This is a genomic window from uncultured Psychrobacter sp., from assembly GCF_947500265.1.
Classification (GTDB): Bacteria; Pseudomonadota; Gammaproteobacteria; order Pseudomonadales; family Moraxellaceae; genus Psychrobacter.
On record NZ_CANMRN010000001.1, the window covers coordinates 173,015 to 230,685 of the forward strand.

Here is a 57,671-nt window from a genome sequence, read left to right on the forward strand (position 1 = left end):
ATTCCTCTGGGACGATTTGAGTTGTGGTTGCAAAGGGCTTGGTCGCAATAGGGTAGTCAACATCCTTTGGCATCAGCAATCGCATATGCGGATAGGGCGTAGAAATGCTGGCAGCATCAAATGCAATTTTAATTTCTTCTTGCAGCACTTCTTTGATTTTGGGTATGCGGGCAACGGCAGCTGGTTTAACCCAAAAGCGTACGATAAAGAACACCCCGTATTCGCCGATTTCTGCCACGGTCGCTGAGGTTTCAGGACGATTAAGCACCGCATCGGTATCGCTAAGTACTTGCAATATTTCCTTGCGAGCCGTTTCGATATCATCTTCGAACGCGATACGTACACGAATATCAAAACGTATAAAGTTTTTGGAAGTCAGGTTAATCACTTCAGAAGAAGCAACGTTGGAATTTGGGATAATGACAGTAATATTGTCTCGAGTGAGGATATGAGTGGTGCGTAAAGCAATAAGTACCACACGCCCTTCATTGTCATTGATATGAATCCAATCACCAACTTGGAAAGATTGCTCAAGCAGAATGGTGATACCAGCGATAAAATTAGCAAGGGTAGACTGAGCGGCGAAACCAACCGCCAAACCAACAATACCCAAACCCGCCACCAACGATACAATGTCAAAGCCAAATTGCGCCATGACGCTGGCAAGCCCGAGTACCAATAGTAATACAGATAAAATATTTTTGAGTAGCTGCTCTATGGAAGCATTGAGACCATAGTGCTGTAGGACTCTGTGAATGATTTGTCCTGATGATGCCCAAAGTACGTAATAGATACCGGCCCAAGTACTTGCCTTTGCGGTGGCTTTGATAGTTTCTGGCTCAAAGTTTATCTGACTCATAATCGCTATCAGACTGGCGACAATCCAGACATAGCGCAAAACTGAACGGACAATCTTAGTGCGGCGCTCGTTCAACCGAATTTTGTCTCGGCTTTGCCTAAGGATATAATTGGCCAACCAATAAAAAAATCCCAATACCGCAAGCAGTATTAGGATTTTGATGCCAGTGCTCGCCAATTCTACTGCTTGAGAGGACCAATTAAGTGACTCTTCATCTATAGAACCGCCGAGAGCAAGATATAGGCTAGTATGTAAGTCGCGAATGATCTCTTCAAAAAAGTCGGTAACACTAGCGATTGGCATTTTTTCGTCCATGCAGGGTATGTTTGTACAAAAATTTATAAACGAATATCTATTTATAAATTACATCAAGTTGACAAAGCAATCAAATAGGGGCAAGGCTTCAAACTCATTAGTACCAGTTTGAAATTATTACTGACTTGAGGAACTAACCAATTAGTAGATTAAAAATTGTTTTCTTGAGCGTCTTGAGATTGGAAAGGTATCTCCATTTTGTACTGTACATCACGTAGAGCAGTACGTAGTCCCTCTAGTATCGTTGGATGATAAAAAGGAGTGTCGAGCATGTCTTTAATACTCAAATCATTGGTAATCGCTGTAGCAAGTATATGACCGATATATTCAGCATCAGGACCGACCATACTAGCGCCCAAAATCCTGTCTGTCTTTTTGCAGCCATAGATATGTAGTAAGCCGCAGTTGACACCCATTACACGGCTACGTCCTTGATTATCAAAGCTTACGCTACCGATAACAAATTCGAGTTCTGAATCTTTTTGAATCTCTGGTAGCGACATACCAACATTAACGATTTGCGGTGAGCAAAATACGATAGAAAACGGCGTCGCAGGTGGGCGAATATAGGCCGCTTCTGTGTTTTCGCAGACCATACTGCCCGCACTATAGCCTTCATCGCTAGCCACATGCAGTAACGGAATATTAGCATTGGCATCACCAACGATATAGACGTTTAAGTCGCCAATTTGGCCTGTTTTTTTACTCAAGTTTTTTGGACGGTTCTTATCGTCTAGCTCGACACCTAAGTTTTCGACACCTAGCTGCTTAATATTGTTGCGACGACCAGTAGCAACTAATACGTACTCACCTTGCCATTGCTGAGACTCACCAGCACTATCTTCATAATCGATAAATGCACTTTTATTACCGTCATCTGCTGTTGTACCTACATCGGTAATTTCGCTGCCTAGATGCATGGTTAATTCATGACTTAAGCAATCCATGGCTTTATTATTAATATCATCGTCTTTTAGACCAGCCACTTGTTTGGCACGGTTTAGCAGCGTGACTTCTACACCCAAGCGTGTAAACGCTTGTGCAAGCTCTAAACCAATAGCGCCAGCACCGACGACAGCCATCGTTTTTGGTAAGTCTTCAAGCTCAAAGACACTATCAGACGTTAGCATGGTATCACTAAGCTTATCCGCCCATCCATCAGGAATAAACGGCGAGCTACCTGTGGCGACAATGATTTGCTCAGCAGCAATCAGCTCATCATTGACCTCGATTAGCCCTTGCTCATTGATACGAGCACGACCGTCGATTTTCTTATGATCAGGCCAGCTGTCTACTTGTTTTTTAATGTAGCTGGCAAAATGACTGCGTTCGTCACGTACACGTTCCATGACTCGTTTGCCATCAATTTGCGCGGTTGCATGAATACCAAACTCAGCAGAATGGTTGGCATCGTGTGCGCGGTCAGCAGCTGCAATTAGCAGCTTACTAGGCATACAGCCGACCGCAATACAGGTCGTGGTCCAAAATCCTTCATTAATAATGACCACGTCATCTTTGATTTTACTTGCTTGGCGAAAAGCGTTTTGACCTGCGGTACCCGCGCCGATAATAGCGACAGATACTTTACGCGTAACTTCTTTTGGCGTATCGTCAGTGGTCGTGTCAGATTGTTTATTCAAATTATTCTCTAATAGGGGCAAGGTTGTATTCAGTAATAGACTGAATGCTTGGCTTATATTTTTTATTCGGTTTTTATCGTTCTTATTATAAGTATTGATTTAACTACAACGTCAATAATACTGACTTAATTACAGAACCAATAATTATGGCACCAATAATTATGGCGCCAATATAGTCAGTAAGCGACTGGTATAGTCTTTAGCACGTAAGTTACGCTGAGCATGAGTCAGCTCACTGTTTTTATCGAATACAAATGCTGAACGTACAAGGCCTAACGTAACTTTACCGTACATATTTTTTTCTTTGATAACGTCAAAATACTGGCATAGCTTTTCATCAGCGTCACTGATGAGTGGAATCTGTAAGTCATATTTGTCGATAAATTTTTCATGAGATTCAACGCTATCACGAGAGACGCCAATAATGTCGTAGCCCAATTCATCGAAGTCATGAAGGTGCGAGGTAAACTCTGTTGCCTGTGTGGTGCAGCCTGGCGTATTATCTTTGGGATAAAAATAGAGAATAAGGCCTTTATCGGTATTGGCGACCATTTCTTTTAGATTGATTTCATCATGAATAAAGTTACCAGCAAGTTTGCGTACTATGGTTACTGGAAAATCAGGTAGGTGAATGGTTTCTGTTGTTGGCTTGGCCATTGTAAAATCCTTATTAGTTTTAGTTATGTGTATTGGCTTAATGATGGTTCTATTTATAGTGTTCTTATTATAGGCAGATTAGTAGAAATAAATAATCAGTTTTACACTTTGCCCATTCATTGGCAACAAAAAAGACTGGCAATAGCCAGTCTTTTGTATATCAAACGATTAGAAGTTAAGCAGGTTTTTGCGGCTTCTTCAAATCCAAACCAACGGTGCACTGCTGCAAATCTTTTTGCATCGCTTTCACATATGGCAGGTTAGAAGGGTCTTTCTTGTCTTGTGCGTAGCTTTCGATTTCCCACATTTGACCGATAGTCATGTTGCTGCGCACACCAATAGTACAGTTACATAGTTTGGTTGCGTTGCTTTTGTCAGCGACTTTGTATTTGACTGCGCCATTGACACATGAATTGATATTGTCTTGTTTAATGTCAGCAGCGTTGGCTTGTGGCATGGCAAACAGGGCCGCTAAGGCTAGGGGTAGTACTGGCAACAACTTCATAAATTTCCTCTTACGGGTAGCGTCAATTTTTTATCTTTTGCTCAATGCAAAGTCAACTCATCAATATATGAGTGACCGATATCGTCGTGTACATCTTTCGATAAATATAATCGTTCATACGATAGCAAGTATGTCGATTAGAATACAAGAACGACGTGCTGTGTTAATGCAAGCGAATGTTGCGCGAATGTTGATGGGTCTCATCATTTCACGCAGCGTTTAGCGTTAATACATAGTCGGTTCGATATGATTTAAACATAACGAAGGATAGCGGAATAAGCGCGCCTTATACCTTATCCAATTTATATAGGACTGACTAAAATTAATTAAGACTGATAATGAGTAGGGTCAGTTACGCCAGCTTGGGCGAAGCCCTGACGACGTAATGCGCAGCTATCACAAACACCGCAAGCAAGGCCATTGGCATCTGCACGATAACAAGAAATCGTCTGTCCGTAATCGACACCTAATGACAGACCAAGCTCAATAGTTTGGGCTTTTGACAGTTGCTGCAATGGCGTTTGAATCGATAAGCGATGACCAGTAACGCCTGCTTTTGTCGCAAGGTTGGCCATATGTTCAAAGGCAGCTATATACTCTGGGCGACAGTCAGGGTAGCCAGAATAGTCAACTGAGCTGACACCGATGACGATATGGTTGGCATCAGCGACTTCGGCGACTGCTAACGCGTATGATAAGAAGATAGTATTACGCGCAGGAACATAGGTATTTGGGATAGCGTCGTTATCGATTTCATCGCGTTTTTTGCTAGGGAATTTGTCCGAATCACCATCTGGCACGATCATGCTGTGGTCTGTTAGCGATGAGCCACCCAGTTGTGCGATATCAATATCGATGATTCTATGATTGACACCTGCTGTCTCAGCGATCGTCTTTGCGGCGACAAGTTCACTATTATGACGTTGACCATAGTTAAAGCTGACTGCTGTCACTGATGCATAGCGCGCTTTTGCCCAATATAAGCAAGTCACCGAATCGAGACCGCCTGATAAAAGGACAACCGCATTTTGGCTTTTAGTAAGAGCAGCTAAATCAGCATCTGATACTTGATTGGGGGTATTTTGCAAAGTAACGTTAGTCATAGTGATATCTATTATTGGTTTACGAAAACGGCTATTTTAGCAAAAATACGTCTACTACAGAACCACGAAGCGACCAATCACCCGTCACTAAGCTAGTTTACATAGCACTGCAATAAAATAAAGTCGGTATTACTGTCATCTTTTCAATCTGTTAGCAATATTTGTTATAATCGCAGCTTTTAAAGTATCAGTCACCTGACATCGGTGATAATGCTTTAAAAGCCTTATCGCAAATCGCTTTATAGTAAAATCACCCTTATAAAGATATTGAGTAACTTATGACCGCAGCAACCTTATTTACGCCAAATATTCCTTCTCAAGCTGATGACGTATCTGATGCAACGAGCTTTGATAGTCAGGCTATGGACACCGATACTGATAGTAGAGAGTACGATGACGTCTCTGAAGATGGCAGTGATGAGGACATGATTGACGCGCAGTTTGCCGATGCGCAAGCACCTACCGAGTCAGCATACTTTCGTAAACTACAAAAGAAGCTGCGTCGCCAAGTCTCTTGGGCAATCCGCGATTTTAATATGATCGAAGATGGCGATGTGGTGATGGTCTGTGTTTCGGGTGGTAAAGACAGCTATACCTTACTCGATATTTTATTGCTGCTAAAACGCATTGCACCGATTCATTTTGACATCGTTGCGGTCAATCTCGACCAGAAGCAGCCAGGCTATCCAGAAGACATTTTACCTGCGTATCTAAACGAGCAGGGCATCGCTCACTATATTTTAGAAAAAGACACATATAGCATCGTCAAAAGCGTGGTGCCAGAAGGCAAGACTTATTGCTCTGCATGCTCACGTCTACGCCGCGGCTCACTATATGGCTTTGCCAAACAAATTGGTGCGACTAAAATTGCCCTTGGCCATCATCGTGATGATATGCTGGCGACCTTCTTTTTGAACTTATTCCATGGTGGTGCGCTCAAATCCATGCCGCCCAAGCTACTGAGTGATGACAAGCAAAATATGCTGATTCGCCCATTGGCCTATGTCGAAGAGAAAGACATCATTGAGTACGCCAAATTAAAGGAATTCCCAATCATTCCTTGTAATCTTTGTGGCAGCCAGACTAATCTACAGCGTGCCATCATCAACGATATGCTGCGTGAATGGGATGACGCTCATCCGCAGCGTTTGGCTTCTATCTTTAAGGCAATGCAAAACGTTGCGCCATCGCAATTAGCTGATCGTGAGCTTTTTGATTTTGAAACACTCAGTCTTGATCGTGATAATGATGAGCGTTTATTTGAAGGCGACAATATTCAAGCCGGGCAGACAGAGAGTTTGGCTGAGATTGGTTTACCTGTATCACCAAGGACGCAAACGTTCAATCCTAAGTTCGCTAGTGACAAGCCTTATTCCACAGAGACGGACAAAGCCGCGCAAAACGAGCGTAAAGCACAGAAAATTCCAACGATTAACCCTGTAATTTAGTAATTGAAAAGTTAGTACGATATTAAATAGTGCTTACTAATTAACACGATATTGAATAGCTCAAAAAAGCCAGCCGATCTCTGACGAGTGGCTGGTTTTTTTATATCTGGATGCTACTAACAGCATTAACTTTTAGCAAAGACAGGTAAAGGTTTAAAGCTAACCTCTGAGCGCGGAAGCTTGGCGACATCTTGCATACGCCAATCGTCCTTGCCATCGTTATTCACTTGCAGGTAATATTTGGCTTTTACCGAATCAAGATCCACTTGGGCGCTGTATTTATTGCCCTCAACATGCTTTAGCACGACGTCACGGTCTTTTTTGATGTCGGTTGCATGCGAGATTGAAAGATCAAGCGTATCAGGATAAGTAAGTGGCTGGCCGTTCAATAGCTTGCCTGACTGCACACTTTGCTCAGGATAATTGAGATAAAACACAACATCGCCATTATCCGAAAATTGCATCTTGCCATGCAAGTCCAAATCATAAGCAAGCTTGTCACGTGATACGTCGTGATAGAGCGTTTTGCCATCCATATACCAGTCGTCACGTACCACGCTGTCGCGGATCTGGTAAGAGTAGTAAACAAACCAGATACAAGCGATCACGACCGCAGCAGGCATGCCAATCACAAAGATAACGACCATGTAATTTTTATACCATGGCTGCTTATCTTGATGTTTAAAGTTCGGTGCTGGAGTAGACATAAAATACCTATGCATCAGATACGCATTCAATAGATAGCCGTTCATTAGACATCTATAAATGGTATCAACGGATAATTTGGCGGCTAAGCGCTACCAGTTTAATGGTAAAAAATTTATTCGATAGTCTTTAGCTAGAATAGTTATTTAACTACTTGAACTAGCTAGACTACCGAATGAGATACATAAAACTAAATAATGGATAAGTCAGTAATTTACTGACCTTGGGTCGTAAAGATATTTTGCTTACTTACCTTATACTTGCCATTTTCGCTGCTCACATTTAGCGTGACAGGCGTTTGGCCAAACTCTATTACATCAGGATCACCATAAATACTGACTGGCATATCAAAGCTTTCGCCAGCTTCTAATGGTACATCGTTAAAGCGTAGCTCTAAGCTCAGCCCTTTTTGCGGTGCTAGTGTTATCGTGTAGGTATGAGCATCCTGCGTCTTATTGGTTAGCTTAACGATATAGCTATTTTCAATCATGCCTTGATTGTTGATAGACGATAACTGATTACGGTCACGGCGGATATCAATTTCCAGTGGCACGCGATCGGTTAACGCATATATAACGCCGCCACATAGTACAGCCAACAATGTTAAGTAAGCAAATAGTCGTGGGCGCAGTACGCGGCTTGGCTCTTTTTCTGCCAGCTGACGTTCGGTCGTATAACGAATCAGTCCACGCGGATAGCCGACCTTGTCCATCACTTCGTTACAGGCATCAATACAAGCTGCACACTGGATACAGCCAACTTGCAAACCATCACGAATATCGATACCAGTAGGGCAGACCTGCACACACATGGTACATTCAATGCAGTCGCCCAGGTGCTCTGGATTTGTGCCTTTTTTACGGGCACCGCGCGGCTCACCGCGTTCATAATCATAAGATACGATCAATGTGTCTTTATCAAACATCACACTCTGAAAGCGGCCATAGGGGCAAATCTGTACACACATTTGCTCACGCATATAGCCTGCATTGGCATAAGTAGCAAAGGTGAAGATAAACATTGAGACCCATACCCACGTTGGCCAATCAGGGAATGGAATCACTCCTATTGACTGCCAGCTATGATATAGAGAATCCGTCCCTGCCACATAACTAACAAAGGTCGCTGCTGTAATCACAGAAAGCAAAAACCAAATTGAATACACAACCGTACGTTTGAATACTTTGCTTGCACTTAACGGTGCTTTATCAAACTTGATGCGCTTATTACGATCGCCAATCACCCACTTTTCAACATATTGGTATAGATGCGTCCATATCGTTTGAGGACAGGCATAACCACACCAAACGCGTCCTGCATATACCGTCACCATAAACAGCGTAAACGCGGCAATAATGGCAAATGCAGCAATAAAATAAAAATCTTGCGTCAAAAACGTCATGCCAAAAATATAATAATGCTGCGATGGCACATCAAACCATATTGCTTGTCTATCATTATAGCGCAGCCATGGCAAAAGTAAAAAAGCCGCAAAAAGAGCATACATCGTGATGACACGAATATTTTGATAAAAACCTGTGACAAACCTTGGGTGTACACGATGCTTGGTTGCATCAAGGTCGACTTGTTGTACAGGAATTTTATTGGATTGTTGTGCTGACATAAACGTGCCTCTTTAAAAAAAGAATCAGTCTGCTGGCATGATGAACAAACACCTCTAGCGTCGAGGTATATGAGTGTATGATGTTATCAATGTCAGTAAATAGCGGATAAAAAATTCGATAAAAAACTTTCTAATCTGCTTACCAAATGATCGATTGTAAATATAGTCGGTTCAACATAATCTTGATACAAGTAAAGGGAAGTGAAAGTACTACAAATAGTAGACTAAACGAGCCTGTATCTAATTTATCTGAAGTTGACTATCTTGTTATGTGATTGAGTCAGAGCGATATAAAGCCATGACCAATAGACTATTTTAAAAAATAGCTATTCTAACATTCTCCCTACTAATAATGGGGTGATAATCGTAAAAAGCAACGAATATACGAGAACGTTTTCTAGTATTTATAGCCGCTCATCACTGTCATTTCTAAATGAAAATCAATACTGCTATACGTAAAAGGGAGAACTGCAATAACAGTTCTCCCTTCATTAAATCTCGTCCATATTCAGTACAGTAACAACGTCTTAGTTAGCAGTTGCTTCTTCAGTTGCTACAGGCTGAGTAGCTGCAGCAGTAACCGGTGCTGCTTCAGGTGATTTGCCTGTTTTATCTGATAGTGAGTAGATATAAGCAGCAAGTAGCATGATGCGCTCATTACCTAGCTTAGTTTCCCACTGAGGCATAACGCCAGCACGGCCATAACGTAATGTATTACGTACAGTCTCACGCTCACCGCCATATAACCAGATGTTGTCAGTCAAGTTTGGTGCACCTGCTGAAATCATACCTTTACCGCTTTCAGAGTGACATAGTGCACACTGTTGCTTAAAGATAGCTTCGCCTTGATTAACCAAAGTTTGGTCAAGTTCACCGTTACTCTTACTACCGTTATTTGGAGATAGTGACAATACATATTCAGAAGCTGCACGTACACCGTCTTCGCCGATCTGATCGCGCCAAGCAGGCATACCGCCAATACGACCATTATGTAGCGTAGTCAGAATGTTGCTAGCTTCGCCGCCATATAACCAATCATTGTCTGTTAGGTTAGGGTAGCCTGTCGCACCTTTAGCGTTAGAGCCATGACATACAGAACAGTTCTGTAAGAACAAGCGGCTACCAACTTTTAAAGCATTCGGGTTTTCAGACAGTTTTTCGACATAAGGAGCAAGTTCTGCAACTTTTTCGTCAATTTTAGTCTGTAGATCTGCTGGTGGGTTTTCGCTACGACGCATGGTCGCTTGTAACTCGTTTAGCGTACCAAGTGTCGCAGTCGCACCTGCAGCATCTGCTTTTACCAAAATGCTTTTTTCAAAGTTATCAGTAAATACTTTGTTGTTACTTTCAAGCTCACTGAACAACTCGTTTTTAGAGGTCCACGGTACAGTTTCACCGTCAACTTCTACGGTGGCGATACCTTCCCAGTGTTTCGGGAACATAGCTGGAAAGAATACCCAGTACGCCACACCCCAAACGATCGAGCCAAAAAATATCACCAACCACCATTTAGGAAGCGGCTTGTCGTATTCTCGGATACCATCGTATTCATGACCAGTAGTACCGTCTTCCTCAACGTCTGGTTTGTATTTTAGTACAAACAACAGAACGCCAAGAATAAAAAGCCAGCAACCGAAACTGATTAGCGTGATCCAAGAACTCCAAAAAAATGTCATCATTTATCCTTATTGCGCTGCTCTTCAGACAGAGATTTTATATCCTCGTCATCAAGCGCAAGTTGTGCATCTTCTTCGAAGCGTTTTTTGTTTTTTGGCGAATACGCCCACCATGCAACGCCTACGAAGGCAATAAAGGCAGAAACGGTCGCAATTGTTTGTAATTCACCAATACCCATTAGCGCTGTCCTTCCATTGCGGTACCTAACTGCTGTAGATAGGCGACCAAAGCGTCAAGCTCAGTAGCGCCAAGCACTGCATCTGGAGCGCCTTCAATGTCTTCTTCAGTATAAGGAACACCGAAGCGATCGCGGAATAGACGCATTTTAGCTTGAATGTTTTCGCCATCTACTTCGTTAGTCGCCAACCAAGGGAAACCTGGCATAACTGATTCAGGCACTAGCGAACGTGGATTGATCAAATGTTGCTTTTGCCAATCTTCAGAATAACGGCCACCAACACGTGCTAAATCTGGTCCAGTACGTTTCGATCCCCATAAGAATGGATGATCCCACGTCGACTCAGCGGCACGTGAATATGGTCCATAACGTTCAACTTCTGCACGTAATGGGCGAACCATTTGAGTATGACAAACGTGACATCCTTCACGGATATAAATATCACGACCTTCAAATTCAAGCGCTGTCCAAGGCTCCATAGCGGGAAGGGGAGCGTTCACCCCACCTTCTTCAGGACCCTTGTTGTCATAGATCAATGGTACGATTTCAACTAGCGTTGCAAAACTAATAGCAATCACGATACCAATGACTAACAAGCCTGTATTTTTTTCAATAATTTCATGCGGTGTACCAGCCATGATCGCTCCTTATACGTTAGCTGTCGAAGGTTTTTCGACACTAGGTTCATGATCCGTTGGATCAGCGACATCTACAGGCTTACCTTCTGGCATTTTGAGTGTTTTATAGCAGTTATAAGCCATTACAAACATACCCGATACATATAAGAAGCCACCAAATGCACGGCCAATATATGGGAAATGCGAGAATTCAACAGTATCAACGAAGCTATATACCAAAGTACCGTCTGGGTTAGTAGCCAGCCACATCATGCCTTGGCCAATACCTGAGATCCACATAGACACGATATAGAAAATCGTTCCTGCAGTCGCTAGCCAGAAATGCGTGGTGATTAAGCTGATAGAGTACATCTTCGGTTTGTTATAAATACGTGGTAGCAGTACGTATAGCGAACCAATGGTAATCATACCAACCCAGCCAAGTGCGCCTGAGTGTACGTGACCAACTGTCCAATCAGTATTATGTGATAGCGCATTCACTGTTTTGATAGACATCATTGGGCCTTCGAACGTCGACATCGCGTAGAACGACAATGCAACAATCATAAAGCGAATGATCGGATCGGTACGCAGCTTATCCCAACTACCTGATAACGTTAGTACACCGTTAATCATACCACCCCAAGATGGTGCGAATAGGATGATTGAGAAGACCATAGCAAGAGACTGCGTCCAATCAGGAAGCGCTGAATAATGCAAATGGTGACCACCAGCCCACATATATGAAGCAATCAATGCCCAAAAGTGAACGATAGACAAACGATAAGAATAGATAGGACGGCCAATCTGTACAGGAACAAAATAATACATCATTCCAAGGAAGGCTGCCGTTAAGTAAAAACCTACCGCATTATGCCCGTACCACCACTGCACCATCGCATCAGTTGCACCGCCAAATAGCGAATAAGATTTGAACGCACTAACAGGAATCGCCATGCTGTTTACGATGTGTAGTAATGCAATCGTAATGATGAAAGCGGCAAAGAACCAGTTAGCCACATAGATATGTGAGGTTTTACGTTTGATGAGCGTACCGAAAAATACAATGGCATAAGAGATCCATACCAAGGCAATTAGGATATCGATCGGCCACTCAAGCTCAGCGTATTCTTTAGTTGAGGTCAAACCTAGAGGAAGGGTAATAACAGCGGATACGATAACCGCTTGCCAACCCCAAAAGGTAAACCAAGCCAAATATGGCGCAAATAAACGCGTCTTACAGGTACGCTGAACGATGTAGTAAGACGTTGCGAACAGGGCAGAGCCACCGAACGCAAAAATCACCGCATTGGTATGCAGTGGTCTTAAACGACTAAAGGTCAGCCATGGAATGTCAAAGTTGAGTGCTGGCCATGCTAACTGTGAAGCAATGAACACACCAAGACTCATGCCGACGATGCCCCAAACGACAGCCATGATCGTAAAAAATCTTACGATAGTAATTTCATACTCACGGTCAACTGGGGCGAATGCTGTGTTTTGTAAACTCATTGGATGATTCCTTTACAGCCCGAATTATCAACAGAATTAACCAACAATCTATGTTGTCTGCACTATAAATACTCTCAAATTTGTATTTATACTAGCGCCAACACATGTTGTTTTTTGGCTTATTTAGCGCAATGACGTCATTAACTATCGATTTAGGCCCTTACTGTCTATTAGTTAATACTAATAAATAGAAATAGGCATTTCATACACTTTACTTAAAGTCAGTCGATAGTAGGATTGTTAATAGATCATCAAGGTAAATAAGAAGACGCGCCGTTTTGAGCATCAAACATCTCATAAGGCTAAATATGTATCTTAATTATTACGAAAAAATCTGTACTAATGAAGATAGATACCCATATCTATAGGGCTATTAAAACGCATTGACCATAGATGTATGCTAGCGGCGGCTGACAAAAAACACGATTATGTAATGTTTGGTTAAAACTCCCGACTCTGTTTAAGGGTATTGTAACGCAATCCTAATTAAATATCATCAGAACTATGCGCCAAAATACAAACTCTTTGGTATAAATGTTAGCGAGCAACTTATTATTGCTGTGCTACTCCTCTATTTTATACACAATTTTGTCACTATTCTAGATGCTCATTTTGATTGAATAGGGGAGACGCTCGCTAAACATAAGCGTAGACCTGCAAAGAAGTTTTGTAACAATAACATTGCTGAGCCGATAAATAGGTTTTACTTCTTATCAAGTCGCCCTTTATAATGAGGCTGAACGTCATTAATGGCTATGCATCGCATAGGTCTATTGATAGCAATCATTTTAATAATTCTAATAGTTAGGCCAAGAGTGCCTCAAGGGATATTGGTCTGACAGAATATCAATTAAGGATAATATAATATGGCAGTTTTTTTGACAGATGAATGGTTTGAGCAAGTAGAAAAAATGGGCAACGAAGCAGGTGAGTTAAACTTACCGCCAGTACTTGCCAGTATGGTCGTCAATCTAAAAGTGGCTGAAGCTGATAAAACTATCGAAGCCAATTTTGCAAATGGTTTGCTGCATCGCGGCTTAAACGATAATGCAACAACGACACTGCTACTAGATCGCGATATTCTACAGTCTATCATCACTGATTTTGATACCAATCAAATCATGGGTGCGTTTATGAGTGGCAAAATCCGTGTCGAAGGCGATATGTCACAGTTGATGGCAGTACAGACTGCTCGACCAAGTGCAGAGCAAAAAGAGCTATACACTCGCATCAAATCAATGACGACAATGGCTTAATTGCATATTGATACGAATTTTACACCACGTTTTTGCGTTGTAAATCAGTAAGACACAAAAAAGCCCCTAATTCATATTAGGGGCTTTTTTATTGGGTAATCAAATAAGTAATAGCATAAAAAGCTGTAGAAAGTTTCTCAGCTAGGTTAGCTCGCTTTTGATTGCTGCGTCGAATTTGATTGGTTTTCTTTATATATTGCTGCTTGTAGCCACACGTTTGCTTGGACGTAGTCATGTACTTTGATGCTATTGGTTTCAGCAGTATTGAGCGCACCAATACGCACTACAAACGGATCTGCATCTTGCTCACGTAGCGTCACCACATCAAACAATATGATAGATTTACCGTTAAACACGGTTTCTTGCTTGCCAAGCACTTGCCCCTGACACCAAGCTTCATCTTCTTGTCCTAGCGTATCGCCAAACAAGTAAGCGCACATATGGCCTAAATTAATCTCAACAGGTGCCATTTGCTCTTTGGTTTCAGGTTTCCATTCACTGATTTGCTCTTGCAGATCATCAGGGATTTTTCCGTCATTTGCTGCCACGATGTCATTAAAGGCACGGTGATAACGGATAGACTCTTGATCTTCTACCATGATGACTTCGTTTTGCTCGCTTAGCTTAATTTCATGCGCCCAAGCACTAAAGTTGACATAATAAGAGGTGTCGCGCTGATATAGATGACGGTTGGTCGTATAGAGTTGATCAAACGCATAAATAATGCTGCCATCAGCAGTACGTAAGCGCAACACGGCATCGTGCGAGTTGTCATTAGCGATGACACGCTCAATTTTGCAGTTCAATCCGTAAGGACTATCGACACAAGGATAGGCATTGATAAAGCATTCTGGCTTACCATCCTTCATCGCGAGCACTTGATTAATATGACAAGGCTGATCTTCTGATAGAAGCAGGCAGCTGTCTTTTGCACTGACGTTGTTATTCAGGCCTTTAGGCATCGCTGCGACTTCGATCATTTTTTGTAGCCACTCAGGCACATCATGACTCATATCATCGGTCAGAATACGCCAGTGATCAGCGTGACCTGCAGACTGCTCATCGGTCAACGTGATCTTGGTGGGAGATTGAATGTTTTTGTATTGATAATTTATGGTCATGAAAATACTCAAAATTAAGTCAGCGTGAGGTTTGTATCTAATACTGTGTTTGCTTGTGTACCATCCAACATTTTAAATGATTGGTTTATGATGGTCAGCGATATTATCAGTAAATAGCGAGTAAACCTCAATGAGGGGTTAATGACAATTGTCTTTAGCATATAATATATAGGTATTGGTACAGCTAATAGCAAGCCCCCTATAAAAAATAATAACAAAACCCAGTTTTTTGGTAAAAAATACTCTCAGTTGTTGCTAATGACTGGCACATATCAGCTAGTTTGTGTCAAACTAGCTCCCTTTTGACAGCTGTTATTGGCTCGTCTGACACCCTGTTTTTGTGTTTGATTTATATGTGAGTAGTAGCAACTGTATGATGCATTTACTACTGCTCGTTATGCAACCTATATAAAGTCGCACGTAGATAAGATAAAGAGTTTGAATATGTTTCGTCCTTTAGCGTTATTTATCGGCTTACGATATACCCGAGCAGAACGTAGTAATGGCTTTATCTCCTTTATATCACTCATCTCGATGATTGGTCTGACGCTTGGGGTTGCCGTATTGATTACGGTGCTATCAGTGATGAACGGCTTTGACCGTGAACTGAAAACCCGTATTTTGGGAATGGTACCGCAGGCTACTGTGGTCTCATCAGAAATTATTGGCGACTGGGAACAGCTGGCTGATCAGATCAAAGAAGACCCAGAAGTGGCAGCTGTGGCGCCATTCATTCAACTGCAAGGGATGCTGACATCAAATGGTCAGGTCGCAGGGATCATGGTGACAGGCGTCGAGCCTGAATACGAAAAAAACGTCTCTATCATCAATGAGCATATGATTGAAGGTAGTATTGACACCTTGAAAAGTGGTGACTTCAGTATCGTGTTGGGTGAGGAGATGGTGCAGTCCTTGGGTTTGCAAATAGGGGATAAAGTGACGCTGGTATTGCCAGAAGCGTCACCATCACCAGCAGGTGTGATACCGCGATTTAAGCGTTTTACTCTGACAGGTATCTTTACGATCAGCCCAGAAGTAGACAGTCTCATGGCATTTATCCCGATGGGAGATGCGGCAAAGTTACTGCGTCTGCCAGAAGGTGCGCAGGGCGTACGCATGAAGCTGAACGATATCTTTACTGCGCCGATAGCTGCGGAAAAAGCGGCTGCTATCGCACCTGAAAAGCTATATCCAAATGACTGGACACAAACCCATGGCAATCTATTTGGAGCAATTCAAATGGAAAAAGCCATGGTCGGCCTATTACTATTTTTGATCATCTTAGTTGCCGCTTTTAACATTGTCTCAAGTCTGGTCATGCTAGTGACCGATAAAAAAGCAGATATCGCAATCTTAAAAACCTTTGGTGCGTCTCCTCGTTTGATTACGCAAGTCTTTATGGTACAAGGTGTGGTTATCGGTGTTATCGGTACTATCGCTGGTACGATACTGGGTGTGATATTTGCGCTTACGGTCAGCGATATTTTAGGCTTTATTAACCAAGCCTTCGGCCTGAACCTGTTTGATGCGTATTTTGTCAATTACTTGCCATCACAGTTGCGTTTGTTAGATGTGGTATTAATCACAGGTGCATCGTTTGTATTGAGCTTTTTGGCAACGATTTATCCAGCACGTCGAGCGGCTAAGATTCAGCCTGCTCAAACGCTACGCTATGAGTAATCGCAAACGCCTAACTGTTGAAATAAATAAATAAAATAAAGGAAGCGCTATGTCTGCCATTTTAGAGGCGACCAATATCAATAAGATATATGATGAAGGCGCGGTCAGTACACAAGTATTGACTGGTCTTGATCTGACTGTTCATGCGGGTGAGCGCATCGCTATCGTTGGAACCAGTGGTTCAGGTAAAAGTACGTTGCTGCATTTGCTTGGTGGTCTAGATACGCCAACCAGTGGTGAGGTTTGGTTGCATGGTCAGCTATTAAATAGCATGAATGAAACTGAGCGCGGTGCAATGCGAAATAAGCATTTGGGCTTTATTTATCAGTTTCATCACCTGTTGGCAGAGTTTACAGCAATCGAAAACGTAGCCATGCCGTTGCTCATGCGTCCAGAAGTATCAACGACTGATGCTCGTAAGCAGGCAGTTGAGATTCTAGAAAATGTCGGTCTTGAGCATCGTCTGATGCATAGACCAGGTGAACTATCAGGTGGCGAGCGTCAACGTGTAGCGATTGCACGCGCGCTAGTGACCAAGCCATCGCTTATTTTGGCGGACGAGCCAACAGGTAACTTGGACTATGATAATGCGCAGAGCGTTTTTGGTCTGTTGTCAGAGCTACAAAGCACCATGCAAACGGCGCTACTTATGGTGACGCATGATCGCAATTTAGCGGCGCTTGCTGACCGTCAGTTGTTGCTACGCAATGGGCATTGGGAACAGTATTAATAGTTTTGTGTATTAGGTCGAAAAACTGACTGAAACGCATCTATTGGCGTCTGTCATGAATGTAGTGGCTGTCATATTGAAGAGTTATTGTTGTATTATTAAGAAAATATATCATAGAAACTAGCGATTAAGCGGTTGTGAGCCAGCCGCCTTATCTATTTTATAAGGATGCGTAAAATGCGTAAAATGCGTGAAGATGATAATCCAATTGCGGCTTTTGGCAGTGCGGAAGAGGGTGATGAGCCGTTAAAGCCTTACATCGATCCAACTTTGTTTGAAACGCTTGATAGACAGGCGCAAACCGAGCTACTGACACCTGTGTTTGATGCCATCACTTTGGCTGGGGTTGATTACGACCTAAAAGTTCAAGACAGCGCGACAGGTAAGCGTTATACGCTATGTAAAAATGATGAAGTCATTGAGATCGTACCGATGGATAGCAATTTCACTGACAAAGTTTTGAATGCTATAGAGAACAGTAAAGAAGAATAAGCTCTGCTAGCTTAGATTAGCTAGGGCGTAAGCGTTATAGCCGTGTAATAAAGATAGATAACCTTATAACTTGTCAGATTCGTCAGAAGGTTTTTGCTGACGTTTCTGCCAGCTCGCTACGGTCTTATAACGCCAAATGGCCTTAAATGCCAAACCGCAAATAAGACTGGTGACCACGGCTAAAATCGTTAGCCCGATACAAAATGCAGCAAGTGATACTGTACCGCGATAAGTAATGAACGGATTGGCACCATTTGATAATGCCCATAAGCTAAAATCAGCAATCATTCTACCGATGAATCGCAAGCTAATCACAGGTGCATCAATGATCTTTGCACCGATATAGTATCCAGCATAAAATATTGGCAAGCTAGTGACTGGGTTAGTAATCCATGTCAAACCAAGCGCCATAGGGACATTGGCACGAAAAATAAGCGAGCCAATAAGTGCCAGTAACATCTGTCCTGGCAGCGGGAAAAATGCACTCAATACACCGATATAGACGGCCTTATTTAGGCTGTGTCGATTGAAATGCCATAACCTTGGATCAGCCAAGTGCGGTGCAAACAGCTTTAAAGTGCGACTTTCTAAGATTTTCTCTGGTGTAGGAAGTAGGTCTTTTAGACGTTTTTGGGGCACAGGATCGCCTTTAATCATTAACTACAGTCTACTCAATGGTATTGAGAAGCTGGTATAAAGTAATATATGGTGATTAGGATAAAGGTTAGAACACACAGAATGGTGGTGTCAGATAGTGACCACCTAATACGTTGCCTCAGTATAGGGTAATATAAATATAAATGCTATTGCATCGCGTGTCATTTGCTATAGTAAGTAACCATATTTGGCCGAATAATATTTAAGTCATCAAGCAAGGAGTGCTGGTGTACTGGTTGATTGGTAGTCTCATAATTATAGTTATGATGGGCGTATTGGCAGTCGCAGATAATGTGATAATGCCAACCGACTTATCTTTGCTAGATATGATTGATCCGTCCAATCTGTCTTTGGCGCTTATTATATTTGCCACAATTCTGTTGGCGTCTGCTCAATTTAACATACCCTCGATAGACAGCCACAACGCTGATAGCAATACCTCTAACAACACATCTCGCCATACTAAACTTCCTTTCCGAATTATTAGACACTTAGTCTTAGCTTTGTTAGCGGCTGCGTTAGTGATAGGCAGCGCACTGCAAGCTTTGGTTACTCACCAACGAGCAGAAACCAATGAAATAACTGCTCCGATACGAGTACAAGCACTCGTGCGTATCGAAGGGTTGAGCGACAGTGTTTATGATGCCACTACAGATAGCGGTTATAGACAAGTAGCAGTGATAACGAATATCGCTCCGTTAGGCGCTGAGCTAACGTCCCAAGAGTTAGCAACTAAAACATCCGACTACTTAAATGTAAATAAAAATAGCCTAAGCATCAATCACGATGTTAATCTCAATGAAGTTATTCTCAAGGTTAGCGAACACAGAATCTTACTTAACGCCTATCCAAAAAAGTCTGCAAATGATAGCCAGTTTGCATCCTTAAACGATTTGCAGCCTGGAGATGAGGTATTCATGAGCCTAGCACTGGCACCGTTGACTACTTCCGAGCAAGCAGTCAATAACCCTACTGGTTTTGACAGTTATCGCTGGTTGCGAGGTCGGCATATTGATGGCGTTGCAAGTATTTTGGCCGTTAGTCCTACATTGGTAAACAGTAACGAAATTAGCAATGAAATCAGCGCTGAAAAATATTCGAAGCAGACGCTAGACTCTGATTCATATCTTCAGCGTTTTCGTACTCGTATTGATCAAGGGCGTTGGCGATTACGACAGCATTTCTATCAAGACTGGTCAACGCAAACGACAGTAGAGCAACAAGCAAAAGCCGTGACATTAAGTCTGCTCACGGGTGATCGTAGCTTGATTAATCGTGATACTAAGGATTTATATCAACTGGCGGGTATCTCACATCTGCTCGCTATTTCAGGTACGCACGTACTGTTTTTAGCTATTGTGCTAGCAGGTATAGCCGTACTGCTGTTTGATCGTAATTATTCGGCGATTTACCGTCGTATTCCGCGCTGGCAAGTGCGCTGGTGGGTAATGATCGGTGCCGCTTTTATTTATGCGCTATTTACTGGTTTTGACGTGCCTGCTGCCCGTACGGCTTGGATGTTATTAGCGATTGGATTCGTTAGACTAACATTACTTCCTATCAGTACGATGCGCGTGCTATTGGCATTGGCTATATTTATGGCTTGGCATGACCCTTACGTATTATGGCAGGCGGGATACTGGCTATCTTTTATTGCAGTGGCGTTATTACTCAAGTATGACGATAAGTCGTATGAGCACCAAACTACTGTTACGACGAATTTATACGATAGTAAGCCACGTACTCATATCAATAACGCGCTATCTGGCCGTGTTTGGCGAATGGTCAAGCGTGTGTTTAAACTACAGTTTTGGCTGTTTCTTACTTTATTACCCGTTACGTTGCTTTTATTTGGTAAGGCGTCGTTATGGGGACTTTTTATCAATTTATTTGCTATCGGGCTATTTGGTTGGGTGATTGTACCGCTCAATCTATTAGCAGGACTATGTTACCTTCTGGTGCCGAGTATTGCTGATACTCTTTGGGTAATTATTAGTACAATAGTTGGTCATCTACACGATTTAATGAGTTGGCTGACGTCATTGCCAGCGCTATCGGATGCGTGGCTCTATACACCAGTTAATATCGCGATACTATCAATGGCTTTGCTAAGTGCATTGCCTTGGCTGTTGCCAGGAGGGTTACTCAGTCGTTGGTTGATGTTACCACCATTAACGTTGCTGATGATGACGGTGTATGCCAATCAGCAGTCACTGGTAACTGTACCGACCCTATATATTCTACCAACGGGTGATTCGTATATAACGGCAGCATTGCTACAATATCCTACTGTCAATGAAGACAGTACCAATTGGTTGTTCTTAGCTGATCATAGACCAGCCTCTACACGAACGATGCCAAGCAGCCTGACAGCAGATAAATTATCTGAAAATTTGAAGCAGCAACTGGGTAGTTTATCTGTCAATAATTTAGAAAGTATTGTCGTACAGAGTAGCAGTACCGGCCTGACGGATACGTTAATCTCTGGCGATAAGAATATTGCTAATACTAAAAATTCTGAATTACTACCGATGACCGTTGCTCAATTAAATAGTCGTTTATCCATTAGCCAATATTGGCAAGCAGGGCGCTCTGATCGTTGGTCTGCATTTCAGCAAGCTTACAAAACAGTTAAGCAGTCTGAATATACGCCCACTATCAGTGCCCAACGTTGTGAGCAAGGCAAAATATGGCAGTCGATTAACGATGAGTTGTCAGTACAAGCCATTACTGGTTGGACCAAAATAGGTGATACCAGCGTTTGGGATTGTACGATTGCTCTTGATACTAATCTGCCTATACGCGTTCTGAGATACAATGCGGCAGACCCACTCAATTCGTTACCTGCCAATTCACCTGTTAGCCCTCAAGTACAAGTAGCATCTAACCAGTTAACTGGCAAACAGTCAGAGTCTTTCCAGTCGCGTTTGATTTTAAATGCTGATACTCATCAACGCGTTTGGCAACTGTGGTCATTACTATGTTCAGTTGAATCGAATAATGATGACATGCTATTCAAAAATACACGTTGGCTTGGTCATAGCGCTTCGCAAATTACAGCTGATGTCATAAGTAGTCAGAGAGTCGATGAAGTTATAACCTATGATAATAAGCCCTTAGAAGCAGCATTATCGCTAAACAACTAAATCGCTAAATAACATTGATAGTATTCCCAATGCCGAGACTACTAATCCTTAAAAATAAGGCTGATATTATCAGCGTTACAATATAGTGATATTTCACAGTTATACTATTGAACCATTATCGAAATACCACCATACTTAGCAGCCTATTAATACAGGTCACTGACTATTAAAACAGGTCACAGATACTGTGAGACAGTATCAGTCAGGTATACACTACCGCTTTAACTGTATTTTTCGACAACCTCATTTCATTGTTTTAGATTGTTTCTAACTTAGGAAGTTATATGCCCAACTGGCCACCAGACCCTAACAAACGTCCTGATAACTCGGCAAATCAGTCAACGCAACTGCAGCAACCAAGCCCGCCAAGTGGACAAGAATGGAAGGTGCTGGAAAACACGTTATTAGCGAGTGTGGTTGAGCAGCGCCGCGCTCGTCGTTGGAGTATCTTTTTTAAACTATTGACCTTTGGTTATATCTTATTGATATTTTTGACCCTTGGTCGTGGTTGCAGCAGTGCGCCAACAGGTATGGACGCAGTCGATACTAGCGATCCACATTTGGCAGTGGTTGAGCTGCAAGGTGTCATCAGTAATGACGATGTGGCTAATGCGTATGATGTCAATGAAGCATTGAGAGACGCTTTTTCAAACAGTAACTCAAAAGCAGTAGCATTGGACATTAACTCACCTGGCGGTTCACCGGTACAGTCTGATGAGATTTGGCAGACCATGATGGACTTACGCCAAGAGTACCCAGACAAAAAGCTTTACGCAGTGATTGGTGATATCGGTGCGTCAGGTGCTTATTATATTGCGTCTGCCGCAGATGAGATTTATGTCAATCCGTCAAGTTTAGTTGGCTCTATCGGTGTCATTATGCCAAGCTACAACGTTAAAGGCTTGATGGACAAAGTTGGTGTAGAAGATCGTACGATTACGGCTGGTGAGTATAAAGATATCTTAAGCTTATCTCGTCCGTTGACTGACTATGAAGAAAATCATGTTGAAAAAGTACTAGCAAACACGCACAAGCATTTTATCAATGCTGTCAAAGAAGGGCGCGGTGACCGTCTGAAAAATCCTGAACAAAACAAACTGTTCTCAGGGTTATTCTGGACAGGTGAGCAGTCTATTGAGCTAGGCCTAGCAGACAAAACAGGTAGTATCACAAGTCTAAGTAAGCAACTAGATCTAGATACTATCATTAGCTATAGCCCAACTGATCCGTTCCAAATGTTTATGGACCGTTTTGCAGTGAAATTAGGTGCAGGTATTGGCTCTAGCGTTAGTCTTGATGTATTGCCACAAGAAAGCAACACTGGACAGATGCGTTAAGCGTTTTATGTTTTAGATATAATGTGTATGATTGTTAAGGCTGAGCATATAATTGTGCTCAGCCTTAATCGTATGCACTACCAAATAAAAACCTTGGTCTGAGTGATAGCCTGATTAAATTAGCTATACAACTATAACCATTAAACACAGTCGTCAAACTTGTCATATAAACATAGTTAGTTTTGAAGGGATTAGTTTTGATGCTGTTGGTTTTGATAATGGTATAAGGTTCAATCATTAAAATAATATATAACATAAACGATCCTATGAGAGTCTGTCATGAGTGATGAAATAAATTCGCAGTCCTTTGCTAAATTACCTGTCTCTAAAATAACCAATAAACCTGTGCTGCATTTTGCTCATGCTAATGGAATGCCAAGCGCGGTATATGAGCCATTTTTTGAAGGTTTATCAGAGTTTTTTACGATTGAATATATTGCGATGTTGGGCGATACGCCTGATTATCCAGTGGATGATCATTGGCGTAGTCTGACGCAGCAAATCATTGATAGCGTAAACAGTGCCTGCGAAAAGCATGGCGTTGCACAGGTAGTAGGAGTAGGGCATTCGCTTGGGGCTATGTGTACGTTGCAGGCCACGTATCGTCAGCCTGATTTGTTTGCACAAGCAGTGCTTATGGACCCGCCCTGGATTTATGGCAAGGTCAGCTTGTTGTGGCATTTGGCAAAGACAGCAGACAGATTACCGCTTATGAATAATCGTCTGATGGACAAACTGTCACCAGCTGGCGTGTCTAAGCATCGCCGTGATGTGTGGGATAGCCGGGATGAAGCATATGAGAAAATGCGACATAAAGGGTTCTTTAAGAATTTTGATGAGCGTAGCTTTCAAGGATATATCGATCACGGCTTACATGAGCGAGCGGATGGCAAAGTGACATTGGCTATCCCTAAAGCCAGCGAAGTCGCTGTGTTCCGTACCAATCCATCTTGGTATTGGCTGGCACCGAATCGTGGTCCCAAAGTGCCTGTGACTTTAATCATTGGTCAAGACAGTATTTTTTTGAAACGTCGCTTTCCGCAGCAGATAAAATCGCGCTTGGGCATCCCTTATGAAACTCATGAAGGAGGGCATATGTTCCCACTTGAGCATCCAGAGTCTGTCTCAACGCAGGTGTTAGGATTGATTAAGCAGCAATTGTCCAAATAAACGCAACATATCATCAATCATGTTTGTAATAGATATGAGCTGCCAGAGTATTTTTAAGTGATACCTTTATGCCAAAAAACCTAACTGCGCCATCTAGTACGACTGTCTCACCTAAGTCTCTGCCGCTATTTTCGCGCGTGGGTACATTTGTACTGACAGTAGGAATGGTGCTTGCGTTTTTTATCAGTCAGTTGGTAGGTGTTTATGTCGCTGGCAAGCTGGTATTACCTGCCGATGAAAGGACATCGGTAGGGCGTATATTCTTTTTCGGTAGTAAGGACGGAACGGTTGTGAGCTTGTCTATACTCATCGGCTGTATATTGCTAGTGGCAATTAGCGCGCTTGTCATTCGTTTAAAAGGTGGCAGTCTGCGTCAATATCTAGCGCTAAAGCCGTTCTCACTGTCGGCAGGTTTAGGCATGCTTGGGTTACTACTGATATTTATGATTGCCAGTCAGGTACTGACGTATGTACTCGATATGGCGCCGTTGGTGTTTGTTGATCCACTCTATCAGTCTGTCATTTCGGTTTGGCTATTGGTCTTTGCTATGGTGGTCGTCGCACCAATTTATGAAGAAGTTATCTTTCGCGGTATATTGTGGTCAGCCATCGCAGAACAGTTCACGGCACCATCCTATTCAGCGAATCATGGGGCGATTGTCGCCAGTATTGTGACAAGTTTGATATTCGCTGTGATCCATGTGCAGTATGGTATCTATGAAATCAGTACCATCGTAGTGTTGGCATTGATATTTTGCTATGCACGGATTAAGTCAGGCTCGCTACTACTGCCAATCGTACTGCACATTGTCAATAATGGTGCAGCGATGTGGCAGTATATTGTGCAAGCGGCATAGATAAAAAGCTGACCACAACGATGGCTAGCATGTAAATTATATCGAGCCAGTCAAATATTTAAATTTGGCTACGCGTTAGGATTATGCATCAGGATTTAATAGTAGCACTTCATCGGCAGCTCGCTTGATATCATCAATCGTCAGCTGAGGTTTGCCGCTCAATGCTTGACGCCACTTACGCGCGCCCATCAGACCTTGGAAGAGTCCTAAATAATGCCGTGTCATCGTTGGCAACGCTTCGCCTTTTGCGAGTTGTTCTTCGAGATAGGGATAAAGCTGCGCTAAAATCTCTGAGCGCTTAGGTATTGTCTCAGGAGTTTCCTCATTCCATAAGCTATTGGCCTCTGCTAATAGATACGGGTTGTGATAAAACGCCCGACCAATCATCACGCCATCGATATGCTGTAGGTGCGTTCGGATGTCCTCAATTGTATCGATGCCGCCATTGATTTCGATATCTAGCTCAGGAAAGTCCTGCTTTAGACGGTACACATCATCGTAACGCAGTGGTGGTATCTCGCGGTTTTGCTTAGGGCTGAGCCCCTGCAACCATGCCGTACGTGCATGTACGATAAAGCGGGTACAACCTGCCGCTGCCACTGTCTGCACAAAGTCCACCATAAACTCATAGCTATCAAAGTCATCGATGCCAATACGATGTTTGACCGTCACAGGTATATCGACTGCAGCTTGCATATGCTTGACCAAATCAGCGACGGTCTGAGGTTCTGCCATCAGACAGGCACCTATCTTATTGTGCTGTACGCGATCTGAGGGGCAGCCAACATTGATATTGACCTCGTCATAGCCATATTGCTGAGCAAACTCTGCGCATTGCGTCATCTCATCGATGTCTGCACCGCCGAGTTGCAATACAAGAGGGTGCTCAAGCGTATCGAAGCGCAAGTGGCGTGCTCGATTGCCATGTATCAATGCGCCAGTACTGATCATCTCGGTATATAGATAGGTATGTGGATTAAATAGTCGTGCAAAATAACGATAATCTGTCGTAGTCCAGTCGATCATTGGCGCAACTGAGAGGCGTTTGTTGGTCATATCAACCATGGTCATCAAGCCTTAATATTTGTGTCTTAAATAAATGGATAAGGTGCAATGGATGAGACATACCATTGCACCTTATTTGCAAGAGTTTCCAGAGCTTCAAGCGTCATGCGAAACAGTGATTGACCAATTACTTATAAAATAACATGGTCAATTTTTTTAAATTCAGGCAAATTATAAAAATACAGCCCCATGATAATACCGATAAAGCCAATAAAGGCAATGTATAGTGCTGGTGAAAAGCTTACTAAAGTTGTGGCATAACCAAGACCAAAAGGTATCAGTACACCAACGATACCGTAGGTCACATTATAACAAAAAGAGATACCTGTGAGACGCACGTTGGTTGGAAACAATTGCACCAAGATAGCAGGAACCATACCGACAATACCAGCACAGAATCCCAAAAGCGCGTACATAATTAAAATGTAATCGCCACCTGCTTGTAGATGATAAAAGAAGGCTAGTATTTGAGCAATGAGGAGTATCGAACCAATTACTAGAACCTTACCAAAATTCTCATGATTAGAAATTATCCCATAGAATATACAGCCAAAAATCATAAATACGATGCCCAAGCTATGGGAGAATCCAAACAAATCGCTGTCTAACGTAAAGTTTATCTCTATCAAGTCTGGCAATAGTAGAACAACCACAGAGGTAATGCTAGAAATCACTAACGTCAGCACCATGCCGACAAACACAGAGTGTTTGCAGTGTTTAAAGAGTATGGTAAGCGGCTTGCCTGAGTTTTTGCCGGTATTTAATTTTGTAAGTGCCAGAAAAAAGGGTGTTTCTCCGATGAATCGCCAAAATAAGAGCGGTAAGAAACTAAGAGCCGCCGCTACTAAAAATGGTAAACGCCAACCATAATCAGTTAGCTCAGTCGTCGTCATAAAGCTAGATAACCACATAAAAAAGGCATTTGAAAACAGCACACCTACAAAGAAGCTAGCAGTCGCATAGCTACAGGCAACTGACAAATACTGTCTGGGCACATGCTCTGCTACAAATACCCAAGATAGCGGTACATAAAGACCAAACGCCATACCCTGTATGATTCTTAACAATATAAATAAGGCAGGCGCAGCAGCCCCCCATTGTGCATAAGTTGGCAAAAATGCCATTGCTAAGAGACTGCATGCGGTGACTATGATACTTAGCAATAAAACGGGCTTTCTACCTTTTATATCACCATAACGACCGATGAGAATACCTCCGATTGGACGTGCTAAATAACCGATAACAAAAAGCCCCATACCTTGCAGTTTAGCAACTCTAGGGTCAGCATTAGCAGGAAAAATCGCCGCTGAAACAATATCTGAGATATACAAGTAAATCAAAAAATCAAAAAATATCACAGCGCTGATGAAGCTAATGAACAGCACTACATTTTTGTCTTTAGTAGACATCAAGGCATGTTGGGAACGAGATGGCATAATAAATCACATATCCACGGAGTAAAATGGTCATTAAGACGATCATCGTTTGGATAACCGGCCATGGTAAAAACGGCAAATCAAGATATATAAAAGATGATTTGCCGAAACAATAAGTTGGGTGTTTAAAATAAAAGTCTTTGAGTGGTACTTTGTTTACTTGATACAACTGAGTCGCAAAACTAAATGTTCTAAAACTGTCGAAATTAATAAGTTATGTATCTACAACAGCCAGTCAATGGGCAACCAAGACATAATGGTTAACCAAACATGGTCAGCCATGTCCACTCGTGGCTCTGAGTCATAAACGACTTTTTCGCCGTCTTCCATGGTATGCCATTGTAAGTTACCATTTTCTAGTAGTTTGACTTCATACGCTTGATTTAATAGATCGTCGCTCAAAGCACCATGCAGCTGCCTTGCTAGCTCATCATCATTAATAATCACACCCATTTCGGTATTGATATTGGCAGAGCGTGGGTCAACGTTGTATGAACCGATAAAGACTTGATAGTCATCTACTGCAAACGTTTTTGCATGCAAGCTAGTCGAAGATTGGCTACGCGCCCGCCATAGTTTGTTATCACGTTTTTCTTCAGCAGCGGTTGATTTAAGCTCATATATTTTTACACCTGAACGAAGCAGGCGAGGTCGCCACTGGCTATAACCAGAATGAACAGCAGTCACATCAGTCGCATCGAATGAGTTGGTTAATATTTTGATATCGACACCAGCTTCAGCTAACTTAACCAATGTCTCGACGCCATCTTTGGTCGGTACAAAATAAGAAGAAATAATCGTCAATTTCTTGGTTGGGCTACCAAGCAAGTTACGCAACTGATGAACCAAGTTGGTATCGGCAGGAACCGTTTTACTTAGTTTGCCAACATCATCACTCAAGAACTGCATGTCGGTCCAACGGAAAGGCACACGCTTATTAATCAAGTCACTATCAATCGTAGAGTCTTTGATCGCAGCTTTATAAACCGTCAAGCTGCTGCCTTCGTTGTTTTCTTCATCCAGACCGAGCTTATCTAAGGCCTTTAAAAAATCAGGCGTAACGTCATCATCAAATTTCGCTAAGGTCTCGATATCAAATGATAAAGGCGATGACCAATAGTCATAAAAACTGTTATCAATATCTGCGACAACTTTACCAATAAGTAAGACATCCAAATCTGCAAATTGGCTACTTTGGTCATTGCTAAGGTATTCGTTGCCGATATTACGCCCGCCGATGATCGTAATCTGCTTATCAAAGGTCATGCTCTTATTGTGCATACGGCGATTGATACGCGGCAAACCAGTCACATAGTTCAGTGTTGGAAACTTACGATGCATCAAAGGATTGATAATACGCACCGCGATATTGGGATGACTAGCAAAACGTAATAAATGCTGATCGAACTTGGCACTATTATTAAAATCATCTAACAATAAGCGCACGATTACGCCGCGTTCAGCTGCGTCCCATAAGTCTTTTAACAGAAGCTGACCAGCCTGATCGTTATGCCAAATATAGTACTGTGCATCAATATTGCGCGTGGCCATATCTGTCAAGATGCTGCGTGCCGCAAAAGCATTCGCTCCTGTCACGATTGGGTGATAGCCAGACAAGTCAGGATGAATATCGTTCTGCGCACTAATAGCAGAGACCAAATCAGTGCTGCTGGTTTTAATCGTCTCACCTTGCGTCGTTTGCTCGTCTGAATATAGCGCCTCTACACGTGCTGATAGTGCTTGGCTTTCTGGTAAATGTGGCTGCTTGGGCAAACTCTGGCAAGCGCTAAGACCTAAAGTCAGTCCTAGGGTTAGACTCAACGATAAGCTGCTTGGTTCTATACTGAACATCGACATAACGAATTTACCTTAATGAGCCTAAATGTACTGATAAATAATGATTCTGAGTGTTTAAAGCACTCTTTTTAGATGTATTACCAGACTGTTGTCGTATTACGCGTGGCAAAATCTAAATCGTCGCTAAGCTTAGCAGCTGTTGCGATATCTGCCTATTATAAATACGTTATTTTTGTTAGATTTAGCGCACGAAATCATTGTTTTTTAAGTAGTGTTTAATTATATATGTGGCAGATTTTAAGCAGTAGAATTGATACGTCTTTGGTATTCGAAAATAATATTTAGTGGCCATTTGAAACCAGCTGTGCGGAATAAGTCGACATGATATGATAACGCTGATGAATTCGGTCGATAATCAGAAGAATAAGCAGTCATTTTATTTCAATTAAAAGACCAACCAATAACATATTAACCAAAGTAACGGAACGTTTATGAGTCAGTCGCAAAACCATGATGAGAGCAGTTTGAACAAGTTAGATCCAAACTGGCGCAGCGATGCCTTAGATTTAGGGCTTGATTATGGCATGCAGACCATCGCAGTGCGGGCAGGTCAACACCGTACAGACGAAGGCGAGCATTCAGAACCTATTTTTACCACCAGCTCTTACGTTTATCGTTCAGCCGCTGATGCTGCTGCTCATTTTGACGGTACAAAAACAGGCAATGTCTACTCGCGTCATACCAATCCAAGCGTACGTACTTTTGAGCGTCGTTTAGCCGCACTAGAGAATGGTGAACGTGCGGTTGCGACGGCCTCTGGTATGGGCGCTATCTTGACCATGTGCTTGGCATACCTAAAAGCGGGCGACCATTTGCTAGCGGCCAACCAGTTATTCGGCTCATCTATCGGTCTGTTTAATAATTATATGGCCAAGTTTGGTGTTGAAGTCAGCTACGTTGATTGCTTCGACAATGAAGCATGGGCCAATGCCGTTCAACCAAATACCAAGGTGATTTATTGCGAAAGCCCAAGTAATCCATTGGCGCAGATTTGTGATATCGGTTATCTGAGTCAGCTATGTAAGGCCAATGACATATTACTCGTCGTTGACAACTGCTTTGCGACACCAGCATTGCAGCGCCCATTAGATTTGGGTGCGGATGTGGTGATTCACTCTGCGACCAAATATTTGGATGGTCAGGGTCGCGTATTAGGCGGTGCGTTGGTCGGCAGTGATGAGCTGATGCAAGAAGCATTTACCGTGGTGCGCTCTGGCGGTATCAGCATGAGTCCGTTCAATGCTTGGGTATTTACCAAGGGGCTTGAGACGCTTAAATTACGTATGCAAGCGCACTGTAACAATGCCAATCAAGTCGCAGAATTTTTAGTTAATCATCCTAATGTCAGTACCGTACATTTCTCAGGCTTAACTGATCATCCTGCACACGAACTTGCCACACGTCAGCATCATATGAAAGATGGCTACGGTGCTATCATGGGCTTTGAAGTCAAGGCATCTGATAGCCGTGATACCAAAGAAGCGGCGTGGCATGTGATTGATTCAACACAAATGGTCTCTATCACCAATAACTTGGGCGATGCCAAAACCACGATTACTCATCCTGCAACCACCACGCATTTCCGTCTAACTGCTGAAGCTCGTGCCGAAGCTGGCGTTAAAGACGGTCTGATTCGTCTATCGGTAGGTCTGGAAGATGTGGAAGATATTATCAAAGACTTAGCACGTGGTTTAGACAGTTTGTAAAGATAACGGTATAATCTGCACTAACGCATTGCATTAACTTTACGTTATTAATTACTATACGCGCTAGCATAAAATACAAACCATAAATAACAAAAGAGGCAACTATGAACATTCAAGCATTGATGCAACAAGCACAAACGATGCAAAAGAAAGTAGAAGCAAACGTTGAAAACGCTAAAAAAGAGCTTGCTAACAAAGAAGTGCAAGCTGAAGCGGGCAGTGGCTTGGTTAAAGTAACGATGACAGGTCGTCATGTGGTCAAGCGTTTGACTATTGATCCAAGCTTGCTAGAAGACGAGCCTGATATGATCGAAGATCTTATCGCTGCTGCTATCAATGATGCGGTTCGTCAAGCGGACGAGTTGTATGAAGAAACAATGGCTGGCGCGACCTCAGGTATGGGTCTACCACCAGGTATGCAAGGCATGTTTTAGGCATTAAATACTTCATACTAAAGACAAAAATGGGGTTGTTATCGACACGATACGACCCCATTTTTATAGCTACGATTTATAAATTCAGTTAGATAAAGTCAATTAAAGGAAGCTACTTTGCTTACAGCCAAATTTGATCAGCTGGTCAAACAGCTGCGTATATTGCCAGGCGTCGGTCAAAAAAGTGCCCAACGAATGGCGTTACATCTGCTCAGTAAAAAACGCCCACAAGGCATGGCACTCGCCCAAGCACTAGATGAAGCCATGCGTGATATTGTTGAATGTCAGCGTTGTCATAGCTTTAGTGATGAGGCCGTATGTCCGCTTTGCCAAGATGTTAGACGTGATGACAGTCTGCTATGCGTGGTCGAAACGGCAGCAGATGTGATGGCGATTGAGCAGACAGCTGGTTACCGTGGTCGTTATTTTGTGTTGGGCGGGCATCTATCGCCAATTGATGGTGTCAGCGCCGATGACTTGAATATTGATCAGCTCGTATGGCGAGTGAAGCAAGAACCTGTCGAAGAGCTGATACTGGCAACAGGTACGACTGTCGAAGGTCAGACTACGGCGCACTTTATCAGTGAAGCTGTCAGTCGTCATGTCAATAAAGTGACGCGTTTAGCACAAGGTGTGCCGATGGGCGGCGAGCTTGAGTATTTGGATAGTATGACGCTTGGTCAAGCCATGCAAAATCGTTCTTTTTTATAATGTTTTGATTGCTTCAAAGTCTTACCCAATTCATTTCTTGGAATTGCTATAATTACTTTATTATTGTTTATCTTTTAATTTTATTAAGGCGCGGTTTAGCGTTTTATTTTCTCCTATTAATGCAGGTATCTGCCCGTGTCCAATAACGTTTCAAACGCCTCAGCTCAATCAAATGCTGCTGATATCAATGATGGCTCATTACAAAAAGCCGCTAATACTGAGCCAATGTTAGCAGCCACTTCATCTGAGTCAGTGTCTAATACTCCAGATATTGAGGTGCTAGATATTGATGCACTATTGGATATTGCCGATGACGTTGCTATTACTTGGGTACGTAAGCAAAGCGATTTGGATGAGGTTATTGATGCCTTAGCGATTTGTGGACGTGTGGCCTTAGATACTGAGTTTATCAAGCGTGACACTTATTATCCGCGCTTGGCACTGGTGCAGCTGAATACTGGTAATCATGTTTATCTACTGGATGCACCCCAGTTGCAACTGGCTCAGCTGTGGGAGGCGCTACGCAAAGTAGATGTGGCTATCTGGCATGCCTGCGGCGAAGATTTGGGCATTTTTTATCTGCTGTCTGGCTGCCCACCGTTGACCAATATCTTCGATACGCAAATTGCGTTGTCTTATCTAACGGGCCAATTGCAAATGGGATATCAGCAGGCACTGGCTGATCAGCTAGATATGCATATCGATAAAGAACATAGTCAGTCTGATTGGCTCCAGCGCCCGTTGACAGATGAGCAAGAGCAGTATGCTATCGATGATGTGCGTTATTTGCCAGCGCTATATCTCAGTATCGAGCATGCGCTTAAGGCTCAAGGGTTATACGATTACGTTTGGGCTGACTGTCAGCTTTATGCCAGTGATTTGTATGATACGCAACACGTCGAAGATGAAGCGATGTATCTAACGATGGCAGATTATCGCTATAACTCACAGCAAATGGCGATACTCAAAGGGGTGGCTACATGGCGAGAAGAGCTGGCTCGTGCGACCAATCAACCGCGTACCTTTGTGATAAAAAAACAAGCAGTACGAGAGATAGTCACTGAAAAGCCAAACAGCATGCGCGAGCTGGCACACAAAACAACCATGCACCGTAGTATGCTACGACTATATGGCGAAGAGCTGCTGAAAGTAATCAGAAATGCCAAGAGTCTACCGCCTACAGAGCATCCAGACTGTCTAGTGCCGCCATATCGCTCAAAAAACAAAGTATTATCGAAAGCAGTGCAGCAAGCGATTGATGAGCATGCGCGTGAGATTGGTATACCTGCTAGCGTATTGATGCGTAAAAAATGGCTAGGGCAGTTGTATGAAGTGGTTGCTCTTGATAAAGACGTGAGCGAACTGCCGCAAGGGCTAAAAGGTTGGCGTAACGACTGGGTCATTAAAACCTTAATTCCAGTCATCAAAAAGCATAAAACCGAACTGCAGCAGGGCATGGGTATTCGTGTTCAATAAGGAATCGTTCGATAATGCGCTGTTTAATAAGGAAGCGTTCGATAAGACTGAAAACTGACACTCAAGTATTCATACAGCTCTTATTCATACAGTTCTTAGCGTTTAAACCGTCCATGTTCTAAAAAGTATCGAGTCTGCTCGGCAACGTCTGGGTTCACTAGCATACCAGTGTGCGAGACAGGCATAACGATATGATCAGCTGCTGCCTCTATCCTCGTCTCTTCTATATAGACTGTCCCGTCATGTGCAAGCTGCTCGTTAAGAGGTGGCTTGTCAGATTTGCGCAGTTTGCGATTGTGATATTGCAAAAACAGCTGACCTAGACCATAAGGTCGGTTGCCAGCGATAACGCCTAACGTCACGTGTTTGGGCAATGGTGCGACTGTACCGTCGAGTGCGTCAACATATGAGCGACCTACGACAGCAGGAGTCAATCGCCAGATATAATCTGCACAAACACTGCCTATATGCGGTGTTCCTAGCGTCACGCAACGTCCAATTTTCCATTTTGGATACTGAGCGACAAAATCACGAATGATTAAGCCACCTAAACTATGCCCGACCAAATCTATTGGATGATCTGGGTGATGGTTTGTTTCTAGCCAGCTATTTAGGCGGGCGCTATTGGTCTTAATACCATCACGCATGCTACGGTAGCCATACTGATGGGTATCAAATCCTGCTGTTTGCAGGCGCTTGGCTAATGGCCGCATGATCCATGGGGTTTGGTGTAGCCCATGAATTAGAATAACGCGAGTTTTTTGTTTAGGCGCTTTATGTTGCATAGCAGTGTCCAAATGATTGCTTCAGAAATTTAAGATAAATAGCTTATTGTTGATATAAGCTTTTATTACATTGAGTTCTTGTCATTTATTTTATTCATAATATTACCTGCTAATGTAATAGATAAAAAGTCAGCAAAATAAAAACCTCCAAGTCAGCTGCTGACTTGGAGGTTTTTTACTACAGAGAATAACTATCGAAAATAATCATTACATATAGTTTTCGATACTTGGGCAAGAGCACATTAGGTTCTTATCACCATAAGCATCATCGACACGCGCGACACTTGGCCAGAACTTGTTTGCACGGATGTACGGCAGTGGGAATGCAGCAGTCTCACGGCTGTATGGATGCGTCCACTCTTCGCTAGTAATCATAGCAGCCGTATGCGGTGCATTGACTAATGGGTTGTCTTCTAGCGTCCAGTTATCTTCACCAGCTTTGGCCTTCATGGCTTCAGCTTTGATAGATTTTAGCGCACTGATAAAGCGATCCAACTCTTCTTTTGACTCAGACTCAGTTGGCTCAATCATAAGCGTGCCAGCGACTGGGAAGCTCATCGTTGGCGAATGGAAACCATAATCCATCAAGCGCTTAGCGATATCGCTTTCCGTGATGCCAGTTTCTTCTTTTAACGGACGAATATCAATGATACATTCGTGAGCCACACGACCGTTTTTGCCAGCATACAAGACAGGGTAGTGACCTTTTAATTCAGCTGCCACATAGTTGGCATTCAGTAATGCTAGCTCTGTTGCTTTTAATAGACCATCACGGCCCATCATAGCAATATACATCCACGAAATAGGCAAGATGCTCGCTGAACCGTAAGGTGCTGCTGATACTGCTGAGCAGTCTTTTTGTGCATTATGTACAGGGCTCAAGGTATGGTTGGCCATAAACGTTGCCAAATGCGCTTTCATACCGATAGGGCCCATGCCTGGACCACCGCCGCCATGTGGGATGCAGAAGGTCTTATGCAGGTTCATGTGTAATACATCAGCACCAACGTCTGCAGGCTGCATCATGCCTACCTGAGCATTCATGTTCGCGCCATCCATATAGACCTGACCGCCATGCTTGTGAGTCAAATCACAGATATGACGGATGCCTTCTTCGAACACACCATGCGTCGACGGATAAGTGATCATTAAAGCACCTAGGCGATCGCTATATTCTTCACATTTGGCGGTTAAATCGTCGATATCAACGTTGCCGTTTTCATCAGTTTTGACCACGACTACTTGCATACCCATCATCATAGCGGTAGCAGGGTTGGTACCGTGCGCCGACATCGGAATCAAGCAAACATCGCGATTGGTTTCGCCTAGCGACTCATGATAACGGCGAATCGCTAACAGACCAGCATATTCACCAGAGGCACCAGAGTTTGGCTGCATAGAGACATCATCAAAACCAGTAATGGCTTTTAATTGATCTTGCAAGCTATCAATCATCGCAATATAGCCAGTAACTTGGTCGCGCGGAGCAAAAGGATGCACATTGGCAAACTCAGGCCACGTAATCGGTAGCATCTCACTGGTGGCGTTTAGCTTCATGGTACAGCTACCCAGTGAAATCATGCTGCGGTTCATCGCCAAATCTTTGTCTTCAAGCGACTTTAGATAGCGTAGCATTTCATGTTCGGTGTGATGCGAGTTGAATACTGGATGAGTCAAGATGTCATCCGTACGCAGGTGTGCACTATCTAGTGAGACGCGAGCTGTTTCAGGTAGATCGTGTGACTTATTGACGAATAGCTGAGTCAACGTGTTGAAGTCTTGCTGATCGCTGGTTTCACTAAAGGCAACGCTCAATTTGGTGTCGCTTAGACGCCATAAGTTATAGCCAACGTTGTCTGCATTTTTAAAGATTTGAGTAGCCAATTTCTCTGAACCACAATCAACCACGACTGTATCGAAGAATTGATCATGTACCACGCTCAAGCTGCTGTCGTTAGATTCTGTGATAGCATCAGCAAACGCAGTGGCAAAAGCATGAATACGAGTAGCAATACGCTTCACGCCGCCTGGACCATGATATACCGCATACATACCAGCGAGGTTAGCTAGTAATACTTGTGAGGTACAGATGTTTGAGTTGGCTTTTTCGCGGCGGATATGCTGCTCACGCGTTTGTAGAGCCATACGCAGTGCTGTATTGCCTTGTGCGTCTTTTGATACGCCAATGATACGACCAGGCGCTGAGCGCTTGGCTTTATCAGAGAACGCAAAATAAGCGGCATGTGGACCACCAAAGCCCATTGGAATACCAAAGCGCTGAGTACTACCTAGCGCTACGTCGGCACCCATATCGGCTGGTGATTTTAATAGCACTAAGCTCATGATGTCACTGACGACGCTGACGTAAGTTTTGTTTTCTTTTACTGCACTGATGACGTCTGTTAAGTCTTTAACGTCGCCTTCGGCACCAACATACTGAAATAGCGCACCGAAGTAGTCGCCAGATTTAGCCGTTTCAAAATCACCAACGACGACTTCCCAACCAAAGTATTTCGCACGAGTATTAATAACATCTAGTGTTTGTGGATAGACGCGCTCATCGACGAAATACTGTGTTGATTTACTTTTGCTCACACGCTTTGACATCGCCATCGCTTCTGCCGCTGCTGTTGCTTCATCAAGCAATGATGCACCAGCTAACTCAAGACCAGTCAAATCGATACATACTTGTTGGAAGTTCAGCAGTGCTTCTAGACGACCTTGAGCGATTTCCGCTTGGTAAGGCGTATAAGCGGTATACCAACCTGGATTTTCAAGCACATTGCGCTGAATGACAGCCGGCATGCGAACTGGAGAGTAGCCTTGACCGATATAGCTTTTGTTAACAGTGATGTCGTCTGCCATCGTACGTAGTTTGGCAAGTGCAGCGTGCTCACTCATCGCTACTGGCAAATCCAATTCTTTGTGCAAACGTACTGGCTCAGGCACAGTGTCATTGATAAAGCTTTGCATATCTTTATAACCAACAGCGCTGAGTAGGTCAGCTTGCTTGGTCTCGTTCGAACCTAAGTGGCGATAGACAAATTCAGCTTCGTTGAACAATCCTTGAAAGGTATCAAACGATGGGTTTTGAGAGATAGTCATGACAATCCTTGGTTAAGGGAGTAATAAACAAAATAGCAATTAAGAGAATAATGTGAGCGGTACGTTATACGTAATGCACAAACTGTTTTTGATCGAAACGGAACTGGGTGTTGTAAACGCCATTGTCAGCACGTTCACCTGCGCCAATCATCATAATGATATGCTGATCGTCGCCTAGGCCTAGTAATCGCTTCATAGCAGGCTCATCAAAGCCGCCCATTGCACAGCTATCAAACCCATGAGCACGTAATGCTAGCATGAGGTTTTCAGCGGCAAGTGCGGTGTTATTGGTTGCCCAATTTTTGGTATCTTCAAACGTATAGTAAGGCGACTTGATCGGGCCTTTTACGCGTCTGACCACTTGCGTAGCACCCCATTTCGCAGCCGAAACCACGTTGGCTGGGCCGCGCAAAAAGTCCATCGTGACGACTTTGTTGTAGTAGTCTTTCACTTTCTTTGGCACTGGCTGATCAGGGTATTCGCGCAATACTTGTTTCGCGTGATCGTGCCAAACATCAGTACGAGCAACGATGGCAATCAAACGAGCCGATGTTTTTGCTGCATTTTGATTCATGCAGTTTTTGACGGCGCGTTTGCGATTGTCAGCATCATCGATAACATAAAATTCCCACGGCTGTAGGTTGCTAGAGTTTGGCGCTAGCATGGCCAAACGCAGACAGTCTGCCAATACATCGTCAGGGATGGGCGTGTCAGTAAAACGGCGCACGGAACGGCGTGACTCTACGATATCGCGAAATGCTTGTAGCTGCGGCGTATGGCTTGGTGTGGCAATGGGGTCTTTATTATCGGTGTTGGCATTCATATTAGGATCCATGCTGAGAATTGGGTTATCAGTTTGCGTCGTTATTGATAGCACGTATTCATTGGAATTCGAATAAGTGATCAATACGAGTCAATGAGATAACGCTTGGTAGCAATAACATCGGACGATAATGATTGTTGGAGATCTACATATAAAGCTGCTTTCAAATAACAAGCATGGTCAATGAGCCAATACTTTTCATTAGAAAGGTTTTTAAATCGTTTAAATAGAGAGTATAGATACCAGCTGCTGCCAGTATCTATGATGTTTAGTCGGGGCTAGTGCTTTGTACGAGCTAACGTCTTACAAATGCTAATGTCTCGTGAGAGCATACTTAGCTTACGTGCTTAGCTTATAAGTCGCTTTCGTACTCGTCAGCAGTCATTAGTGCTTCGTAGTCAGCGATGTTGTCAGGCTTCATTCTGAAGAACCAACCTTCGCCGTATGGGTCAGAGTTGATGATTTCAGGATCATCTTCTAGTGCTTCGTTGATAGCGATCACTTCACCTGAAATAGGTGCATAAACGTCAGAAGCGGCTTTTACTGATTCAACAACTGAGATTTCGTCATCGACAGCGATGATATCGCCCACATCTGGCAGCTCAACGAATACCACATCACCCAATAGATCTTGAGCATGGTCAGTGATACCAACAGTGATCGTACCGTCGTCTTCTAGGCGTAGCCACTCGTGACTCGCAATATATTTTAGCTCTGCTGGGATGTTGCTCATGGTCTCTCTCCTAAGTGATAGAGGTTAATTAACAAAAATAATGGAGGCTAGGCGTGTCGTCATTTTTATAATCGTATGTAAAATGACAACGCGCTCTAATGATAGAATTTATAAGACCTAAGAGTCAAACTGTTGCTTGCCGTTACGGACAAAAGGTAGCTTCAATACGCGTACATCGACGAATTTACCTTTGCCGCGTAGATCGACTTGTACACTGTCATCTTCTGATAAGCTGGCAGGCACACGGGCAATAGCGATTGAATTTTTTAGGCTAGGGGAGAATGTACCGCTGGTGATAATGCCAGTTTGCTCATTATCAGTGCCTTGATTGATAGTCACTGTCATGCCTTCACGCAATACGCCACGCGTGGTCAATAGCAAACCCACTTGCTTCATAGCAGTGTTGTCTTCTTTTGACTGCTTACGTTTGCTGACCAATGCTTCACGGCCGACAAAGGCACGATCGTCTTTTAGTGCAAGCGTCCAGCCCATGTTGCACTCGTAAGGGCTAATATTCTCGTCCATATCATGACCATAAAGGTTCATGCCCGCTTCCATACGCAAGGTATCGCGTGCGCCAAGACCAGCAGGTTTGATGCCATTTGCTTTTAGCTGCTCAAAGAATGCAGGCGCATCATCGGCATGCATAATGACTTCGACGCCATCTTCACCAGTATAGCCAGTACGAGCTACAAACCAATCGGTGCCTTCGATATCGGTCAAGTCAGCACCAACGAAAGGTTTTAGTCCTGCTAAAGTATCTGCCCAACTTGGTTTGGCTTGAGCCAGTTTTGCAATAGCATTTGGACCTTGAACGGCGAGCATCGCAAGCTCAGGACGCTCGGTAATCTCAATATTGAAACCTTCGGCGACTTTATTAAACTGTGCTAAGTCCTTGTCACGAGTGGCCGCGTTAGAGACGATACGGTACTCAGTTTCTTCTGCATTCATCAGGTAGACGATCAAATCATCAATGACGCCGCCTTGCTCATTGAGCATGCCAGAGTACAGCGCTTTACCAGCGGTAGTGAGTTTGTTGACATCGTTTGCGAGCAGTTTTTGTAGCCATGCTTTGGTATCAGCGCCTTTGATATCAGTCACAACCATATGTGAGACATCAAACATACCTGCATCTGTACGTACTGCTTCGTGCTCTTCGATTTGTGAACCGTAATGAATTGGCAATTCCCAACCAGAGAAATCGACCAGTTTGCCCTCACTATCAATATGAGACTGGTAAAAAGGGGTGCGCTGAGGGGCTTGGGTTTGATCGTTTTGAGAAGTGATGTCTTGAGAATGGGTATCAGTCATAACAAATCCTTATGTGTACATCAGTCGTACTCGGCAGAGTAAGGAGTGATGCGCAACGTAAAAGTAGCGAGAAGCAATATTGCAAGGCGCAAATATCACATCAAAGGGTGACACAGAAAGCAAAGATGAAGACGTAAGCCAAACAGACGCTATACGTCAGTTTAAGCTAAAGCCCTATCTGTCCTGTGACCTGAGATTTTCAACACGAACTATCATTTTTGGGCAGTTATATGAGCCCTATCGTCGATGATAGCGTATTTTCTCCCCTTCGGTGGGTAAGACGTCGTCCGTGCTTACCACTCTCCAGATTTGTTATGCCTTATGTTTGATAAAAAAGTAGTGCGCTATGAGCGTCATATTACTAAATACTATCAAACAACAGTGACATGCGTTTTTCAGTCCTTTTACCTGAGCGATTGGCAGGGTGGATGCGCCTTCGGTGGTTATCTAGCAATTGCGATAGTTGTATAACCAATAGGGTTCAATACAAAAACGATGCTGATAAACTCTCTCCTGAAAAACGCTTTTATTATGAAAGGTTCAAAGCGCTTTTACAAGTCATCAAAGCCATTAAAATAAATAAATTTGGCAAAAATGATGTTTTGTTAAGGCAGTCTATGAAATAGGTTATATTTTACAATGATATTTTTGTCGCTCATATCAGCGTTTTATCTGTGTGTTTTCACAAAAATTACGATAGCAAAACGCAAAGCGACTACTGGTATTTGCCTGAAATATGCTAACCTACGCCCATAGTTTCTGATAGGTGGTTTTTATGCATTGCGATATTTATAAATTTCCCAAACACGACGACATGTATATCTACATTGCGCGTCCTGATTATCCTGATGATACTGATGAAATCAAAGACTGGCTTGGTGTATTACCAAAAGATTTCCGTGCAGGTTTAGGCCGTAGTAAGTTCGTCATGCATTTGGACTTATCAACTAAAGATAAGCTCGCTCGTGTCGATAAAGAAGAAGTACTGGCAAAACTGCAGTCTCAAGGCTACTTTGTGCAGTTGCCGCCGCAAGATGTGATGCGCCGCCAAGCAGAGCTGCGCGCTCGTGAATCGCAGGACAGCATCTATAATTAATAGATTCGTCAGCAAGTAAGTGTGGTAGAAAATATCAGTACGCTACCTTAAAAACAGCGTCGATAAAAACCTACGACACATTTGCTCACATGCATTTGAGTAGAAAGTCGTGATAAACTGACACCCTATGCAATGCATATATAAGCCTACATAATGCATAAGTTTGTTATGTATTTGGCCTCATTCTGGTTCTACAGAACGCACATATACCGCTAGACACAGATTGTGTCACCGGCGATAAACGCAGGTAAATAAACACGCATGGACTGGTTAAAAAATATCTTACATAGCTTACCGCTAGAGTCTATCAGTGACATTCTCGGTGAGATTGCCATTTGGTGGGGCCAAATGGTAAAGGATGTCCCGCCCGCTGATTTGCCGATGTATGCTTATCTGGGCGGTGCTGTTTTGGTACTAGTACTATGGATACTCGTGGCTCGTGTACTGCCAAAACCATTGGGCGGTATGAGCTGGATGGTTCTGTTCGCGGTATTACTAGCACCAGGTACAGCGCTTGGCGATCCGAGCGAGCTTGCACCAGCCAGTATTAGCGTCGTCTATGCTGTGATGATGAAAGATTACGCAGGCGCGGTTGCCAATATGTTGCCGATATTGGTGATACTGGTCGCAGGGTTGTTTGTTGGTTTTGTATGGCAGTTGATACGCAGCGCATTTGCATCAAGTTTGGACAAAGCCCGTAGCCGCAGCGCAGAAGATACACAGGCCACGTTACAAATGACCACAGGCAGTTATTTGCCAGAAGGCGCTACCGTAACCGAACAGCTTGACACTAACGTAAGCTTAAAAAAAGACAGTACATTGGCTAAGAAAACGGATAGCGATACGTCTGATAAGTGATAGAAATAGGCTAGGCATTAAGATAGTACTATTGTTTTAGAATTTATTTGATACTCGAATAAAAAGACACCGCTGCGTGTCTTTTTTTGTGCTCGACTGTTTATTAGGCATATAAATAATAGCTCACTATGAACTGCACATAACAATTGTTAATAAATGCGAACGCATGAGTATTTTGGCAATGCATCAGGCTGTGCTAATCTAATTTATTCCTTACTAACTTATCCTTTATTAGTCATTTATGTTTTAGAACTATCCATTTATAACAACTTATCTATAACAACAATCGAGATCTGATTATGACCACAGCTGACAATACTAAGAAAAACTTTACTGGTACCAGTAGTTATATTGCTACCGATGATTTGCAACTGGCCGTAAATGCCGCTATGACCTTACAAAAGCCATTGCTGATCAAAGGTGAGCCTGGCACAGGTAAGACGTTGCTCGCCGAAGAAGTCGCTGAAAGTTTAGGTATGCCACTGATTACTTGGCACGTCAAATCGACGACTAAGGCTGAGCAAGGACTGTATGAGTATGATGCGGTATCACGCCTGCGGGATTCGCAGTTGGGTGATGATAAAGTCTACGACATTGCCAACTATATCAAGCCGGGCAAGCTGTGGGATGCCTTTACCAGTACAGAGCGTAGCGTACTGCTGATTGATGAGATCGATAAAGCCGATATCGAGTTCCCAAATGATTTGCTACATGAGCTTGATAAGATGTCTTTTTATGTTTATGAGACGGGTGAGACTATCACGGCAGCGCAGCGTCCAGTGGTTATTATTACCTCAAACAATGAAAAAGAGCTACCAGATGCGTTTTTACGTCGTTGCTTCTTCCATTATATTGATTTCCCAGAAGAAGAAACCATGCGCCAAATCATCGAAGTGCATTTTCCAGATATTCAAGAAAAATTGGTCAATGATGCATTGGATATTTTCTATAAACTGCGTGGTATTCAAGGTCTTAAAAAGCCGCCATCAACGTCTGAATTGGTCGATTGGTTAACCTTGTTACTTGCTGATGATATGGCTCAGGACGAGCTAGAAGAAAATCTGCGCGGCGAGAAATCTATCCCGCCGTTATATGGTGCGTTGCTCAAAAACGAGGCAGATGTGAATTTATTACAGCGTTTTGCCAATATGATGCGTCGTTAATGTTTGCAGCTTGCGTTGACTTTAACGTCTTATGTCCGATATCGGATGTCTGATGTGAAAGTCAACGTAAGCGCTCAATCTGTAACTGTACCAATTAATGATATCAGCAATATCACCAGATAATAATATCAGCCAATAAGTGATACGACTCTTATGTTTATCAAACTATTCTATACCTTGCGTACTTACGGCGTGCCAGTCAGTACGCGCGAGCTGCTCGATCTCAATGCCGCGTTAGATAAAGGACTGATGATGCAGTCGCATCCTGAAGATCCAGCACTGACTACTTTTGCCAGCCGCGAAGATATGTATCGGCTGATTCGACTGTGCATGGTCAAAGACGAGCGCCATTTTGATAAGTTCGATCGGGCCATGGCGGATTATTTTGAAGGGGTCGATAGTCTCGATATGGATGAGCTACTAGCCAAGCTAACGGACGTGCCCAAAGAGTGGCTAGATTTAAAGCTCGATCCAAAGAATCTGACCGAAGAGCAAAGACGCCTACTGAAAAAGTACGGCTCGCTTGAAGAGCTGATGAAGGCGCTAGAGGAACGATTAAAAGAGCAAAAAGAACGTCATCAAGGGGGTAGTAAATGGGTAGGCACGGGCGGCACTTCGCCATTTGGTGCCTATGGCGATCATCCAGAAGGTGTGCGTGTTGGCGGCGAGTCTCGCAAACGTAGCGCAGCAAAAGTCTGGGAGCAGCGTAAATATCGCAATCTCGATGACGATAATCAGCTGGGTACACGCCAAATTCAGATGGCGCTACGCAATCTGCGTCAGTTTGCGCGGACTGGCAGTGCTGATGAGCTTGATATTCATGAGACGATTAAGCGTACGGCAAAAAAAGGTGTGCTCGATATTCATATGCAAGCAGAGCGCCGTAACCGTGTCAAAGTGCTGATGTTGTTTGATGTGGGTGGCAGTATGGATATCCATGTCGAAGCGCTCGAAAAACTGTTTTCTGCGGCAAAAAATGAATTTAAAACCTTAGAGTTCTTTTATTTTCATAACTGTTTGTATGACTATGTGTGGAAGGACAACAATCGTCGCCATAGTGCACCGATGCCAACGTTTGAGCTACTCAATAAATATGGCCGTGAGTATCGTGTTATCTTCGTCGGTGATGCATCGATGTCACCTTATGAGCTAATGACAGTAGGTGGCAGCGTAGAGTATATGAATAACGAAGCGGGCATCGTATGGTTGAAACGCGTACTGGAGCATTTTGACAAAGTAACTTGGCTCAATCCTGAAAATCCGTCATATTGGCAATATACACAGACTATCGTTGAGATTAAAAAACTGTTTGAAAATAAAATGTACCCGATGACGCTACATGGTGTTGAAGAAATGACTCAATATATGGCACGGTAATTTTGATATTCAGCCTGATTGATAAAGCCTGTTAGCAAGGCGTTAATCCTTATAATGACAGCCGTTATGACGACATAGCGGCTGTTTTTTGTCGATGCAAATAGGTTCTATAGTCATCTTATATTGGTATGCCTAATAAAGTGTGTTAACATTCATTTAAAATGAATGTTATAAATATTCTGAATTGGGCGGTTAAAAACTTTGATGACACTGTAAAAAGGTCTGCTCATTATTGCCAGTTTAGACGGATTATTTTTAACATCTCAGTTTATCAATGTAGTTAATGACTAAGAGAAACAATATGGCCTCACCAAAGACTTTAGAAATCGTCACAGCAACTGTTCCTGTACTTGAAGAACATGGCGTTGCGATTACCACCGTATTTTATAGAAACATGTTTAATGAGTATCCTGAGCTGTTAGATATTTTTAATGAGACCAATCAAAAACTAGGACGTCAACAGACCGCTCTAGCTACAACAGTATTAGCCGCTGCTAAGCATTTGGACAAATTGGCGACGCTATTGCCGCAAGTGACTCAGATTAGCCATAAACATAGAGCGTTACAGATTTTGCCTGAGCATTATCCTATCGTCGGTAAGCATTTGATCGGGGCGATAAAAGAAGTACTAGGTGAGGCGGCTACCGATGACATTATTGATGCTTGGACGGAAGCTTATGATGAGATCGCTTCGGTATTTATTCAGATTGAACATGGCATGTATGAGCAGGCGATGTGGAAAGGTTTTGCGCCTTTTATAGTGACTGAAAAGGTAGCAGCTGCTACGGATATTGCAGCCTTTACCGTGGTACCAGTCGATAAGAGTGAGAACAATAAAGGCAATGATTTAGCAAACGCTCCAGATATTGACCTGAGTAAATTGAAGTTAACCGCTGGTCAATATATCACGGTGAAAACAGACCCAAAAGACAGCGATCATATAGCCTTGCGCCATTATTCTTTATGCTCTGCTAGTACTGATACAGGCATTCAGTTTGCTGTTAGACGTGATAACCGTAATGAGTATCATGGGTTGGTTTCTAACTATATGCATGACCAACTAGAAGTCGGTGATACGGTTCTATTATCGGCGCCAGCTGGTGACTTTGCGATCAATCAAGGTTTGGTACAGCAAAATGAGATTCCGTTAGTATTGATGAGTGCAGGGGTCGGGGTTACGCCTGTACTGTCTATGCTAGAGGCGCAAATATTGGCCAATCCTAAACGACCTATTATTTGGGTTTATGCATGCCAAAATGCTACACATCATGCTTTTTCTGATCAGGTAGAGGCATTACTCGAACAGGCTGAGACTGTAGAAAAGTATATATTTTACTTTGAGTCGGGGCAGATATTGGATGAGACATGGCTTGCTACCTTGCCTAAGCCTGCCGATATCTATGTGTGCGGCTCGATGCTGTTTATGGAGAGCATGATTGATGGGTTAGTAGCATTAGATCATGGTGTCGATAGTGTCCACTACGAACCGTTTGGTCCTAAGATGAGCTTAGGTGGTTAAGTTTTTAGCTTAGTTTCGTTAATAGTTAGCTAGCCAACTAACTGTTATTGCTAGCCGACTGTCGCCAGTAATGAAAAAGCACTTAGCATGAAATAATTACGCTAAGTGCTTTTTTATGCAAAATACTATGAGAAGACAGAGATTAACCTAAAAATATAAAGACATATTACTCTTTATTTTCAACCAATCCAATCATCACGCCCATCTCTTTTTTATCCTGCTTATCGATACTAGGCGCATACAACGCTGAGGCAATACCACCGTCTAAAAACAGCGCGTTTGAACAACCCAGCTCATCCTTAAATAGCTCTGCAAACTGATAGAATGTCACAGGCTCATCGCTATTAACGAGCTGTATACTGCCATCACGGCAAACACCTGCACCATTACGCAGTTTGATTGAGCTGCTATCAGGATTGAACTGTGGATGTATCTCGTCATTGATGACCAGCATAGGGCCAGATTGCGTCGCATACCAAGGCTGCATATCACCACTGCTTATCTGCTCATTTAACGCATTACTTTCGGTGATTTGCACGTTGCCAGCTTTGTCCCACCACATAACCCCATTAGGTAATAGATGAAAATTACCGCCACCTTCTTTTGTATTTAGCGATTTGAGTTCTTTGCCTTCGATGACGGTATATCCAATCGGCGCATAGTTTTCATTATACATGCCTGCATTCATGGCAAAGTTAAGTGTCTCATTATTCGGTAATGTGGCCAATAACGTATCAAAGGTTAGCAGAGGCTTATTGTTATCAGAGGATTGCCAAAACAGTTGTAATGAATACCGCTCGCTCGCTAACGCGGTAGCATCCACTCGGCAAACGCTATAAGTAAAAGGTGTGTCTTCAGTCTGGCACGACCAACTATCGGTATCGCTACTAGCCGCATTGGTATTTGTCTGCTGGCAGGCGCTCAGGCCTAGCGCGAGCACTATCGTTGATAGGGATAAGGTAAAAATAGAACTTGGCATCAATCACGCGTCTTTTAATGTATAAATTATTTAAGTTTGGCTGCTATCTACTGCTTAATTGCACTTTCAGTACTATTTTTTAAGTACAACGATTTAGGCACTGAATCAGTCGCTAGCAGGCGGGAAGTCGCGGATTGTATTATTCACATTACCAATTAATCGCCCACCATCGGTGAGGTTGGTCAAATGCTCAGAACTATATCCAGCGCTTTGTTCTGTTGGCGCGCCAGTTTCTTTGCCCTTATCGCGTGAGTCCTTATTATAAGCAATGAGCGCATCATTATTGGCTAAAAAGCTATCAGGGTTTGCCATGACCCACATCTGGTTAAATACGTCGGCACGGGCACTATGATCGAGCAGTGCGCCTTTATCAGCAAAATAGAAGAATTTGGATAGCAGCTTAATTTGCCCATCATCTAGACGGCGTGCGATATGATACGGCTGTAATTGGCTAGGATGCTGTAAACCGACCGCGCCTACGATACTGGCAAGCGATTTTAGCGTGTTTTTATGGAAACTTGCAACACGCTCAGCCTTACTAGGGACGTCGAGCGCCTTTTGACGATATGGATCTTGAGTTGCCACACCCGTCGGGCAAGTGTTGGTATGACAAGAGCGCGACTGAATGCAGCCGACTGCAAACATAAACCCACGTGCTGAGTTGCACCAATCGGCACCTAGCGCAATCATGCGAGCGATATCAAAGCCTGATACGATTTTTCCACTAACACCAAGCTTAATTTTGTCACGAATACCTGCACCGACTAAAGTGTTATGAACCAATAAAAACCCTTCAACCATCGGCATGCCAACATTGTCCATAAACTCGACAGGCGCTGCACCTGTGCCGCCTTCTGCACCATCAATAACGATAAAGTCAGGGTAATTATCCGTCTCTATCATGGCTTTGACAATCGCCATAAACTGCCATGGCTGACCAATACATAGCTTAAAGCCAACTGGCTTGCCACCTGATAAATCACGTAGCTGCTGCCAAAAGGCGACCAGCTCGCGTGGGGTGCTAAATGCGGTATGCGAAGAGGGCGAGATACAGTCTTGACCCGTAGGTACTTGACGTGTGTCTGCAATCTCTTGGGTGATTTTGCTAGAGGGAAGGACGCCACCTTTACCAGGCTTGGCACCCTGTGAAAGCTTGATTTCAATCATTTTAACTTGAGGATCGACGGCTTTTTCAGCAAAAGACTGTGGATCAAAGTTACCATCATTATCACGGCAACCAAAATAACCCGTACCCAATTCCCAAATCAAATCACCACCGAACTTACGATGATAAGGGCTGATCGCGCCTTCGCCCGTGTCATGAGTAAAGCCGCCGAGTTTTGCGCCTTGATTAAGTGCCATGATAGCGTTCGCTGACAGACTGCCAAAGCTCATCGCAGAGATATTAAATACTGACATATCGTGTGGCTGCTGACAACGCTCACCGCCGACCATGATACGAAAATCTTTGTTTTCTAGTGGTGCACTGATGGTGGATTGCAAAAACCACTCTTTACCATGAGTATATAAATTATCTAGCGTACCAAAGGCGTTGGTGTCACTGACGTTCTTAGCACGTTGATAGACTAGCGCACGCTGCTGGCGTGAAAACGGTACTTGTTCTTTATCGTCCTCAAGCAAGTACTGGCGAATTTCAGGGCGAAAATCCTCTAATACATAGCGAATATGTCCAGCGACAGGGTAGTTGCTCAATATCGCGTGCTTGGACTGAATCAAATCATAGATACCAAGTGCCACAGCCAAACCACCGATAACAATCAGCCACCAACTTACCAACAATAAACCCGCTAACAGAATTAAAATCGCCGCGCCAAACGTGCTATAGCGAAGTAATAATCCGATAAAGTACGGCGAACTGGTTTTGGGTTCAGGGTTAAGATTGGTACGAGATTCAGGCATAGCGAGGCTCAATAGTAATGATAGATATAAATAAGATGCTTACATTTGTCGCGTACATCATACACGCATGACGTCATTACGTCGGTATCAATGGGTAACAGGGCTGCAGACGGTGTCTTCGTTGATCCAGCCTAAACTTCAATTTTATTCGTTTTAATATGCTCTATGTACCACTACCAATCCGCTCCGCCAAGGCCTGCAATTTTGGCACTATCATCGCCGCATAGTCATCCGCTTCCCAGTTAGCACTTGGTACACTGGCATTCAGCGAATACGCGTATTGCCCTGTTGCGACATCATATACGCCAACCGCGACTGCCAATATGTCAGTAGAAAACTCCCCATCAGACACGGTATAGCCATACTTTTCATAATGCTCTGCCGCGCTGGCTAGGGCGGTTTGCGCATGGTCGAATTCCTCAACAGATAAATTCTCTCGTAGATTACTAATGATGACCGCCTGTCTCGCTTGCGTACTTACCGCATAAAAAGCACGTCCGATAGCCGTGCGTGCAACAGGTACGGCGGAGCCAACCTGTAAGTTGACCGATAGACGAGCAGGACTACGGCAACAGGCGTGATAGCGCATTTCTCCTTCGACTTCGGTTGCCAAATTCACCGATACTTCGTTTTCACTAGCGAACTGTCGTAATAGTGGTTCAGCTGCTGCCACCATATCGTGACGACTCCATGCGGTCGCGCTTAGACGTACCGCACTACTGCCCAGTTGATACTGTCCGTGCTCAGTGACACGTAAAAAACCAAGCGTGGTCAAAGTATGGATAAGACGGGTAATGGTTGCTTTTGGCAGCTCGGTCATCTGACATAGCTGTTGATGGGTGAGCCGCTCATGGTGCTCAAAAGCTGCCAGTATAATCAGTCCCCGTCCCAGTGCCGTCACAAACTGTCGGTCATTCTCTTCCTTATTTTGACTCATCGTTGCATGCATACGTTCGAGTAGCGGAGTAGCTGTTGATAAGGGTTTCATCATTTTATACTCATCTTTTTTTGATAAAGGTTTACAGCGCGGCGAAAGTTTGCTTAAATGGTTTTAAATTATGAAACTAAGTTTCGCATAGCGGAATATCGAAGTCAATGACTTGTTAGACCAAATGATGTATCAATCACTATTCGTCAGTCAGGATGACTGATACCAAGGAGATCCACATGGCAACATCTACTAGCCCACGCTTTGATTGGGAAGATCCTTTTTTACTACGTGACCAGCTCACTGAAGAAGAGCGCATGGTCACCGACAGCGCGCGTCAGTTTTTTCAAAAAGAGCTGATGCCTGGCATTATTGAGGCCAATCGCAATGAGAATTTTGATCGTAATATCATGCGTCAAATGGGTGAAATGGGTCTGCTAGGCGTCACGATTGAAGGTTATGGCTGTGCAGGTCTATCAAGTGTCGCCTATGGTCTGATTGCCAAAGAAGTGGAAGCCGTTGATTCGGGCTACCGTTCAGCGATGAGCGTACAGTCAAGCCTAGTGATGCATCCTATTTGGGCATACGGTACTGAAGAGCAAAGAGAAAAGTATTTGCCAAAGCTTGCTTCGGGTGAGTACGTAGGATGCTTTGGTTTAACTGAGCCAGACTCTGGGTCAGATCCTTCGTCGATGTCGACTCGTGCACGCGCTGTGGATGGCGGTTATGAGCTGACTGGTAATAAAATGTGGATCACCAACAGTCCTATCGCAGACGTATTTGTCGTCTGGGCAAAAGATGATGCTGGCGAGATTCGTGGTTTTGTTTTAGACAAAGGTATGAAAGGATTGTCTGCGCCGAAAATCGAAGGTAAGTTCTCATTACGTGCGTCAGTCACGGGTGAGATTGTCATGGACAAAGTATTCGTTCCTGAAGCCAATGCTTTCCCAGATATCCGTGGTCTAAAAGGGCCATTTGGCTGCTTGAATAAAGCCCGTTATGGTATCGCTTGGGGTTCGATGGGTGCAGCAGAATTCTGTTGGAAAGCCGCCCGTCAATACACGCTTGATCGTAAGCAGTTTGGTCGTCCGCTAGCCGCAACGCAGCTGGTACAGCTAAAGCTTGCCAATATGCAGACAGAAATCACCTTAGGTCTACAAGCGGCGCTACGCGTTGGTCGTTTGATGGATGAAGACAATGCAGCACCTGAAATGATTTCACTTATCAAGCGTAATAACTGCGGCAAGGCGCTTGATATCGCTCGCATTGCTCGTGACATGCATGGCGGTAACGGTATCTCTGATGAGTTCCATATCATCCGTCACGTGATGAACTTGGAAGCCGTCAATACTTACGAGGGTACACATGATATTCATGCGCTTATCCTAGGCCGTGCACAGACAGGTATTCAAGCGTTCTTTTAAGCGTTTTTAGCTAATAATTTTTGGTACAAATGTATTTTATGACGTACGTTACTGCTTGGCTTTTTATCAAAAGAGCATTAACAGTAGCGTACGTTTTTCAGTTGTTCTTCATGATTTAACTACTTTGTAATTACATCCTGAAGAACAATTTTATGATTAAAAAATCGAAAAATACGCCACACAATAAGGGATTATTATGACTGTCGATAGTAACAGCAATGACTTGGCAAAGGGCGCATTGCATGGTATCAAGGTGCTCGATTTATCGAGAGTGCTGGCTGGCCCTTCTTGTACGCAAGTGTTAGCTGATCTTGGTGCCGAAGTCATCAAAGTTGAGCGTCCGCATATCGGTGATGAAACGCGTCATTGGGCACCGCCAACATTCAGCGATGATACCTCCGCTTATTACGCTACCATTAACCGCAATAAAAAATCGCTGACGATAGATATCACTACGCCGACAGGGCAAAAAATTATTAAGCAGTTAATCGCTGAGAGTGATATTTTGGTCGAAAACTTCAAAGTTGGTGGTCTGAAAAAATACGGCTTGGATTATGACAGTCTAAAACAGTCCAATCCGCGGCTGATTTATGCGTCATTGACAGGGTTTGGGCAAACTGGTCCTGACGCCGCGCGGCCTGGTTATGATTATATTATTCAGGGATTATCAGGACTGATGAGCATCACGGGTCCAAGCGATGGCGAACCGCACAAAGTTGGCGTGGCAGTCGTCGATTTGTTTGCAGGTTTACAGCTGACGATTGGTATACAGGCGGCACTACTGGCGCGTCAAAATACGGGTGTTGGTCAACACGTCGATGTGGCATTACTTGATAGCGCGCTCGCCATGCTAGCCAATGTCGGTATGAATCATTTGGCATCAGATAAGATACCGCCAAGACTTGGCAATCAGCATCCTAATATTGTGCCGTATCAAGTATTTGCTGGTGAGGGCGAGCAGCATTTTATTTTAGCCTGTGGTAACGACAGTCAGTTTGCCAAACTGTGTGACGTACTTGCGGTTGATTGGTATACCGATGAGCGCTTTGCGACCAATCCACAACGCGTTGCCAATCGCGAACTGCTGTGCGGTGAGCTGACTAAGCAATTTGCCAAGCAGCCACGTACCTATTGGCTAGAGGTTTTAGACCAAGCAGGTATTCCATGCGGTGCGATTCATAATGTGGCTGAAGCCTTGGCTATGCCACAAGCGCAAGCAAGGGAGATGATCGTTAATTTTGCGGCACAAGGCAGTCCAGTACGCGCTCTTGGCAACCCTATTAAATTGTCCGCATCACCTGTCAGCTATCGTACGCCGCCACCGCAGTTGAGCGAGCATACTGATAGTACGCTTACTGAATTAGGCTATGACAGCGATATGATAGCCAAGCTAAAAGCTGATGGGATTGTTTGAAGTAGCGTCGACAGCCGTATATTTATAGTGAAAAATGATAAAAATAACAGCTGGAAAATGTAGTTTCTTAAACAGAATAATCTAAAACCAAGTAGTGTCAAACAAGGAATGTTGAGCATGAAAATATACAGCCATGAAAACCTAAGTTTGCATAGACCGTTACCTTATTTTTCTTATGGAAAGATGCACGAGCCGTTAGAGATACCTGAGCGTATGGTTGAGCTGTTAAAAGCGCCAGTGGCTTTGGGTCTAGAGGTCACTACTGCTACCGATGTTGGCATCGCACCAATATTGGCGGTTCATGACTTTGGTTATGTTGAGTTTCTCAAACATGGCTATGATGAGTGGATGGCGGTTGAGGAAGATTTGGGCGCGCAGGTGCAGACAGGAATTTTTATGCCGTATGATAATCCCGGTATAGGCATCATGGCAAAAGCGGCGAAGTATCAGGCAGACGATAGTGCGCCCATCAGCGAGCATTCTTGGACATCTATCTATTGGTCAGCGCAAACGGCACTTAATACAGCTGAAGCACTGCTAAATGATAAGGCAACAGACGCTGAGCGCGCTGACAATCATATACAGCTTTGCTTTTCACGGCCGCCTGGTCATCATGCTCGCAAAAGCGCCGCGGGCGGATTTTGCTATCTTAATAATGCTGCCATCATCGCCGAACATTTACGCCAAAAGTATAAAAAAATTGCCATTATAGATACGGACATGCATCACGGACAAGGTATCCAAGAAATATTCTACGACCGCAAAGACGTGCTTTATACTTCAGTACATGGTGATCCTGTTAACTTCTATCCAGCAGTGACAGGACACGCGTTTGAAAAGGGAATTCGTGAAGGTGAGGGCTACAATATCAATTTCCCGATGCCGCATGGTACTGATGAAGCAGGGTTCTTTGATTATATTGATAAATCTATTCAGGCGGTGACGTTATTTGATCCTGATGTGATAGTTCATGTATTGGGTTTTGACGTCTACGAAAACGATCCAGAAGCGCGATGTGCTGTCAGTACCGAAGGCTTTAGAATATTGGCACAAAAGATGGTAGCCTTAAACAAACCGTTGATTATCTTAGTGGAAGGTGGTTATTACATTCAAAAGCTCAATGACAACCTGCAAGCATTCCTATTAGGACTGATGGACGAGAACAGCAATAGTGGCAGTAATATTTAAATCAAATTGAAAGTAATAAAATAGGTCGCAGAGTGTAGGAGTAAACACTGCGACCTATTTTTTATAGATTCCTACCAATTATGAATTTGCAGTAAAGCCTAAATGCTGCTCGATTTGCTCCGCCAATTCAATCAATACCGCACTGACCTCAGCCCGTTTAGACTCATACTCTCCTTGCAAAAAACTCACTGCCATACCAGCGACTGCGTTGCCTGACGCATTACGGATATAAGTGCCCAAGCAATACATTCCATCGCGCAACTGTCCATCATCGAGCGATACTCGACTATCCTGAATCGCGACAAGCTCAGTTGCCAAATCGGTAAAATTCTTGACCCCATGTTGGGTCATCGGCATCGGAAACGTATCTTTATACAATGATTTGATACTGTCTATCGACAACGTCGATAGCATGGCTTTGCCTGTCGCCGAAAATACCGCAGGTACACGAACGCCTGCTCGAAAAGTAAAGCCAAGCGGTGCAGGTGACTCATGACAAGCCAAAAATACCACTTCGCCCAAATCAAGCTTTGACAAGGTAACCGTGTGCTGAAGAAGTACCGGATACTGCACGATCAAATCTTTAAACAACTGCACTACGCCTTGCTGCTGTTCGTACTTACCTGCCCAATACATCAAATATGAACCCAAATAAAAACGGCTTTCAGGGTCTTTGTAAATGACGTGCTTGGTCAATAGACTCTGCAAAATATTGTGAGTGGAGCTACGCGGTAGCCCAAGCTCTTTTGCGATATGAGCCGCTGTCAGAGGCTGTGAGCTATCGGTAATCAAGTCCAAAATCTGAAACGTTTTGTCTAGCGCAGGCACGGCAGTCGAGCTCATAAATAACCTATAAAGTGAAATAAAAGAAAGAAGTACAAGATAATTTTTAAAATAATGAGATTAAGGGTTGCAAATCGCGTCATATCGTTCTTATAATGACGTCTCGTATATAGAATACGTGTTCAGTATATTGAACAAATAATGAATTATCAATAATTATTTACGACTTACCATTGTATCCATTCTTATAAATACATCCTATATGACAAGGAGCGTCAACATGTCACACGCGCTGCAGTTATCAAATCCAGATTTACTCAAACAATCTTGCTTTATCAAAGACGGCTGGCATGCTGCTAGTGATGAAGCTGTGCTCGATGTAAACAATCCTTTTAATGGCGAGCTCATTGGTACTGTACCAAGCCTCACCACAGAAGATGTCAACGAAGCCGTTGCTTACGCTCATGATGTCCAAGCAGACTGGGCAGCAAAAACCGCCAAAGAGCGTGCAGAGTTATTGCAAAAGTGGGCTGATCTAATCGATGCCAATAAAGAAGATTTGGCCATCATTATGACCGCTGAACAAGGTAAGCCACTGACTGAATCACGTGGTGAAGTAGGTTATGCCAACAGCTTTATCCGTTGGTTTGCCGAAGAAGGCAAACGCGTCTATGGTGATGTGATTCCTGCTAATAGCACGCAGCTACGTCATGTCGTTCTCAAGCAGCCGGTTGGTGTTTGTGCCGCTATCACGCCTTGGAACTTCCCAGCTGCGATGATCACGCGCAAAGTTGCTCCTGCACTAGCAGCAGGCTGTACGATTATCGTCAAACCTGCTACCGAGACACCTTACTCTGCATTGGCACTAGGTGTGTTGGCAGAGCAAGCGGGCATTCCAGCTGGCGTCATTCAGGTCGTAACCGGTAAGTCTTCTGTCATCGGCGACATCCTAACGGGTGATGCTCGCATTCATAAACTATCATTTACAGGCTCTACAGAAGTAGGCCGTACGCTGATGGCACAATGCGCACCGACTATTAAGAAGCTGTCGTTAGAGTTGGGTGGCAATGCGCCATTTATCGTCTTTGATGATGCCGATCTAGAGAAAGCCGCTACAGGTTTGATCGCTTCTAAATATCGTAATGCTGGTCAGACCTGTGTCTGCGCCAATCGCGTATATGTTCAAGACAGCATTAAAGATAAGTTCTTAGATGTCTTTGTCAAAAAAGTCGCTGAATTAAAAGTGGGTAACGGCTTAGAAGAAGGGGTAGATATCGGCCCTCTTATCAACAAAAAAGCGTTAGATAAAGTTCAAGCCTTGCTAAAAGATGCACTAGATAAAGGCGCAAAACTGGTCACTGGTGGTAGTGTCAATGACGCTTCAGAACTGACTTATAACCCAACGGTTATTACAGATATTAGTAGTGATATGGACATCGCTTCTGAAGAAATCTTCGGACCAATTGCGACTATCTTTACCTTCAAAGACGAAATAGAAGTTATCCGTGCTGCTAACGATACGATTTATGGCTTGGCCGCTTACTTCTATAGTAGCGACTATGCACGTTCATGGCGCGTTACCGAAGGTCTTGAGTACGGCATCATCGGTCACAACACGGGTTTAATTTCTACAGAAGTTGCCCCATTTGGCGGTGTGAAGCAATCTGGGTTTGGCCGTGAAGGCTCAAAATACGGCATCGAGGACTATATCACGACCAAATACTGGTGCTCTGATATCACCTAATAGCCATAACTTAATGAGTTGGCTTAATGGTTAGCACAGTAACAATTAAAAAAGAAAAAACTAGCGCAAATTTTTAGATATCTATGGTGTTTTGGGTCAAACAAGCATCATTTGATATCTACTGAGTACAAAGATAAACATCAAATAAACCGCCATTCACTAGATGGCACTTATGTTACGAACAAAGAAAAGGACATTCCCATGACTACCAATCAATCATTACTTGAGCGCCGCAAAGCTGTTTTACCAACAGGACTTGGGGTTGCCTTTCCTATCTTTGCAGAAAGAGCAAAGAACTCAGAAATCTGGGACATCGAAGGCAAGCGTTATATCGACTTTGTCGGTGGTATCTCAGTATTGAACACCGGTCATAGCCATCCAAAAATCACCCAACGTGTCCATGAGCAGCTAGACAAATTTACGCACACTGCGGCGCAAATGATCAACTATGAATGCTATGTGGATTTGGCTGAAAAGCTATGCGAAAAAGCGCCTATCAGCGGCGATACCAAAGCGTTCTTTTTGACCACTGGCGCAGAAGCGGTTGAAA

General features: G+C 43.5%; 48 protein-coding genes and 2 riboswitches (2 of these 50 running past the window's edge). Of the genes, 23 read left to right on the forward strand and 25 right to left on the reverse strand.

Annotated elements, in window-relative coordinates; all coding sequences use genetic code 11:
• The 5 genes from Q0788_RS00745 to queC form a co-directional block, all read right to left on the reverse strand.
• Nucleotides 1–1,162, reverse strand: the 5' portion of a protein-coding gene (locus Q0788_RS00745) for a mechanosensitive ion channel family protein (protein ID WP_298807234.1). 23 nt of this gene lie to the left of the window's left edge; only the first 1,162 of its 1,185 coding nucleotides appear in the window; the start codon lies at nt 1,160–1,162; the stop codon falls past the left edge of the window.
• A gap of 161 nt (nt 1,163–1,323) precedes the next feature.
• The gene (locus Q0788_RS00750) at nt 1,324–2,814 is read right to left on the reverse strand and encodes a dihydrolipoyl dehydrogenase (protein WP_298807235.1); all 1,491 of its coding nucleotides are present in this window, start codon (nt 2,812–2,814) and stop codon (nt 1,324–1,326) included.
• Between the two features lie 159 nt (nt 2,815–2,973).
• A complete protein-coding gene (locus tag Q0788_RS00755) occupies nt 2,974–3,471 on the reverse strand; it encodes a peroxiredoxin (RefSeq protein WP_298807236.1) in 498 nt (165 codons plus the stop codon).
• A gap of 175 nt (nt 3,472–3,646) precedes the next feature.
• Complete coding sequence (locus Q0788_RS00760; protein WP_057760815.1) at nt 3,647–3,976, reverse strand: hypothetical protein; 330 nt, start codon at nt 3,974–3,976, stop codon at nt 3,647–3,649.
• A 326-nt stretch (nt 3,977–4,302) separates the two neighbouring features.
• Nucleotides 4,303–5,079: a 7-cyano-7-deazaguanine synthase QueC gene (gene queC / locus Q0788_RS00765; protein WP_101205716.1), complete on the reverse strand. Its 777-nt coding sequence runs from the start codon at nt 5,077–5,079 to the stop codon at nt 4,303–4,305.
• A 278-nt stretch (nt 5,080–5,357) separates the two neighbouring features.
• On the opposite strand from queC, the gene ttcA reads away from it, so the two are divergent.
• Nucleotides 5,358–6,527 (forward strand): tRNA 2-thiocytidine(32) synthetase TtcA, encoded by a 1,170-nt coding sequence (ttcA, locus tag Q0788_RS00770; protein WP_298807237.1) that lies wholly within the window; start codon nt 5,358–5,360, stop codon nt 6,525–6,527.
• 125 nt (nt 6,528–6,652) lie between these two features.
• Here the strand turns inward: ttcA and Q0788_RS00775 are convergent, their stop codons facing one another.
• From Q0788_RS00775 to ccoN, 6 genes are all read right to left on the reverse strand, one after another.
• Nucleotides 6,653–7,234: a FixH family protein gene (locus Q0788_RS00775; protein WP_238069469.1), complete on the reverse strand. Its 582-nt coding sequence runs from the start codon at nt 7,232–7,234 to the stop codon at nt 6,653–6,655.
• A gap of 212 nt (nt 7,235–7,446) precedes the next feature.
• Nucleotides 7,447–8,856 (reverse strand): cytochrome c oxidase accessory protein CcoG, encoded by a 1,410-nt coding sequence (gene ccoG, locus Q0788_RS00780; protein ID WP_298807238.1) that lies wholly within the window; start codon nt 8,854–8,856, stop codon nt 7,447–7,449.
• A 527-nt stretch (nt 8,857–9,383) separates the two neighbouring features.
• Nucleotides 9,384–10,532 carry a c-type cytochrome gene (locus Q0788_RS00785; protein ID WP_298807240.1) on the reverse strand — a complete coding sequence of 383 codons (1,149 nt, stop codon included), beginning with the start codon at nt 10,530–10,532 and terminating at the stop codon, nt 9,384–9,386.
• The gene (locus tag Q0788_RS00790; RefSeq protein ID WP_057760804.1) at nt 10,532–10,711 is read right to left on the reverse strand and encodes a CcoQ/FixQ family Cbb3-type cytochrome c oxidase assembly chaperone; all 180 of its coding nucleotides are present in this window, start codon (nt 10,709–10,711) and stop codon (nt 10,532–10,534) included. Before Q0788_RS00790 ends, Q0788_RS00785 begins: the two co-directional genes overlap by 1 nt.
• Nucleotides 10,711–11,349 (reverse strand): cytochrome-c oxidase, cbb3-type subunit II, encoded by a 639-nt coding sequence (ccoO, locus tag Q0788_RS00795; RefSeq protein ID WP_057760802.1) that lies wholly within the window; start codon nt 11,347–11,349, stop codon nt 10,711–10,713. Before ccoO ends, Q0788_RS00790 begins: the two co-directional genes overlap by 1 nt.
• A 9-nt stretch (nt 11,350–11,358) precedes the next feature.
• Complete coding sequence (gene ccoN / locus Q0788_RS00800; RefSeq protein ID WP_298807241.1) at nt 11,359–12,840, reverse strand: cytochrome-c oxidase, cbb3-type subunit I; 1,482 nt, start codon at nt 12,838–12,840, stop codon at nt 11,359–11,361.
• A gap of 866 nt (nt 12,841–13,706) precedes the next feature.
• On the opposite strand from ccoN, the gene Q0788_RS00805 reads away from it, so the two are divergent.
• Nucleotides 13,707–14,096, forward strand: coding sequence for an SCP2 sterol-binding domain-containing protein (locus tag Q0788_RS00805; protein ID WP_298807242.1), 390 nt, complete (start codon nt 13,707–13,709; stop codon nt 14,094–14,096).
• 146 nt (nt 14,097–14,242) lie between these two features.
• Here the strand turns inward: Q0788_RS00805 and Q0788_RS00810 are convergent, their stop codons facing one another.
• Nucleotides 14,243–15,217, reverse strand: a complete 975-nt coding sequence (locus Q0788_RS00810) for a hypothetical protein (RefSeq protein ID WP_298807243.1) — start codon at nt 15,215–15,217, stop codon at nt 14,243–14,245.
• Between the two features lie 444 nt (nt 15,218–15,661).
• Here Q0788_RS00810 and Q0788_RS00815 point away from each other — a divergent pair, with 444 nt between their 5' ends.
• The 3 genes from Q0788_RS00815 (at nt 15,662) to Q0788_RS00825 (ending at nt 18,119) form a co-directional block, all read left to right on the forward strand.
• Nucleotides 15,662–16,897, forward strand: a complete 1,236-nt coding sequence (locus tag Q0788_RS00815; RefSeq protein ID WP_102092330.1) for a lipoprotein-releasing ABC transporter permease subunit — start codon at nt 15,662–15,664, stop codon at nt 16,895–16,897.
• A gap of 49 nt (nt 16,898–16,946) precedes the next feature.
• On the forward strand, nt 16,947–17,627 hold the full coding sequence (lolD, locus tag Q0788_RS00820; protein WP_057760792.1) for a lipoprotein-releasing ABC transporter ATP-binding protein LolD: 681 nt from the start codon (nt 16,947–16,949) through the stop codon (nt 17,625–17,627).
• Between the two features lie 177 nt (nt 17,628–17,804).
• The gene (locus Q0788_RS00825; RefSeq protein ID WP_298807244.1) at nt 17,805–18,119 is read left to right on the forward strand and encodes a hypothetical protein; all 315 of its coding nucleotides are present in this window, start codon (nt 17,805–17,807) and stop codon (nt 18,117–18,119) included.
• Nucleotides 18,120–18,182: 63 nt separating this feature from the next.
• Here the strand turns inward: Q0788_RS00825 and Q0788_RS00830 are convergent, their stop codons facing one another.
• Entirely contained in the window at nt 18,183–18,758 is a 576-nt protein-coding gene (locus Q0788_RS00830; protein WP_227522947.1) for a DUF2062 domain-containing protein, read from the reverse strand.
• Between the two features lie 245 nt (nt 18,759–19,003).
• Here Q0788_RS00830 and Q0788_RS00835 point away from each other — a divergent pair, with 245 nt between their 5' ends.
• The 4 genes from Q0788_RS00835 (at nt 19,004) to Q0788_RS00850 (ending at nt 25,286) form a co-directional block, all read left to right on the forward strand.
• Nucleotides 19,004–21,922: a ComEC/Rec2 family competence protein gene (locus tag Q0788_RS00835; protein WP_298807245.1), complete on the forward strand. Its 2,919-nt coding sequence runs from the start codon at nt 19,004–19,006 to the stop codon at nt 21,920–21,922.
• Nucleotides 21,923–22,206: 284 nt separating this feature from the next.
• Nucleotides 22,207–23,259, forward strand: coding sequence for a signal peptide peptidase SppA (gene sppA, locus Q0788_RS00840; protein ID WP_298807246.1), 1,053 nt, complete (start codon nt 22,207–22,209; stop codon nt 23,257–23,259).
• Between the two features lie 279 nt (nt 23,260–23,538).
• Nucleotides 23,539–24,429 (forward strand): alpha/beta hydrolase, encoded by an 891-nt coding sequence (locus tag Q0788_RS00845; protein ID WP_298807247.1) that lies wholly within the window; start codon nt 23,539–23,541, stop codon nt 24,427–24,429.
• A 68-nt stretch (nt 24,430–24,497) separates the two neighbouring features.
• Nucleotides 24,498–25,286 (forward strand): CPBP family intramembrane glutamic endopeptidase, encoded by a 789-nt coding sequence (locus Q0788_RS00850; protein ID WP_298807248.1) that lies wholly within the window; start codon nt 24,498–24,500, stop codon nt 25,284–25,286.
• Nucleotides 25,287–25,367: 81 nt separating this feature from the next.
• Here the strand turns inward: Q0788_RS00850 and dusA are convergent, their stop codons facing one another.
• From dusA to Q0788_RS00865, 3 genes are all read right to left on the reverse strand, one after another.
• The gene (dusA, locus tag Q0788_RS00855; protein ID WP_298807249.1) at nt 25,368–26,351 is read right to left on the reverse strand and encodes a tRNA dihydrouridine(20/20a) synthase DusA; all 984 of its coding nucleotides are present in this window, start codon (nt 26,349–26,351) and stop codon (nt 25,368–25,370) included.
• A 131-nt stretch (nt 26,352–26,482) separates the two neighbouring features.
• Nucleotides 26,483–27,787, reverse strand: a complete 1,305-nt coding sequence (locus tag Q0788_RS00860; RefSeq protein ID WP_298807251.1) for an MFS transporter — start codon at nt 27,785–27,787, stop codon at nt 26,483–26,485.
• 222 nt (nt 27,788–28,009) lie between these two features.
• Nucleotides 28,010–29,644 carry a phospholipase D family protein gene (locus Q0788_RS00865; protein WP_298807252.1) on the reverse strand — a complete coding sequence of 545 codons (1,635 nt, stop codon included), beginning with the start codon at nt 29,642–29,644 and terminating at the stop codon, nt 28,010–28,012.
• 431 nt (nt 29,645–30,075) lie between these two features.
• Between Q0788_RS00865 and Q0788_RS00870 the strand changes: the two genes are divergently transcribed.
• From Q0788_RS00870 to Q0788_RS00885, 4 genes are all read left to right on the forward strand, one after another.
• Entirely contained in the window at nt 30,076–31,350 is a 1,275-nt protein-coding gene (locus Q0788_RS00870) for an O-succinylhomoserine sulfhydrylase (RefSeq protein WP_298807253.1), read from the forward strand.
• Between the two features lie 104 nt (nt 31,351–31,454).
• Entirely contained in the window at nt 31,455–31,784 is a 330-nt protein-coding gene (locus tag Q0788_RS00875; RefSeq protein ID WP_025651278.1) for a YbaB/EbfC family nucleoid-associated protein, read from the forward strand.
• Between the two features lie 117 nt (nt 31,785–31,901).
• On the forward strand, nt 31,902–32,495 hold the full coding sequence (gene recR, locus Q0788_RS00880; protein ID WP_057760773.1) for a recombination mediator RecR: 594 nt from the start codon (nt 31,902–31,904) through the stop codon (nt 32,493–32,495).
• A gap of 135 nt (nt 32,496–32,630) precedes the next feature.
• Complete coding sequence (locus Q0788_RS00885; protein WP_298807254.1) at nt 32,631–33,971, forward strand: HRDC domain-containing protein; 1,341 nt, start codon at nt 32,631–32,633, stop codon at nt 33,969–33,971.
• A 95-nt stretch (nt 33,972–34,066) separates the two neighbouring features.
• Here Q0788_RS00885 and Q0788_RS00890 read toward each other — a convergent pair whose 3' ends face one another.
• The 5 genes from Q0788_RS00890 to gcvT all read right to left on the reverse strand — a co-directional run bounded on the left by Q0788_RS00890 (nt 34,067) and on the right by gcvT (nt 40,728).
• Complete coding sequence (locus Q0788_RS00890) at nt 34,067–34,756, reverse strand: alpha/beta fold hydrolase (protein ID WP_298807255.1); 690 nt, start codon at nt 34,754–34,756, stop codon at nt 34,067–34,069.
• Between the two features lie 207 nt (nt 34,757–34,963).
• Nucleotides 34,964–37,861: an aminomethyl-transferring glycine dehydrogenase gene (gene gcvP / locus Q0788_RS00895; RefSeq protein ID WP_191113874.1), complete on the reverse strand. Its 2,898-nt coding sequence runs from the start codon at nt 37,859–37,861 to the stop codon at nt 34,964–34,966.
• A 64-nt stretch (nt 37,862–37,925) separates the two neighbouring features.
• Nucleotides 37,926–38,684: a nitroreductase family protein gene (locus tag Q0788_RS00900; protein ID WP_298807257.1), complete on the reverse strand. Its 759-nt coding sequence runs from the start codon at nt 38,682–38,684 to the stop codon at nt 37,926–37,928.
• Between the two features lie 352 nt (nt 38,685–39,036).
• Nucleotides 39,037–39,417: a glycine cleavage system protein GcvH gene (gene gcvH, locus Q0788_RS00905; protein ID WP_057760766.1), complete on the reverse strand. Its 381-nt coding sequence runs from the start codon at nt 39,415–39,417 to the stop codon at nt 39,037–39,039.
• 117 nt (nt 39,418–39,534) lie between these two features.
• Nucleotides 39,535–40,728, reverse strand: coding sequence for a glycine cleavage system aminomethyltransferase GcvT (gene gcvT / locus Q0788_RS00910; RefSeq protein ID WP_298807258.1), 1,194 nt, complete (start codon nt 40,726–40,728; stop codon nt 39,535–39,537).
• A gap of 168 nt (nt 40,729–40,896) precedes the next feature.
• Nucleotides 40,897–41,045: riboswitch (glycine riboswitch) on the reverse strand.
• A gap of 69 nt (nt 41,046–41,114) precedes the next feature.
• Nucleotides 41,115–41,254, reverse strand: a riboswitch (glycine riboswitch).
• A 249-nt stretch (nt 41,255–41,503) separates the two neighbouring features.
• Between gcvT and Q0788_RS00915 the strand changes: the two genes are divergently transcribed.
• The 5 genes from Q0788_RS00915 to Q0788_RS00935 all read left to right on the forward strand — a co-directional run bounded on the left by Q0788_RS00915 (nt 41,504) and on the right by Q0788_RS00935 (nt 46,741).
• On the forward strand, nt 41,504–41,824 hold the full coding sequence (locus Q0788_RS00915; RefSeq protein ID WP_057760762.1) for a YcgL domain-containing protein: 321 nt from the start codon (nt 41,504–41,506) through the stop codon (nt 41,822–41,824).
• Between the two features lie 261 nt (nt 41,825–42,085).
• On the forward strand, nt 42,086–42,682 hold the full coding sequence (locus tag Q0788_RS00920; protein ID WP_298807259.1) for a hypothetical protein: 597 nt from the start codon (nt 42,086–42,088) through the stop codon (nt 42,680–42,682).
• A 299-nt stretch (nt 42,683–42,981) separates the two neighbouring features.
• Nucleotides 42,982–43,845, forward strand: coding sequence for a MoxR family ATPase (locus Q0788_RS00925; RefSeq protein ID WP_238037035.1), 864 nt, complete (start codon nt 42,982–42,984; stop codon nt 43,843–43,845).
• A 153-nt stretch (nt 43,846–43,998) separates the two neighbouring features.
• Nucleotides 43,999–45,222: a VWA domain-containing protein gene (locus Q0788_RS00930; RefSeq protein ID WP_101205694.1), complete on the forward strand. Its 1,224-nt coding sequence runs from the start codon at nt 43,999–44,001 to the stop codon at nt 45,220–45,222.
• A 301-nt stretch (nt 45,223–45,523) separates the two neighbouring features.
• Nucleotides 45,524–46,741: a globin domain-containing protein gene (locus Q0788_RS00935; protein WP_298807260.1), complete on the forward strand. Its 1,218-nt coding sequence runs from the start codon at nt 45,524–45,526 to the stop codon at nt 46,739–46,741.
• Between the two features lie 166 nt (nt 46,742–46,907).
• Here Q0788_RS00935 and Q0788_RS00940 read toward each other — a convergent pair whose 3' ends face one another.
• The 3 genes from Q0788_RS00940 to Q0788_RS00950 all read right to left on the reverse strand — a co-directional run bounded on the left by Q0788_RS00940 (nt 46,908) and on the right by Q0788_RS00950 (nt 50,631).
• Entirely contained in the window at nt 46,908–47,720 is an 813-nt protein-coding gene (locus tag Q0788_RS00940) for a phosphodiester glycosidase family protein (RefSeq protein ID WP_298807262.1), read from the reverse strand.
• A gap of 105 nt (nt 47,721–47,825) precedes the next feature.
• Complete coding sequence (locus tag Q0788_RS00945; RefSeq protein ID WP_298807263.1) at nt 47,826–49,640, reverse strand: FMN-binding glutamate synthase family protein; 1,815 nt, start codon at nt 49,638–49,640, stop codon at nt 47,826–47,828.
• Between the two features lie 163 nt (nt 49,641–49,803).
• On the reverse strand, nt 49,804–50,631 hold the full coding sequence (locus Q0788_RS00950) for a helix-turn-helix domain-containing protein (protein ID WP_298807264.1): 828 nt from the start codon (nt 50,629–50,631) through the stop codon (nt 49,804–49,806).
• A 176-nt stretch (nt 50,632–50,807) separates the two neighbouring features.
• Here Q0788_RS00950 and Q0788_RS00955 point away from each other — a divergent pair, with 176 nt between their 5' ends.
• The 3 genes from Q0788_RS00955 (at nt 50,808) to Q0788_RS00965 (ending at nt 54,594) form a co-directional block, all read left to right on the forward strand.
• Nucleotides 50,808–51,992: an acyl-CoA dehydrogenase gene (locus Q0788_RS00955; protein ID WP_298807265.1), complete on the forward strand. Its 1,185-nt coding sequence runs from the start codon at nt 50,808–50,810 to the stop codon at nt 51,990–51,992.
• A 196-nt stretch (nt 51,993–52,188) separates the two neighbouring features.
• Entirely contained in the window at nt 52,189–53,406 is a 1,218-nt protein-coding gene (locus tag Q0788_RS00960; protein WP_298807266.1) for a CaiB/BaiF CoA-transferase family protein, read from the forward strand.
• A gap of 117 nt (nt 53,407–53,523) precedes the next feature.
• Entirely contained in the window at nt 53,524–54,594 is a 1,071-nt protein-coding gene (locus Q0788_RS00965; RefSeq protein WP_298807267.1) for a histone deacetylase family protein, read from the forward strand.
• A 78-nt stretch (nt 54,595–54,672) separates the two neighbouring features.
• On the opposite strand, the gene Q0788_RS00970 is transcribed toward Q0788_RS00965, so the two are convergent.
• Nucleotides 54,673–55,437 (reverse strand): IclR family transcriptional regulator, encoded by a 765-nt coding sequence (locus Q0788_RS00970; protein WP_298807268.1) that lies wholly within the window; start codon nt 55,435–55,437, stop codon nt 54,673–54,675.
• Between the two features lie 220 nt (nt 55,438–55,657).
• On the opposite strand from Q0788_RS00970, the gene Q0788_RS00975 reads away from it, so the two are divergent.
• Both Q0788_RS00975 and gabT read left to right on the forward strand, forming a co-directional pair.
• A complete protein-coding gene (locus Q0788_RS00975) occupies nt 55,658–57,121 on the forward strand; it encodes an NAD-dependent succinate-semialdehyde dehydrogenase (protein WP_298807269.1) in 1,464 nt (487 codons plus the stop codon).
• Between the two features lie 201 nt (nt 57,122–57,322).
• Nucleotides 57,323–57,671, forward strand: the start of a protein-coding gene (gene gabT / locus Q0788_RS00980) for a 4-aminobutyrate--2-oxoglutarate transaminase (protein ID WP_298807270.1). It continues 911 nt past the right edge of the window; 349 of the gene's 1,260 nt are visible here — the first part of the coding sequence; the start codon lies at nt 57,323–57,325; its stop codon lies off the right edge, out of view.

Bases quoted from the DNA above. Each gene is read 5' to 3' on its own strand.
- Q0788_RS00755 (WP_298807236.1), bottom strand. From the start codon at position 3,471: ATGGCCAAGCCAACAACAGAAACCATTCACCTACCTGATTTTCCAGTA.
- dusA (WP_298807249.1), bottom strand. From the start codon at position 26,351: ATGGTTGATATGACCAACAAACGCCTCTCAGTTGCGCCAATGATCGAC.
- Q0788_RS00805 (WP_298807242.1), top strand. From the start codon at position 13,707: ATGGCAGTTTTTTTGACAGATGAATGGTTTGAGCAAGTAGAAAAAATG.
- Q0788_RS00890 (WP_298807255.1), bottom strand. From the start codon at position 34,756: ATGCAACATAAAGCGCCTAAACAAAAAACTCGCGTTATTCTAATTCAT.
- Q0788_RS00860 (WP_298807251.1), bottom strand. From the start codon at position 27,787: ATGCCATCTCGTTCCCAACATGCCTTGATGTCTACTAAAGACAAAAAT.
- gcvP (WP_191113874.1), bottom strand. From the start codon at position 37,861: ATGACTATCTCTCAAAACCCATCGTTTGATACCTTTCAAGGATTGTTC.
- Q0788_RS00940 (WP_298807262.1), bottom strand. From the start codon at position 47,720: ATGCCAAGTTCTATTTTTACCTTATCCCTATCAACGATAGTGCTCGCG.
- lolD (WP_057760792.1), top strand. From the start codon at position 16,947: ATGTCTGCCATTTTAGAGGCGACCAATATCAATAAGATATATGATGAA.
- gcvT (WP_298807258.1), bottom strand. From the start codon at position 40,728: ATGACTGATACCCATTCTCAAGACATCACTTCTCAAAACGATCAAACC.
- Q0788_RS00865 (WP_298807252.1), bottom strand. From the start codon at position 29,644: ATGTCGATGTTCAGTATAGAACCAAGCAGCTTATCGTTGAGTCTAACC.
- ccoN (WP_298807241.1), bottom strand. From the start codon at position 12,840: ATGAGTTTACAAAACACAGCATTCGCCCCAGTTGACCGTGAGTATGAA.
- ccoO (WP_057760802.1), bottom strand. From the start codon at position 11,349: ATGGCTGGTACACCGCATGAAATTATTGAAAAAAATACAGGCTTGTTA.
- Q0788_RS00875 (WP_025651278.1), top strand. From the start codon at position 31,455: ATGAACATTCAAGCATTGATGCAACAAGCACAAACGATGCAAAAGAAA.
- Q0788_RS00970 (WP_298807268.1), bottom strand. From the start codon at position 55,437: ATGAGCTCGACTGCCGTGCCTGCGCTAGACAAAACGTTTCAGATTTTG.
- gcvH (WP_057760766.1), bottom strand. From the start codon at position 39,417: ATGAGCAACATCCCAGCAGAGCTAAAATATATTGCGAGTCACGAGTGG.
- Q0788_RS00845 (WP_298807247.1), top strand. From the start codon at position 23,539: ATGAGTGATGAAATAAATTCGCAGTCCTTTGCTAAATTACCTGTCTCT.
- Q0788_RS00810 (WP_298807243.1), bottom strand. From the start codon at position 15,217: ATGACCATAAATTATCAATACAAAAACATTCAATCTCCCACCAAGATC.
- Q0788_RS00825 (WP_298807244.1), top strand. From the start codon at position 17,805: ATGCGTAAAATGCGTGAAGATGATAATCCAATTGCGGCTTTTGGCAGT.
- Q0788_RS00945 (WP_298807263.1), bottom strand. From the start codon at position 49,640: ATGCCTGAATCTCGTACCAATCTTAACCCTGAACCCAAAACCAGTTCG.
- Q0788_RS00975 (WP_298807269.1), top strand. From the start codon at position 55,658: ATGTCACACGCGCTGCAGTTATCAAATCCAGATTTACTCAAACAATCT.
- Q0788_RS00935 (WP_298807260.1), top strand. From the start codon at position 45,524: ATGGCCTCACCAAAGACTTTAGAAATCGTCACAGCAACTGTTCCTGTA.
- Q0788_RS00960 (WP_298807266.1), top strand. From the start codon at position 52,189: ATGACTGTCGATAGTAACAGCAATGACTTGGCAAAGGGCGCATTGCAT.
- Q0788_RS00760 (WP_057760815.1), bottom strand. From the start codon at position 3,976: ATGAAGTTGTTGCCAGTACTACCCCTAGCCTTAGCGGCCCTGTTTGCC.
- Q0788_RS00955 (WP_298807265.1), top strand. From the start codon at position 50,808: ATGGCAACATCTACTAGCCCACGCTTTGATTGGGAAGATCCTTTTTTA.
- Q0788_RS00900 (WP_298807257.1), bottom strand. From the start codon at position 38,684: ATGAATGCCAACACCGATAATAAAGACCCCATTGCCACACCAAGCCAT.
- Q0788_RS00775 (WP_238069469.1), bottom strand. From the start codon at position 7,234: ATGTCTACTCCAGCACCGAACTTTAAACATCAAGATAAGCAGCCATGG.
- Q0788_RS00815 (WP_102092330.1), top strand. From the start codon at position 15,662: ATGTTTCGTCCTTTAGCGTTATTTATCGGCTTACGATATACCCGAGCA.
- ccoG (WP_298807238.1), bottom strand. From the start codon at position 8,856: ATGTCAGCACAACAATCCAATAAAATTCCTGTACAACAAGTCGACCTT.
- sppA (WP_298807246.1), top strand. From the start codon at position 22,207: ATGCCCAACTGGCCACCAGACCCTAACAAACGTCCTGATAACTCGGCA.
- Q0788_RS00785 (WP_298807240.1), bottom strand. From the start codon at position 10,532: ATGACATTTTTTTGGAGTTCTTGGATCACGCTAATCAGTTTCGGTTGC.
- Q0788_RS00850 (WP_298807248.1), top strand. From the start codon at position 24,498: ATGCCAAAAAACCTAACTGCGCCATCTAGTACGACTGTCTCACCTAAG.
- Q0788_RS00925 (WP_238037035.1), top strand. From the start codon at position 42,982: ATGACCACAGCTGACAATACTAAGAAAAACTTTACTGGTACCAGTAGT.
- Q0788_RS00870 (WP_298807253.1), top strand. From the start codon at position 30,076: ATGAGTCAGTCGCAAAACCATGATGAGAGCAGTTTGAACAAGTTAGAT.
- queC (WP_101205716.1), bottom strand. From the start codon at position 5,079: ATGACTAACGTTACTTTGCAAAATACCCCCAATCAAGTATCAGATGCT.
- Q0788_RS00915 (WP_057760762.1), top strand. From the start codon at position 41,504: ATGCATTGCGATATTTATAAATTTCCCAAACACGACGACATGTATATC.
- Q0788_RS00950 (WP_298807264.1), bottom strand. From the start codon at position 50,631: ATGATGAAACCCTTATCAACAGCTACTCCGCTACTCGAACGTATGCAT.
- Q0788_RS00930 (WP_101205694.1), top strand. From the start codon at position 43,999: ATGTTTATCAAACTATTCTATACCTTGCGTACTTACGGCGTGCCAGTC.
- Q0788_RS00790 (WP_057760804.1), bottom strand. From the start codon at position 10,711: ATGGGTATTGGTGAATTACAAACAATTGCGACCGTTTCTGCCTTTATT.
- Q0788_RS00965 (WP_298807267.1), top strand. From the start codon at position 53,524: ATGAAAATATACAGCCATGAAAACCTAAGTTTGCATAGACCGTTACCT.
- ttcA (WP_298807237.1), top strand. From the start codon at position 5,358: ATGACCGCAGCAACCTTATTTACGCCAAATATTCCTTCTCAAGCTGAT.
- Q0788_RS00920 (WP_298807259.1), top strand. From the start codon at position 42,086: ATGGACTGGTTAAAAAATATCTTACATAGCTTACCGCTAGAGTCTATC.